The sequence below is a fragment of the Microbulbifer magnicolonia genome, assembly GCF_035117725.1.
Classification (GTDB): Bacteria; Pseudomonadota; Gammaproteobacteria; order Pseudomonadales; family Cellvibrionaceae; genus Microbulbifer; species Microbulbifer magnicolonia.
In genome coordinates this window covers 1-57,671 of record NZ_JAYEFD010000001.1, presented here as the reverse complement: position 1 = coordinate 57,671, position 57,671 = coordinate 1, and the positions used below count along the sequence as shown (strand labels likewise).

Annotated in this window: 45 protein-coding genes, 1 tRNA gene, 2 pseudogenes and 1 riboswitch (1 of these 49 running past the window's edge); of the genes and pseudogenes, 11 read left to right on the top strand and 37 right to left on the bottom strand. The window is 61.4% G+C overall.

Features of this window, described 5'->3' with window-relative positions; translation table 11 throughout:
• Positions 1–42, top strand: partial view of a DNA helicase RecQ gene (recQ, locus tag RRF64_RS00240; protein WP_323843823.1) — the 3' portion only. The gene continues 1,758 nt to the left of window position 1, outside the view; only the last 42 of its 1,800 coding nucleotides appear in the window; its start codon lies beyond the left edge, outside the window; the stop codon is at positions 40–42.
• Positions 43–275: 233 nt separating this feature from the next.
• Positions 276–989, top strand: a complete 714-nt coding sequence (locus RRF64_RS00235; RefSeq protein ID WP_323843822.1) for a DUF4919 domain-containing protein — start codon at positions 276–278, stop codon at positions 987–989.
• A gap of 12 nt (positions 990–1,001) precedes the next feature.
• Here RRF64_RS00235 and RRF64_RS00230 read toward each other — a convergent pair whose 3' ends face one another.
• The 11 genes from RRF64_RS00230 to RRF64_RS00180 all read right to left on the bottom strand — a co-directional run bounded on the left by RRF64_RS00230 (position 1,002) and on the right by RRF64_RS00180 (position 12,058).
• Complete coding sequence (locus RRF64_RS00230) at positions 1,002–1,469, bottom strand: GFA family protein (RefSeq protein ID WP_323843821.1); 468 nt, start codon at positions 1,467–1,469, stop codon at positions 1,002–1,004.
• A 141-nt stretch (positions 1,470–1,610) separates the two neighbouring features.
• Positions 1,611–2,225, bottom strand: coding sequence for a hypothetical protein (locus RRF64_RS00225; protein WP_323843820.1), 615 nt, complete (start codon positions 2,223–2,225; stop codon positions 1,611–1,613).
• A 93-nt stretch (positions 2,226–2,318) separates the two neighbouring features.
• Positions 2,319–4,055 (bottom strand): diguanylate cyclase, encoded by a 1,737-nt coding sequence (locus RRF64_RS00220; RefSeq protein ID WP_323843819.1) that lies wholly within the window; start codon positions 4,053–4,055, stop codon positions 2,319–2,321.
• A 140-nt stretch (positions 4,056–4,195) separates the two neighbouring features.
• Entirely contained in the window at positions 4,196–5,920 is a 1,725-nt protein-coding gene (locus RRF64_RS00215; protein ID WP_323843818.1) for a diguanylate cyclase, read from the bottom strand.
• 140 nt (positions 5,921–6,060) lie between these two features.
• Positions 6,061–6,333: a CDGSH iron-sulfur domain-containing protein gene (locus RRF64_RS00210; protein ID WP_323843817.1), complete on the bottom strand. Its 273-nt coding sequence runs from the start codon at positions 6,331–6,333 to the stop codon at positions 6,061–6,063.
• 76 nt (positions 6,334–6,409) lie between these two features.
• Positions 6,410–7,210: an OmpW/AlkL family protein gene (locus tag RRF64_RS00205; RefSeq protein WP_323843816.1), complete on the bottom strand. Its 801-nt coding sequence runs from the start codon at positions 7,208–7,210 to the stop codon at positions 6,410–6,412.
• Between the two features lie 259 nt (positions 7,211–7,469).
• Positions 7,470–8,168 (bottom strand): OmpW/AlkL family protein, encoded by a 699-nt coding sequence (locus RRF64_RS00200; protein WP_323843815.1) that lies wholly within the window; start codon positions 8,166–8,168, stop codon positions 7,470–7,472.
• Between the two features lie 521 nt (positions 8,169–8,689).
• The gene (locus RRF64_RS00195; protein WP_323843814.1) at positions 8,690–9,493 is read right to left on the bottom strand and encodes an OmpW/AlkL family protein; all 804 of its coding nucleotides are present in this window, start codon (positions 9,491–9,493) and stop codon (positions 8,690–8,692) included.
• Positions 9,494–9,819: 326 nt separating this feature from the next.
• Complete coding sequence (locus RRF64_RS00190; RefSeq protein WP_323843813.1) at positions 9,820–10,125, bottom strand: BolA family protein; 306 nt, start codon at positions 10,123–10,125, stop codon at positions 9,820–9,822.
• 25 nt (positions 10,126–10,150) lie between these two features.
• Positions 10,151–10,933, bottom strand: a complete 783-nt coding sequence (djlA, locus tag RRF64_RS00185; protein ID WP_323843812.1) for a co-chaperone DjlA — start codon at positions 10,931–10,933, stop codon at positions 10,151–10,153.
• A 240-nt stretch (positions 10,934–11,173) separates the two neighbouring features.
• A complete protein-coding gene (locus RRF64_RS00180) occupies positions 11,174–12,058 on the bottom strand; it encodes a LysR family transcriptional regulator (RefSeq protein WP_323843811.1) in 885 nt (294 codons plus the stop codon).
• Between the two features lie 159 nt (positions 12,059–12,217).
• On the opposite strand from RRF64_RS00180, the gene RRF64_RS00175 reads away from it, so the two are divergent.
• Positions 12,218–12,919, top strand: a complete 702-nt coding sequence (locus RRF64_RS00175; protein WP_323843810.1) for a type 1 glutamine amidotransferase — start codon at positions 12,218–12,220, stop codon at positions 12,917–12,919.
• 54 nt (positions 12,920–12,973) lie between these two features.
• Here the strand turns inward: RRF64_RS00175 and RRF64_RS00170 are convergent, their stop codons facing one another.
• Genes RRF64_RS00170 through RRF64_RS00160 form a run of 3 tightly spaced genes read right to left on the bottom strand, consistent with a single transcriptional unit; the run spans position 12,974 to position 16,399 of the window.
• Positions 12,974–14,287, bottom strand: a complete 1,314-nt coding sequence (locus tag RRF64_RS00170; RefSeq protein WP_323843809.1) for a sodium ion-translocating decarboxylase subunit beta — start codon at positions 14,285–14,287, stop codon at positions 12,974–12,976.
• 19 nt (positions 14,288–14,306) lie between these two features.
• Positions 14,307–16,109 carry a sodium-extruding oxaloacetate decarboxylase subunit alpha gene (gene oadA, locus RRF64_RS00165; protein ID WP_323843808.1) on the bottom strand — a complete coding sequence of 601 codons (1,803 nt, stop codon included), beginning with the start codon at positions 16,107–16,109 and terminating at the stop codon, positions 14,307–14,309.
• A gap of 53 nt (positions 16,110–16,162) precedes the next feature.
• Positions 16,163–16,399 carry an OadG family protein gene (locus RRF64_RS00160; RefSeq protein WP_323843807.1) on the bottom strand — a complete coding sequence of 79 codons (237 nt, stop codon included), beginning with the start codon at positions 16,397–16,399 and terminating at the stop codon, positions 16,163–16,165.
• Positions 16,400–16,850: 451 nt separating this feature from the next.
• On the opposite strand from RRF64_RS00160, the gene RRF64_RS00155 reads away from it, so the two are divergent.
• From RRF64_RS00155 to RRF64_RS00140, 4 genes are all read left to right on the top strand, one after another.
• Positions 16,851–17,855 carry a tRNA dihydrouridine synthase gene (locus RRF64_RS00155; protein WP_323843806.1) on the top strand — a complete coding sequence of 335 codons (1,005 nt, stop codon included), beginning with the start codon at positions 16,851–16,853 and terminating at the stop codon, positions 17,853–17,855.
• A 302-nt stretch (positions 17,856–18,157) separates the two neighbouring features.
• Positions 18,158–20,209 carry an NAD-dependent DNA ligase LigA gene (gene ligA / locus RRF64_RS00150; RefSeq protein ID WP_323843805.1) on the top strand — a complete coding sequence of 684 codons (2,052 nt, stop codon included), beginning with the start codon at positions 18,158–18,160 and terminating at the stop codon, positions 20,207–20,209.
• A gap of 54 nt (positions 20,210–20,263) precedes the next feature.
• Entirely contained in the window at positions 20,264–22,027 is a 1,764-nt protein-coding gene (gene polX, locus RRF64_RS00145; protein WP_323843804.1) for a DNA polymerase/3'-5' exonuclease PolX, read from the top strand.
• 3 nt (positions 22,028–22,030) lie between these two features.
• Positions 22,031–22,816, top strand: coding sequence for an Fpg/Nei family DNA glycosylase (locus tag RRF64_RS00140; RefSeq protein ID WP_323843803.1), 786 nt, complete (start codon positions 22,031–22,033; stop codon positions 22,814–22,816).
• 22 nt (positions 22,817–22,838) lie between these two features.
• Here RRF64_RS00140 and ftsH read toward each other — a convergent pair whose 3' ends face one another.
• Entirely contained in the window at positions 22,839–24,764 is a 1,926-nt protein-coding gene (gene ftsH, locus RRF64_RS00135; RefSeq protein WP_323843802.1) for an ATP-dependent zinc metalloprotease FtsH, read from the bottom strand.
• A 336-nt stretch (positions 24,765–25,100) separates the two neighbouring features.
• Between ftsH and RRF64_RS00130 the strand changes: the two genes are divergently transcribed.
• The 3 genes from RRF64_RS00130 (at position 25,101) to RRF64_RS00120 (ending at position 27,163) form a co-directional block, all read left to right on the top strand.
• A tRNA-Arg gene (locus RRF64_RS00130) sits at positions 25,101–25,177 on the top strand.
• A gap of 452 nt (positions 25,178–25,629) precedes the next feature.
• Positions 25,630–26,265 (top strand): hypothetical protein, encoded by a 636-nt coding sequence (locus RRF64_RS00125; protein WP_323843801.1) that lies wholly within the window; start codon positions 25,630–25,632, stop codon positions 26,263–26,265.
• A gap of 37 nt (positions 26,266–26,302) precedes the next feature.
• Complete coding sequence (locus RRF64_RS00120; protein WP_323843800.1) at positions 26,303–27,163, top strand: M90 family metallopeptidase; 861 nt, start codon at positions 26,303–26,305, stop codon at positions 27,161–27,163.
• Positions 27,164–27,209: 46 nt separating this feature from the next.
• On the opposite strand, the pseudogene RRF64_RS00115 reads toward RRF64_RS00120, so the two are convergent.
• The 10 genes and pseudogenes from RRF64_RS00115 to RRF64_RS00070 form a co-directional block, all read right to left on the bottom strand.
• Positions 27,210–27,722: pseudogene (locus RRF64_RS00115) on the bottom strand (nucleotidyltransferase family protein); the annotation flags it as partial.
• Between the two features lie 63 nt (positions 27,723–27,785).
• A complete protein-coding gene (locus tag RRF64_RS00110) occupies positions 27,786–30,059 on the bottom strand; it encodes a glycosyltransferase (protein ID WP_323843799.1) in 2,274 nt (757 codons plus the stop codon).
• Positions 30,060–30,137: 78 nt separating this feature from the next.
• Entirely contained in the window at positions 30,138–31,205 is a 1,068-nt protein-coding gene (locus RRF64_RS00105; protein ID WP_323843798.1) for a lipid II:glycine glycyltransferase FemX, read from the bottom strand.
• Positions 31,206–31,329: 124 nt separating this feature from the next.
• Entirely contained in the window at positions 31,330–32,403 is a 1,074-nt protein-coding gene (locus RRF64_RS00100) for a GNAT family N-acetyltransferase (RefSeq protein ID WP_323843797.1), read from the bottom strand.
• Positions 32,400–33,317 (bottom strand): glycosyltransferase family 2 protein, encoded by a 918-nt coding sequence (locus RRF64_RS00095; protein WP_323843796.1) that lies wholly within the window; start codon positions 33,315–33,317, stop codon positions 32,400–32,402. The genes RRF64_RS00100 and RRF64_RS00095 overlap by 4 nt, the downstream gene beginning before the upstream one ends.
• A complete protein-coding gene (locus RRF64_RS00090; protein ID WP_323843795.1) occupies positions 33,314–34,381 on the bottom strand; it encodes a polysaccharide deacetylase family protein in 1,068 nt (355 codons plus the stop codon). Before RRF64_RS00090 ends, RRF64_RS00095 begins: the two co-directional genes overlap by 4 nt.
• Positions 34,382–34,589: 208 nt before the next feature.
• Positions 34,590–38,588: a translocation/assembly module TamB domain-containing protein gene (locus RRF64_RS00085; RefSeq protein WP_323843794.1), complete on the bottom strand. Its 3,999-nt coding sequence runs from the start codon at positions 38,586–38,588 to the stop codon at positions 34,590–34,592.
• Entirely contained in the window at positions 38,588–40,330 is a 1,743-nt protein-coding gene (locus RRF64_RS00080; protein ID WP_323843793.1) for an autotransporter assembly complex protein TamA, read from the bottom strand. The genes RRF64_RS00085 and RRF64_RS00080 overlap by 1 nt, the downstream gene beginning before the upstream one ends.
• 121 nt (positions 40,331–40,451) lie before the next feature.
• Positions 40,452–40,826, bottom strand: coding sequence for a hypothetical protein (locus RRF64_RS00075; RefSeq protein ID WP_323843792.1), 375 nt, complete (start codon positions 40,824–40,826; stop codon positions 40,452–40,454).
• Positions 40,827–41,243: 417 nt separating this feature from the next.
• Positions 41,244–43,217 (bottom strand): acetoacetate--CoA ligase, encoded by a 1,974-nt coding sequence (locus tag RRF64_RS00070; RefSeq protein WP_323843791.1) that lies wholly within the window; start codon positions 43,215–43,217, stop codon positions 41,244–41,246.
• A gap of 211 nt (positions 43,218–43,428) precedes the next feature.
• Here RRF64_RS00070 and RRF64_RS00065 point away from each other — a divergent pair, with 211 nt between their 5' ends.
• Positions 43,429–44,349 carry a LysR family transcriptional regulator gene (locus RRF64_RS00065; protein ID WP_323843790.1) on the top strand — a complete coding sequence of 307 codons (921 nt, stop codon included), beginning with the start codon at positions 43,429–43,431 and terminating at the stop codon, positions 44,347–44,349.
• Here RRF64_RS00065 and RRF64_RS00060 read toward each other — a convergent pair.
• The 12 genes and pseudogenes from RRF64_RS00060 to RRF64_RS00005 form a co-directional block, all read right to left on the bottom strand.
• Positions 44,336–45,925: pseudogene (locus tag RRF64_RS00060) on the bottom strand (phytoene desaturase family protein); the annotation flags it as partial. The gene RRF64_RS00065 and the pseudogene RRF64_RS00060 sit on opposite strands and share 14 nt — an antisense overlap.
• Before the next feature lie 170 nt (positions 45,926–46,095).
• Positions 46,096–46,566: a Dps family protein gene (locus tag RRF64_RS00055; RefSeq protein ID WP_323843789.1), complete on the bottom strand. Its 471-nt coding sequence runs from the start codon at positions 46,564–46,566 to the stop codon at positions 46,096–46,098.
• 156 nt (positions 46,567–46,722) lie between these two features.
• Positions 46,723–47,742 carry a Vgb family protein gene (locus RRF64_RS00050; protein ID WP_323843788.1) on the bottom strand — a complete coding sequence of 340 codons (1,020 nt, stop codon included), beginning with the start codon at positions 47,740–47,742 and terminating at the stop codon, positions 46,723–46,725.
• Positions 47,743–47,764: 22 nt separating this feature from the next.
• Positions 47,765–48,013: a c-type cytochrome gene (locus RRF64_RS00045; protein ID WP_323843787.1), complete on the bottom strand. Its 249-nt coding sequence runs from the start codon at positions 48,011–48,013 to the stop codon at positions 47,765–47,767.
• Between the two features lie 141 nt (positions 48,014–48,154).
• Positions 48,155–48,910 carry a HesA/MoeB/ThiF family protein gene (locus RRF64_RS00040; protein ID WP_323843786.1) on the bottom strand — a complete coding sequence of 252 codons (756 nt, stop codon included), beginning with the start codon at positions 48,908–48,910 and terminating at the stop codon, positions 48,155–48,157.
• 3 nt (positions 48,911–48,913) lie between these two features.
• Positions 48,914–50,443 (bottom strand): thiamine phosphate synthase, encoded by a 1,530-nt coding sequence (thiE, locus tag RRF64_RS00035; RefSeq protein WP_323843785.1) that lies wholly within the window; start codon positions 50,441–50,443, stop codon positions 48,914–48,916.
• A 9-nt stretch (positions 50,444–50,452) separates the two neighbouring features.
• A complete protein-coding gene (locus RRF64_RS00030; protein WP_323843784.1) occupies positions 50,453–51,259 on the bottom strand; it encodes a thiazole synthase in 807 nt (268 codons plus the stop codon).
• 2 nt (positions 51,260–51,261) lie between these two features.
• Positions 51,262–51,462 (bottom strand): sulfur carrier protein ThiS, encoded by a 201-nt coding sequence (gene thiS / locus RRF64_RS00025; RefSeq protein ID WP_323843783.1) that lies wholly within the window; start codon positions 51,460–51,462, stop codon positions 51,262–51,264.
• Positions 51,462–52,520: a glycine oxidase ThiO gene (thiO, locus tag RRF64_RS00020; protein WP_323843782.1), complete on the bottom strand. Its 1,059-nt coding sequence runs from the start codon at positions 52,518–52,520 to the stop codon at positions 51,462–51,464. Before thiO ends, thiS begins: the two co-directional genes overlap by 1 nt.
• Before the next feature lie 137 nt (positions 52,521–52,657).
• Positions 52,658–54,583, bottom strand: a complete 1,926-nt coding sequence (thiC, locus tag RRF64_RS00015; RefSeq protein ID WP_323843781.1) for a phosphomethylpyrimidine synthase ThiC — start codon at positions 54,581–54,583, stop codon at positions 52,658–52,660.
• Positions 54,584–54,681: 98 nt separating this feature from the next.
• A riboswitch (TPP riboswitch) is annotated at positions 54,682–54,780 on the bottom strand.
• A 107-nt stretch (positions 54,781–54,887) separates the two neighbouring features.
• Positions 54,888–56,255 carry a sulfoacetaldehyde dehydrogenase SafD gene (gene safD, locus RRF64_RS00010; protein WP_323843780.1) on the bottom strand — a complete coding sequence of 456 codons (1,368 nt, stop codon included), beginning with the start codon at positions 56,253–56,255 and terminating at the stop codon, positions 54,888–54,890.
• Positions 56,256–56,265: 10 nt separating this feature from the next.
• Complete coding sequence (locus tag RRF64_RS00005) at positions 56,266–57,018, bottom strand: sulfite exporter TauE/SafE family protein (protein ID WP_323843779.1); 753 nt, start codon at positions 57,016–57,018, stop codon at positions 56,266–56,268.
• Positions 57,019–57,671: the final 653 nt, after the last annotated feature.

Here is a 57,671-nt window from a genome sequence, read left to right as displayed (position 1 = left end):
GGCGATGCTTTCCTCGCCGTACTGCGCGACTTTCAGGGATAACCGTCGGGCGCAATGGATGTCCGGTCGCAACCTAGTGGTCCAAGCGGTAAATTCAGTAACCGATCTCTTCGCCACAGGCCCCGGTGCGGCGTTGAAAAAGCTTGAATTAGCCCTGCTAGTCCTGCGCTTTTTCGCCTTGCCCCGGAGCCTGTGGCTGTGAGGTTTAGTTACCGAATTTATCGCTTGAACCACTAGCCATGAGCAATCTCCCAGGCAACTGCAGGAGCCGCAGCATGAAATACCTTGTACTCGCCAGTTTCGTATTTCTCGCCGCTTGCGCCACTACACCGCCAGCCAAAACCGACGCGGCACTCTCGCCTAAAGCCATAGCACCCACTGCAGCAGCAACGCGCAGCGCGAGGTTAAAAAGCGGAAATTCGAACAGCGGTTGGTATCAACAGGCACTGGCGGAGCTGCAACAGAATGGCAACCGGGCCGGAATTGCCGATTTCCAGCGCGTGCGCGAGGCATACACCACTTCCGCCCGCTACGCGCCCTATACCGACCCGCTCTACGAGGTAGTGAAGTCCGGTATCCAGCAGATGCAAAAGGGCGACTGGACCGCCTGCGCAGGGTCCGCCGCAGAAATCGTGCAAGCCAATTACACCAGCCTCTCGGGCCACTTCCTCGGCATGACCTGCAATGCGAAGGCCGGCAACCGGGAGGCCGGTGAAAGTCACAGGTTCGCCCTGGACGGCTTTATGGCCGCGATCCGCTCCACCGGCAACGGCAAAACCATGGAGACCGCCTATCACACCTACAGCCCGCAGGAGCTGCGCGCCTTTCTGCAGCTGCAGGGCCTGGAAATCGTCGATCAGTCGCTGGTGAGAGGGGAACGCGGTATCTACGATCAGATGGGCGTCAGGGATCCGAAAACCGGCAGAACGTTCAGGCTCTATTTCAATATCACCAAGCAGTGGGCCGAGGGGACGTCCAAGTTTAATTAGCGGAAGCCGCCTTTAGCTCTTGCGCGCGGCGAAGTAAGCGCGCAGCGGATCGCGCACCACATCGTCCGTGGGCCCCGCTTCCAGCTTGATGGTATGCGGCAGGAAGGGATGCCAGGCTTGCGCGCGGGAGACCCACAGCTCGTGGGTGGGCTCGAACACGCTCTGATCGTCGAGGCCGCCCACGGCCAGCAACACCACCCCGGGCAGATCCGGCCAGTGCGCCGATATCGGCGACCCGCACTCACCACAGGAATTCCTGCGCAAGGTGCGCCCGCTTTCCGCCTGTACATCGTAGAAGTGCAACTCGGTATCAATTTTGTATTCCAGCCGATCCGCCGGCACAAATATCGTGGCCGCGAAGGCAGCGCCGCTGGCGTGCTGGCAGTCGCGGCAGTGGCAGATCAGCTGGACTATGGGCTTTTCCGAGCAGTCGTAACGGACTTTGCCGCAGGCGCAGCCGCCGGATATGGGTAGCATCATCAAATAACTCCGAACGAACTTGGCAGTCGCCGCATCGGGCAACAAGGGTGTCTACCATTCGAGGGTAAGTCTTGTGCCTAACGCCTGTAGCTGCGGCAAATAGCGAACGCAGCGAGTAATTTGTCCGACAACCTAAACTTGTTAGGCATTGCCTTGGTTCCAAAGATAGACATCCAAGACGCGTTCCTTAAACCATTGCTCAGTAACAAGGTTTTTAACTTCACTCTTTTTCATATCAGACTGGACTGAATAGGAAAGTACGTTCTCTAAATTGGAGCATGCCTCAGTAATTTGCTTCTCGCACTTGGCGTACCGATCTGAGAAGGCATCATTAAAAGCAACGAAATCTCCGTCAGCAGTTTTCAAGGCGATACGAGCCTGCTTGTCGTAGATTCGAACAGGGCTCTTAATCTTGAGCCACAAAAACTTTGTAGTTAATGAGAGAACACTCCTTCCGCCATACTGATCGGAGATTCGATTACGCGCTTGGTCCACGACATCGGTGACATTGCTCGAGCTTACGTCGCATATATCATTTAGCATGTCAAGAACAGGCTGATATCTATATAGGTTGCCAGCTGTTTCAAATTTTTTTGGCAAATTACGCGCAACACGGAAGTGCCCTCCCGCCTTAACAAGTGCCTTCCTCTGATTCTCTAATTCAGATGATGCGAGTAGCTTACAGTAGACTGCTTCTTTTCCCAGCCACTGGTTTAGAAACTGGAGAGCACAATAGTCAAAAGTTTGCTTTGGCACATAATCTCCTTAAATACTTAACATTGCATTAGACGGCAGAACATCGCTTTGAAACACGACGGTTTGTCGCCTATCTCAGGCAGCCCCGCCCATTCAATAGTTCGAAGTTAAGCCTGCCTCCACATCAATTGGCTTAACGCTGCTGTCCTGGAAACTTACCGCCGCAGAGCAGACAACCGCCCTATTCCGCCCCTCCTGCTTGGCCCGATACAGCGCCGCATCCGCGGCCTCAAACAGCTGCACTGCCGCATCGAAGTTGCCGCCCTCGAAACTCGCCACGCCGATACTGATCGTCAGCGGCATGCCGTGGCAGTCCAGTTCCGCCACCTGCTGTACCAGCCGCTCCGCCAGCACCGCCGCCTGCTCGCCCCTGGTGCGCGGCAGCAGTATCGCGAACTCCTCGCCGCCGTAGCGGCAGGCCAGTACCGGTTTGCGCACCTTCTTCTGGATCAGTTCGCCGACGGCGCGGATGGCGAGGTCGCCCTGGCGGTGGCCGTAGCGGTCGTTGATGGATTTGAAGTGGTCCAGGTCGAGCACCAGCAGGGACAGCGGCGTACCGGAGCGGGCGGCGAAGCTGAATTCCCGCGGCAGTTGCTCGTCGAAATAGCGGCGGTTGTACAGGCGGGAGAGTTCGTCCGTGTAGCCGCGTTTCTGGATCTCGCCGACGCGGGCGCCTAAGGACAGGGACAGCAGCACCATCTCGATCAGCGCCCCCACCTGGAATGCATTCTGGGTGAGGCCGTTGTGGGGCAGCAGGCCGAAGGTCTTCAGCATATAGACGATCACGCTGGACAGCAGCGTGACCCATGCCACCATAAAGTAGCGCGCCGAGACGGAGCCGCGCACCACGCTGATCGTGCCCATCACCAGCAGCAGCACGGAACTCACCATCGTCAGCGCGGCGAAGATGAGAATCATCAGGCGGTAGCTGAAGAAGGGCACGGCGAGCGTCAGTGGTATCAGCGCCAGCATCAGCGCGCGCGCCAGCCAGTCGGTGCGTGGCGCCAGCTGGCGGCCGCTACAGACCTCGCGCGCGAACTGGGTGGAGAAGATCAGGGAGAGTCCCAAAAGTACGATCAGGATCTCGTTGGCCAGCCAGGGATCGCCCGGCCACACAAACTGGAAGGCGATGCCGTTGTGCACACCGAAATAGAGGCCATAGCTGATCGCGTAGCCCATGTAATAGATATAGGCGCTGTCGCGTATCGCCAAGAACAGGAACAGGTTGTAGATCACCAGCACCAGGAAGCCGCCGTAGTAGATGCCGAGTAGCAGCTGCTCCACGTTCAGCCGCGGCAGGAAGGCGGTTTCACTGCTGACGGACAGGCCGATGTTCAGCGAGCCCTGGGTGGCATAGCGCAGGTAGTAGCTGCGCTCGCTGTGCGCGGGGACCGTCACCGGGAAGACGAAGTCCCGCAGCGCCAGCGGCCGGCTGGCAAACGGCAGGCGATCGCCGGTGGCGATTTTCTGCCAGGTGCCGCCGTCGTCCTGCGCCCAGAAATCCAGGTAATCGATCAGCGGGTAGTCCTGGCGGATGACGAGCGGTATTTCCCTGCCGGTGGGATTGCGCAGGGTGAAGGCGACCCAGTAGGCGGAGTGGGTAAAGCCGAAATTGGCCGAGGGTTTGTTCCAGGGTTGCAGTTGGGCCTGGACTTCGGGCGTCTGCAGGCGGGCGAAATCCAGCGCGCCGCCGCGGTCTTCCAGCAGCCGCAGCGACGGCGTCAGTGCAGTGGGCTCCATGCCCGGCGAGACTGTTATTAACGGCCCCGCGCCGGCACAGGCCGCCAGGCAGAGCAAGAGTAACCCCCAGAACAGTTTGGCGATTTGCATCGCGATGCCCCATCAGCGGCTTGTTGTTATTCGTCGACTTTGCCGATGGTATCACACAAAGGATGAGACTCACGCCCAAGGCACCGATGGCCGCGAGCGCTATTGCTGCCGTCTTGGATACATAGTGGGGCTTGGGCTCGTCAGGAGTTTACCGCTTCCCGCACCGGCCTGCGCCGGCTGTCGTCTCCGCTACCGGTATCCTGAGCGCTCACCACCACCCGATTGCGCCCCGCCTGCTTGGCCCGGTACAGGGCCACATCCGCGGCCTCGAACAGTTGCACGGCCGCCTCGAAGTCGTCGCCCTCAAAACTGGCCACGCCGATGCTGACGGTCAGGGGCAGCTCGTAGAGCTTCAGTTCAGCCACCCTGCGCACCAGCCGCTGCGCGATGATCGCCGCCTGCTCCTCGCTCGTGCGCGGCAGCAGTATTGCGAATTCCTCGCCCCCGTATCGGCAGGCCAGCACCGGTTTGCGCACCTGCTTCAGGATCAACTGGCCGATGGCGGCGATGGCGCGGTCGCCCTGGCGGTGGCCGTAGCGGTCGTTGATCGCCTTGAAGTGGTCCAGGTCGAGCATCAGCAGCGATAGCGGTGTGCCGGAGCGATTGGCAAAGTGGAATTCCTTCGGCAGCTGCTCGTCGAAATAGCGGCGATTGTAGAGGTGGGAGAGTTCGTCGATGTAACCGCGCTTGCGGATTTCATTGACCCGCGCCCCCAGCGCCAGGGACAGCAGCAGCATTTCGATCAGCGCGGCTACCTGGAAGGCGTTGTGGGTAAAGCCGTTGTGCGGCAGTAAACCAAAGGTCTTGAACACATAGACAATGACGCTGGCGAGCAGCGTGATCCAGCCCACCATGAAATAGCGCGCCGAGATGGAACCCCGCAGCAGGCTGATGGCGCCCATCACCAGCATCAGCACGCAGGCCACCAGCGCAAATACCGTGAAGGCCACGATCATCAGCCGGTAGCTGGCGAAGGGCGCGATCACCGTCAGCGGCACCATGCTGTACTGCAGCAGGCGCGCGAGCCTGTCGGTGCGCGGCGCCAGCTGTCTGCCGGCACAGATCTCCCGCGCGAACTGGATGCCGAGGATCAGCGTCATGCCGAGCAGGATCACCAGGATTTCATTGGCAAGCCAGGGGTTGCCGGGCCATAAGAACCGGAAGGATACGCCGTTCAACGCACCGAAGTAGAGGCCGTAACTGAGTACATAGCCCATGTAGTAGACATAGGCCCGGTCCCGCACCGCCATAAACAGGAACAGGTTGTAGATTACCAGCACCAGGAAGCCGCCGTAATAGATGCCCATCAACAGCTGCTCCACTTCCAGCTGCGATAAGTAAGCGGTCTCACTGCTGACGGACAGGCCGATATTGAGCGAGCCCTGGGAGGCATAGCGCAGGTAAAAAGTGCGTTCACTCTGTGGGGGCAGGCTCACCGGGAAGACGAAATCCCGCAGTGCCAGTGGGCGGCTGGCGAAGGGCCGGCGGTCGCCGGTGGCGATACTCTGCCAGCTGCCGCTGTCGTCCTGCGCCCAGAAATCCAGATAGTCGATCAGCGGGTAGTCCTGGCGGATCAGCAGCGACTGCGGCTGGCCGGTGGGATTGCGCAGGGTGAAAGCCACCCAGTAGGCGGAGCGGCTATAGCCGAAATTGGCGGAAGGTTCGGACCAGGCTTGCAGCCTTGCCTGATATGCCGATGTCTGTAGCTGCGCGAAGGTCAGCTCGCCCCGGGGATCCTCCAACAGGCGCAGGAAGGGAGTGAGCGATACTGCATCCTGATCTGTCGATACGGTAAGTGACTGAGCGCTGGCACCGCAGGCCAGGCAGAGCAGAATAAAACCCCAAAGTGTAACGGCCAGTTTCATCCCTAAGAACCCGTGTCACCGATTCGTCATTATTCGATTTTTCAGTATTCGCTTGTACCGCCGCTTCCCTGCGCGGTGCATTGACGCATGATGGTATCACAGGCATTGCGCGCCGCTAGCCTGGCTGCAATTACGCCTTATTACAGTTCTCTTTCCTGCCCCACGTCCGCCGGTGTGAACTGTTTGTGATGACCGTCGCAAAAGGGGCGATTTTGCGTGTGCTTGCAGCAGCATAACCAGAAGTCCCCGGATTCCTGCACGGTAAACTTCATCGGCTTCAGGTCCGTGACCTTGTGGCTGCCATCGCAGAATGGTTGCCTGGCGGAGAGACCGCAGACACAGAAATAGTAGGTTTCACCCGCATCGAGGTGCACGCGTTTGGGAAAATTGTTGGCGACGACAGGTGAAGTCATTGCGGTAGCCTGGACAAGCTGAGTCCCCTGAAGGGACGCCGGAGCGCCCCTAAGTGTGTGCTTCAGCAGAGACCCATCAGAATCGATAGCCGATGCCGAGATTGTAGACCCAGGGATCGAAATCCACATCGGTCACGGCCGCACTGATCGTGACACCCGGATCAAATTCGACGGGCACCGCATAGTGCAGGTCCACATCGAGCGACAGATCCAGGTACTGCGCGGCGGCATTGACGAACCAGCGGCTGTTGCGCCCGAACATGATGTCGATGCCGACCTGGCCTGCCCAGCCCCAGTCGTCATCGATGAACATGGTCGCCGGACCGATGGCATTGGCGACTTCAGCCAGGTAGTCATTGGCATCCACACTGAATCTGATGCCGTCAAAATCGGTGTACTGCCCGCCCAGGCCGATATACGGCTGAATCCACGACTCCTTGCAGACCGGGAACCAGTTGAAAATCAGCGTGCCCGTCTGGCGGTCGATACTGCCGGTGCGAATCCTGTCGTTCTCGAATGGGCTCATCAGGCCCGTCAGATCCAGGTCGTGCTCCGACTCGCCGATATAACCGACTTCTACCGAGAAGTGATCCACCGGCATGAAGCCCAGGGTGACATTCCAGGTGGTTTCGTGGTCGATATCGAACCTGAGCCCATCGAGATCGGGGAACAGATCCCGATTGAAGCGCCACTTTCCCGAGTCGTCATTGGGCTCTATATACGAAAGGCCGATACGCGCCATCACAGTTCCGGCCTGGTACACAGGCGGCGGTGGCGCGGGTGGTACGGGTTCGTAGCCGGCGGGTCCGGCCGAGGACGCGATGGGAACTGCGGCGCAAGTTAAGGCCAAGGTCACAGGCGCAAGAATTCGGGTCATTTCCATAACTGCTCACTCCATTGACATCAGGCAACTCCTGCTTTGATATACCTGATCAATTTTCAGTCTAGACACCCATCCAAAACGTCGAAAAAAATCTCCCACGACCGAGCAGAAAAGTAAAAAATTTGCTCGAGGGTGGCATAGTTATTTTTTACAAAGAGGTGCTCTCCGGCTTGCGATTGGCAGTATCCATTTACTCAAACCACTTAAAAAGAAAAGGCGCCGAAGCGCCTTTCTTCCTGTTTGATGGTTGCAATCAGAACTTGTAACCGATGCCTATGTTGTAAACCCAGGGATCGAAGTCGAAGCTGGATCTGACCGCATTGACGAAAGGAGCGCCGATGTTGTAGTGCAGGTCGCCCTCAACCTCGGCGTCCATATACATGATGGCGCCATTGACCAGCCAGCTGCTGTTGCGGCCGAACATGATGTCTATGCCCACCTGAGCGTTCCAGCCCCAGTCGTCTTCATAGAAGATTCTGCCATTAGCCGGTTCGACGCCGCCGGCGAAATCAACGAGGAAATCGTCGATCCCGACACGGACATTCTGGTCGTCATATTCGGAATAGTTGATACCGACACCCACATAGGGCTGTACCCAGGACTCGGGGCATACCGGGAACCAGTTGAAGTTCACAAAGCCGGACCACCGCTCCAGGTCTCCAACGCTGACATTGCGACGGTCGATGACTTGAAGATCGTCATTGAATACGGGAACCCCTTTCAGCTTCACATCGTGATCCGACTCGCCGATATAGCCCACCTCAACCATGAAGTGATCTATCGGCATAAAGCCCGCGGTGAAGTTCCAGGTCCACTCGTCGTCCACGTCGAATCCGAAGCGGAAGTCATCGTCCACGAGAAAATCATCGTCTGGGAAGAACTCCCGGTAGCCGCGGAAGTCGAGATTACCATCGTCATCCGGGTCGACGAAGGATGCCCCAACGCGGAACACCGCGGTTCCGGCTCCATAGATTTTCGGCGGGGCAGCGGGCGCAGGCGCGTACCCGGAGGGTCCTGCCGATGCCGCGACTGAAACTACAGCAGTGGATACTGCTAATGCCAGAGGTGTCAGAATGCGCGTCATTTTCATGCGTAATAACTCCATTGATATTCGGCAAATTCAACAGCAATCTACCCAATCAATTTCCAGTCTAGACACGGAAAAGAACGACTGTAGAAAAAACACCCAGCATTCGGCCTGTGAATTGGAAAATTTGTGTAAAGTTGGCGCACCATCTATTTTCTTGGCGCATATTTAATCGAGTAGAAAAGCCTGTCACGGAACCAAAGATTGCGGTGCAGAAATGGCACAGAGCGCTGCTCATTTGGCGTCTTCTATCGCGCTTATCGATCATGTACTGGTCTCAATTTTCTTCGGAAAAAAATCTCCGTATTTGTACCGGAGCACTTTTCTGAAATTCCGCTCAAAAAAAGGGCGCCGAAGCGCCCTCGATAAATTATCTAAAGTTGAAATCAGAACGCGAACTTGTAACCAACACCCAGGTTGAAAATCCAGGGATTGAAGTTATAGTCGGCGCCATAGGCCTCAAAAAATCTATCATCCGGATCCAATGGTGGCTCGCGGTCGAAGACAGAAAAGGCAACGTCGGTCTCCGAATCCGTGTAGATCGCCGCCGCATTTATTATCCAGGCGCTATCGTGGCCAAAAGCGAAGTCCACGCCGATCTGCCAGGCATAGCCCCAGGAATTACCCATATTGAGGTCGCTGTCGAGCCCGAAATCATCGAGATCCCGGCGGACGAAGCCGCGGAATTTTTCCGAGCTGAAATCCATATAGTTCAGACCGACACCGACATACGGCTGAATCAGGCAGCTCGGATGCAGTGGATACCAGTTGGCGAAGGCGTAGCTCGCGTCCGCATCGAATTCGGCGAGGTTGCGGCGCCGAACATCTGGCAAACCGACGAGGTCGAAAAACGGGTCGGTGCTACCGCCCCGCATATCGGTGCCATCGATGTACATCAGCTCGAAACTAAAGTGGTCGGTCGCTTTCCAGACGCCACTGATATTCCAACCCCATTCATCATCCGGATCCAACGTGGTCCGAAAACCATCGAAGAAGAAACCAGTCTCGTCGAGAAAGGCTATTCGATCCGTATTCGGATGGAAGTAGGAAGCGCCCACACGGACGATGAACTCCTGCTTCTTGGGAGGTGGAGGCGGCGGCGCATAGCCGGAAGGCCCTGCCGACGCCACACTGGAAACCGCCAATGCCAGCGGCGCCAGAACGGGGACAAAAATACGCGTCATCTTCATACGTCTTAACTCCATTGATTTTCAGCAGATTTAACAGCAATCAGCCCAATCAATGGTCAGTCTAGTCGCGTGAAAACACAGCTGTAGAAAAAAACACCAATTTATGGCGCCAAAAAAGAACGTTTCTGCGAATTGGGCGCACTAATTATTTTTTTGGCAGGGAAGTGTTTCAGAAAAGAGCATAAGCGCGACAAAAATTCGCGCGCCTTGCGCGGCGTGGAATATTTTTGAGAGAGATAATCTGTGCGCCGCCGGGCCCGCCGGCGGCGCGAAGCGATAATGGCGAAATAGGAAATCAGCGGTGAAAAAGCGCGCGAAGAAAAGCGTTACTTTTTACCGCCACCGAGGCACTGCGGACTCTGCGGCGCCGCCCCCTCCCACTCTTGCGGGCTGAAAGTGTGCAGCGCCAGCGCGTGAACAGGGCCCGCCATTTCCTCGGCCAGCACTGCATATACCTTCTGGTGGCGCTGCACCTTGCGCAATTCGGCAAACACGTCGCTGACCAGTACCACGCGAAAATGCATCTCCGAGCCCGCCGGCACATTGTGCATATGGCTCTCGCACTGCACGTCGATATATTCGGGGGTGAAAGCGGCGCTCAGCTTCTGTTCGATTTTACTGGCAAGGCTCATAAAACACCTCGATTTAAAAACTTGATTAGGACGCAACACTCGCCTGGCGTTTGCGTGCCTCGGCAATGGTTTCGTAGGCCACGGTAATGCTTTTCATCTGGTCCTCGGCGTAGCGCATGAACTCTTCCGGCAATCCCTTGGAGACTATCTTGTCCGGATGGAATTCCGCCGCCTTGCGCCGGTAAGCGAGCTTCAGATCGCGATCGCTGGTTTCCGGGGTGCACTCCAGCACGGCATAGTGTTGCTGAAGGCTGTGCCCCGACGCCGGCGCGCGGTGATCAAACTCAGCCTGCATAGCGGCAAAAATTGACTCGTGCAGTCCCAGCTCGGTGGGGATACGGCGCAGTATTGACTCTTCTGCCGCGTGGAGTTCACCGTCCGCATAGGCCACCGCAAACAGCAGGCGATAGACCATCTCGCGCATCGCCTGGTTGTGTACCAGCTGTCGGTACTGCTGCGCGTAGTCATAGATGCTGTAATTATCGCTCTTGGCGTTCTGGAAAATCTTGATTGCCGCTGAGCGGTCCTCGGCACCGAGGCGCAGGTTGTTCTGCATAAAGTCTTCGATCAGCTGGACTTCCGCCTTGGAGACCTGGCCGTCGGCCTTGGCCATCTTCGCCAACATGGAAAACAGCGTGACGATAAAAACCGTCTGCGCTCCGTCCCGATTCAGACCCGCCGCTGCGCCGCCGATACGCTGCAGGCCAGAGCCGAACGAGCTGCCGATCCAGGCGCCCAGGGCAGCGCCAATGGGGCCACCAAACATCAAACCAATACCGGCCCCGATACCCGCACCCAGCCAGGACATAACCTCTCCTCCGAGCGCCGATCTGCGCCCTAACCTTGAAACAAAACGCGCCCATGATACCACGCGCACTCTAACCGCACGGCGCCGAGTCGACTATCCAGTCACCCGGAATTACATGCCTTCGAAGCCAATCAAGCTGAATACCCGATTGACAGGAGCGGCCGGTGGCCGCGATCGGACTTTCGGACAGGCTCCCACATCGATCGCGGCCACCGGCCGCTCCTACTCGATAAAGGTCTCTCAAATGTCCTGCAGCAGACTGTCCAGCCAGCCCGCGCTGTCGCCGCGCCAGACGAAGAGCAGGTTTTCGGTGCATTGATAGGGGCAATCCACCACCTTCACGCGCACGGCGCCTATTTCTCCGAGCAGATGTTCCGGCAGGTAGGCGAGCAACTGCCCTTCCATCACCAGGCTGCAGAGTACGCCGTAGTCGTTCACTACGACGCTGACCCTGCGCGGCAGCGCGTCCTCGCGCCAGCCGTCGCTGCCGATACCGCGCTCCTCGCCGCAGAAGGGGGAGATGCGGGGCGCGGCAAACGGGTACTGCAGAATCCTGTCCGTGGTCACCTCCACCGGTCTCTCTTTCCGCCCGCTGACCAGCGGGTGCATTGGCGCAGCGGCGACGCGCATGGTGGTTGAACCTATGGCGCGCACCGACATACCGCCAGGTATCTGTGCCGCCATGGCGTCGGTCACCAGCGCCAGGTCCACCTCGCCGCGCACCAGCATCTTCAGTGCCAGCGCCTCGTAGGCGGAGGTCATTGAGAGGCGCGCGTCCGCCTGCTGCCGTACCAGCGCCTTTTGAATCCGCCGCGCCCACTCCAGCTGCAGCACTGCCGGCGCCGCCACCCGGCACTCGAGTCCGCGGGCCAGCCCCGCAAACTCGGCGCGGGTCTGCTTGGCCATGGCGACGATTTCCGCGGCGCGCTGCTGCAGGCGGAGGCCGGCATCATTGACACTGATCTGCTTGCCGACGCGGTCGAACAGGCGCGTGTCCAGCGCCGTTTCCAGCCGGCGCAGCGACTTGCTCAGGCCGCCGGCCGTGGTATCCAGCCGATCCGCGGCGCGCTGCAGATTTTCCGTCGCGGCAATAACCAGGAACTTCTCCAGATCTTCTATTTCCATTCTGGAATCAATACTCTCCGGTCAAGAATCGATTGGTCACTAATGTATGGCTAGAATGCCGGCCTGACAAGAGTGACATTCCCTACTGGTGTCGAGTGAGCGCTGCGGGGATTCGATTCAAAAAGTGCTCTACCTGGAGAAGAGGGACTTTCAGCAATCATGAGCAACCGTCTGCTGGTCATTCAGCATGAACAGGGCGAAGGCCCCGGCTACATCGCCGACTGGGCCGCAGCACGCAGTGTGGAACTGGAGATTGTCGACCCGAAGGAACAAGTGCTGCCGGACAGCGGTTACCACGGGCTGATCATCCTCGGCGGGCTGACGGATGTGCACCAGCGGCGCCAGCTGGCGTGGCTCGCGCGGGAGATCGACTGGATTGGCTGCGCCACTCGTCGGTCGGTGCCCGTGCTCGGCATCTGCCTCGGCTCGCAGCTACTGGCACACGCGCTCGGCGCGGAGGTGATCGAAATGCCGCAGGAGGAACTCGGCTGGCTGCCGGTCACGCCGATGCGGGACTGGGGCCTGCATACCGGGCTGGTGTTTCACGCGCACAAATACCGCTTCGCAATCCCCGCCGGCGCCCGCTGTCTGGCCGAATCCAAGCTCTGCCCGCACCAGGCATTCTCCGTCGGCACTAATATTCTCGGCCTGCAGTTTCACCTGGAGTGGTCACAGCAGGATATCGCGCGGCTGTTCCCGGAATATTTCGCCCGGCACGGCTCACCGGAGATTTTCCACGAGGCCGGCCGCCGCGCCCTGTTCCAGATCCTCGATACGCACTTCGGCCCACTGGCCAGCGTCAGCACACGGAGCCAATCTTCGAACCCGCTGTCGCGCCTCGCCCAGCGAATTCACATCTAAAAACAGAAAAGGCGAACACGGGGTTCGCCTTCTCGGATAGTTGCTCTACTTCTATCAGCCGGTCATCGTCCGCACCATGGTGATCATCACGCCGGCGGCCACCGCCGAGCCAATCACACCGGCCACGTTCGGGCCCATGGCGTGCATCAGCAGGAAATTGTGCGGATTGGCTTCCAGGCCAAGCTTGTTCGATACCCGCGCTGCCATGGGCACGGCGGACACGCCGGCGGAACCGATCAGCGGGTTGATCTTGTACTTGCTGAACGCATTCAGCAGTTTCGCCATGAGTACGCCGGCGGCGGTGCCGATGGCGAAGGCGATGATACCCAGCGCCAGAATGCCGAGTGTTTTCGGATCCAGGAATTTGTCCGCAGCCAGTTTCGAGCCCACGGACAGACCGAGGAAAATGGTGGTGATATTGATCAGCGCATTCTGGGCGGTATCGGACAGGCGCCCCACTACACCGCTCTCGCGCATCAGGTTGCCGAAGCAGAACATCCCCAGCAGCGGCGCCGCATCCGGCAGGAAGAGTGCGACCAGGATCAGCAGCAGTAGCGGAAAGGTGATCTTCTCGCGCTTGCTCACGTGGCGCAGCTGCACCATCTCGATCTTGCGCTCTTCCGGCGTGGTCAGCGCGCGCATGATCGGCGGCTGGATCAGCGGCACCAGTGCCATATAGGAATAGGCCGCAACCGCGATGGCACCGAGCAGGTCCGGCGCCAGCAGGCTGGAAACATAGATGGCCGTGGGGCCGTCGGCGCCGCCGATGATACCGATGGCGGCGGCATCGGCGATGGAGAAGTCCATGATGCCCGCGACCGACAGGCCGACCGCCCCCAGGACGGTGGCGAAGATGCCAAACTGCGCCGCCGCGCCCAGAAAGAGGGTGCGCGGGTTGGCGAGCAGCGGGCCGAAATCCGTCATGGCGCCCACGCCCATAAAGATCACCAGCGGCGCGACACCGGAGGCGATGGCCACGGAGTAGAAGTTGTACAGCATGCCGTTGCTGAAACCGGCATCCTGCGCGTACTGGGTGACCTGGCTCTGCACCGCCGCGGTTGCGTTGGCCAGGGCCTCCTTCAGCGCATAGAGATCATCCGCGCCTTCCAGCCCGAGGATCTGCGCCATCTGCGCCAGCACCCCGGCATCGCCGGATGCCAGTGCCGTCTCCGCCGCGGAAAGGGCCAGATCCGCACCGGGAATATTGGCGAGGATGCCGCCGAAGCCGATGGGTACCAGCAGCAGCGGCTCGAAATTCTTGCGAATGGCCAGGAACAGCAGCAGCAGGCCCACAACAATCATTACGAACTGGCCGCTCGCCATCTGGTATGCGCCGGACGACTGCCAGAGATTTAATAGATTATCCACGTGCGACTCCTACCCGGCGTTACGCGATGGACAGCAGGGCGTCGCCCACTGCCACGGAATCGCCCTCTTTGATCGCCACGCTGGTCACACTGCCGGCGCGCGGTGCGCTGATGGCCGTTTCCATTTTCATGGCTTCCAGCACGATAATGGTCTGGCCTTCGCTCACCCGATCGCCCGGCTTCACCATGACCTTGAAGATATTGCCCGCCAGTGGCGCCTTCACCGGCTCGCCGCCACTGGCGGCCGGGGCCGCCGCGCCTGCGGAGACCGCTGCGGCGCCGGAAACCGGGGCTATGCCGGTCAGATCGCCGCCGTCGGCGACGGTCACCGTGTAGCTCTGCCCTTCGACGGTCACCGTGTAGACTTCCTCACCCTTGTCGTTCACAACTGCGCTGCCTTCGTTGCCGGTAGGCACCGGTTCAAAGGCATCGGGGTTGCCGCGGTTCTTCAGGAACTTGAGGCCGATCTGCGGGAAGAGCGCATAGGTGAGTACGTCATCGATCTCGCCCTCACCGCCGGTCAGGGCAATACTCTCGTCGCCAGCTTTTTGCTTCAGTTCGGCCGTCAGCTTCTCCAGTTCCGGTTCCAGCAGATCCGCCGGGCGACAGGTCACCGGCTCGGCGCCTTCGAGTACCCGCTCCTGCAGCTCGCTGTCGACCGGCGCCGGGGTCGCGCCGTACTCGCCCTTCAGCACCGCGGCCGTCTCTTTGGAAATGGACTTGTAGCGCTCGCCGGTAAGCACATTCAGCACCGCCTGGGTACCGACGATCTGGGAGGTCGGGGTCACCAGTGGGATAAATCCCAGGTCCTCGCGCACGCGCGGAATTTCTTCCAGCACCTCATCCAGCTTGTCGCCGGCGTTCTGCTCGCGCAGCTGGTTTTCCATATTGGTCAGCATGCCGCCGGGCACCTGGGCCACCAGGATGCGCGAGTCGACGCCCCTGAGCGAACCCTCGAATTTGGCGTACTTCTTGCGCACCTCGCGGAAATAGGCCGCTATCTCTTCCAGCAGGTTGATATCGAGGCCGGTATCGCGATCGGTGCCCTCGAGAATCGCCACCAGCGCCTCGGTGGGGCTGTGGCCGTAGGTCATGGACATGGACGAAATCGCCGTGTCCACATTGTCGATGCCCGCCTCGATGCACTTCAGCGCGGTGGCGGTGGAGAGCCCGGTGGTGGCGTGGCACTGCATATGGATGGGGATATCCACCGCCGCCTTCAGCTTTTTCACCAGCTCGTAGCCCTCATAGGGGCGCAGCAGGCCGGCCATATCCTTGATGCAGATGGAATCCGCGCCCATGTCCTCGATCTGGCGGCCGAGGTCTATCCACAGGTCCATGGTGTGCACCGGGCTGACGGTGTAAGAGATAGTGCCCTGGGCGTGCCTGCCCTGCTTCTTTACCGCCTTGAGGGCGGTCTGCAGATTGCGCATATCGTTCATCGCGTCGAACACGCGGAAAACGTCCACGCCGTTTTCCGCCGCGCGCTCGACAAACTTTTCCACCACGTCGTCGGCATAGTGGCGGTAGCCGAGAATATTCTGGCCGCGGAACAGCATCTGCTGCGGCGTGTTCGGCATGGCCTTTTTCAGCTCGCGGATGCGCTCCCAGGGATCTTCGCCGAGATAGCGGATACAGGCATCGAAGGTGGCGCCGCCCCAGGATTCCAGTGACCAGAAACCGACTTTGTCGAGCTTGTCCGCAATCGGCAGCATGTCGTCCAGTCGCATGCGGGTCGCCAATAGTGACTGGTGGGCGTCGCGCAGGACTACATCGGTAATCCCCAGTGGGGTCTTGTTAACTGAAGAGTTTGCCTCAGTCATGGGTCATCTCTCTCGGCAAATTTTTAGTGGAGTTTTTTAACAGTTAACAGAGGCTACCGGCGTCTGCTGCGATGCTGGTCGATGGCCGCCTTGATAATGGCGCGCAGGCGTGCGTCATCACCGGTCGCACTGCTGGGTGCGGGAGCCACCGGCTCCGCTTCGGGAAAATTGCGGGTGATAATGCGGGACATAATGCCGGTGCCGATCACCAGCAAAAGCAGGAATGAAAAAACGATCCCCATGCCGAACAGCGTGATGTCCAGTCCCTGTTGAAGTAGCGTGTCTTGCACTGATTAATTCCCCTAAAGTATTCAGGCAATCAAAGCCGACCATGCTGACCGGTTTTATTGGCACCCGCAACACAATGGCGTCGCTATTAATCTATTTATTAGCGTGTCGCGGTTGTTAATCGGCCCGAGGGCGGTTGCGGCAGTTCCCTTTTTCAATGGCGCTTCCACTCAAATTCCGTAACAGAATCCTATGGCAGGTATGCGCGCGCAACGGACGCCATTATCAATACAACATGCTTTTAAAATCAAACACTTATTAGTTTCAGCCGCAACGATAAGGCGACAAATGCCCGGGGGAAAACTGCTGCCAGCTGTGCGTCCAAAGGACAAATTAACAGTGAAAAACCGGCCCGCGATCGCACCTCGCGCCCTGATCATTTTCTGCACCAATCGCGCGGCGAGCTGTTAGAATACGCGCCTCAATTTTGGCCTCAGAGCTCCGCCCCGATTTATGACCACAAAGACAGATTCGCCCATACCCCGGATCTATCAGGCGCCGATGGAGGGCGTGATCGACCACCATGTGCGCGCCCTGCTGTCCGCGATCGGCGGCGTGGATATCTGCGTGACCGAATTCGTGCGTGTCACCCACACGCGGCTGCCGCGCCGCGTCTTCACCCGCCTGTGCCCGGAACTGGATTCCGGGGCCAGCACGGCCAGCGGCACCCCGGTGCGGCTGCAGCTGCTCGGCGGCAACCCCGAAACCATGGCCTGGAATGCCGCCAGGGCGGTCGAGGTGGGCGCCCGGGCCATCGACCTGAACTTCGGCTGTCCGGCCAAGTCGGTGAACAACAGCGACGGCGGCGCCTGCCTGCTGCAGAGCCCGCACCGGGTGGAGGCCATTGTCGGCGCCGTGCGCCGGGCCCTTCCGGACAGTATCCCGGTCACGGCCAAGATCCGCCTCGGCTATTCGGACAGGTCCAGCTATATGGACAATGCCCGCGCGGCAGAGGCCGGCGGCGCCAGCGAACTGGCGGTACACGCCCGCTCCAAGGTCGACGGCTACCGCCCGCCGGCCTACTGGGAATATATCGGCGAGATACGGGAGCAGCTGTCGATACCGGTGATCGCCAATGGCGATATCTGGACAGTGAGCGACTTCCAGCGCTGCCGCGAAGTAACCGGCTGCGGCGCCTTTATGCTCGGCCGCAGCCTGCTGGCGCGCCCGGACCTGGGCCTGCAGATCAAGGCGTATTGCGAAGAGCGCCAGTATCAACCGATGGACTGGCAGCAGGTAGTGACACTACTGTGGGGCTATTACCGGGCCACCCGCGAGATCTACCCGGCAAAATACCTGGGCAATCGGATCAAGCAGTGGCTGGCCTATCTGAAGCTCGCCTTTCCCGAGGCACAGCTGTTCTTCGAGCGGATCAAGCGGCTGCGGGAGGCGGATATGCTCGAAGCCGAGTTCGCGCGGGAAATGGCGACGGATACGCCTGAGACCGAGGCGGCCTGATCCTCGGGGCGAATTCAAGTCTGAACTCTGCACCGAAGTCCGCGGCGGCCCTGCTGCCGGGGGCCGTCCGGGAAGAAATCTCATCGGTAAATATTTCCCAGACGGACCCCGGCAGCAGGGCCTGCGCAGCGGCAGGTCTAATGAATAACCGACCGAAGGCGAGTACGAACAGCACTATGATGATCGCGTAGACGATTTTCTTCACCAGATCACTTCCTTGCCTTGAGAGAAACAGTGCATTTGAGTATTTATAGTCATTAAGTATCGGAGTTAACAATCGTCCAGTAATTTTGCGCAGGCGCATGGACTTCAAGAAAAAGCCGGACACCAATTTCACCAAACTCGACAGACTCGAAAAGAAAGATGCCGCCGAGGAGGCCCGCGCGCTGCGCGAGGGCATCAATTACCACGACCACCTCTACTACGTAAAAGACGCACCGGAAATTTCCGACGCGGTTTACGACAAGCTGTTCCAGCGCCTGCAGGACCTGGAGGAGGCCTTCCCCGCAATAAAAACCGACGACTCCCCCACCCAGCGCGTCGGCGCCGAACCCGTCAGCCGGCTCAGGAAAGTCGAGCACCAGGCGCCCTTGCAGAGCCTGCAGGCCACGCTGGAAGCCGACGCGGTGCGCTCGTTTCTGCAGGGCGCCCGCGACAGGGCAGACAAGCAGTCCATCCGCTTTTTCCTCGAGCCCAAGTTCGATGGCCTTTCCGTGGAAGTGGTCTACGACAAGGGCCGCTTCGAGTACGGCAGCACGCGCGGCAACGGCGAGGTCGGCGAGGATATCTCCCACAATCTCAAAACCATCCGCGCCCTGCCCCTGTCGCTGCGAGACTGCGGCAAGGCACCCGAGTCTGTGGCCCTGCGTGGCGAAATCTATATGACCAGGAAGGGATTTACCCAGCTGAACAAACAGCGGGTTGAGCGCGGCGCGGAGCCCTTCGCCAATCCGCGCAACGCGGCCGCCGGGCTGATGCGCCAGTACGAATCCCGACGCGCCGCGGGCAAGCCGCTCAGTGTCTTCTTCTACGAAATTCTGGCCATGGACGGCGATATGCCACGCACTCACGCGGAGACGCTGGCACAGCTGGACGACTGGGGCCTGAAGACCAGCCCGCTGAACGAATCCGCGACTTCGTTCAAACAGATCGAGCGCTACCACAGCAAACTGGCCGAGGCGCGCGACGACCTCGACTACGAGATCGACGGCATCGTCATCAAGATCGACAACCACGAACTGCGCGACGCCCTGGGCAGCCGCGACCGCAATCCGCGCTGGGCGCTGGCCTGGAAGTTCGAGCCTCGCGAGGAAATCACCCTGGTGGAGGATATCGTCGTGCAGGTCGGCCGCACCGGCATTCTGACCCCGGTGGCACTGCTGCAACCGGTGGATGTCGGCGGCGTCACCGTCAGCCGCGCCACGCTGCACAACGAGCGCGAGGCGCAGCGCAAGGATATCCGCGTCGGCGACAGAGTGCGCATTATTCGCGCCGGCGACGTGATCCCCGAGGTCGAAGAGAGAGTCAAATGGCCCGGGAGAAAGCGCAGCGAGCCGTTTGCAATGCCGAAGCGCTGCCCGGTCTGCGATGCCGAGGTGGTGCAGGAGGGCGCCTATCACCTGTGTAGCGCCGGCCTCTCCTGTCCGGCGCAGCTGAGGGGGCGCATCACGCACTATGCCGCCCGCGATGCGATGGATATCGATCACCTGGGGGCGAAGGCCGCCGAGCAGCTGGTCGAGCGTGAGCTGGTCAGGAACCTCGCCGATCTCTACGCGCTGTCAGTCGAAGACCTGGAGTCGCTGGACGGCTTTGCCGAGCGCTCCGCCAAACAACTTCACGCCGCTATCCAGGGTGCGAAGGATCCGCGCCTGGACCGCTTCCTCTACGCTCTCGGCATTCCCCTGGTGGGCCGGCGTGTCGCCGGCCAGTTGGCGGACAAGTTCCGCAGCCTGGATAAAATCATGGCTGCGGACGAGAAAGAGATCGAGAAAGTATCCGGCATAGGAACGGAGATAGCCGCGGCGACGGCGAACTTCTTTGCCGACAAGAGCAACCGCAAGGTGCTCGAGCGCATGCGGAAAAACGGCGTGAAAGTACAGTCCATGCCAGAGCCGAAAAAGCAGCCGCTGCGCGGAAAAACATTCGTGTTCAGCGGTGCGCTGGAAGATTTCACCCGTGACGAAGCCGGGGAGCGAGTCGAGGCGCTGGGCGCGCGCGTCACCTCTTCCGTCAGTGGTGAAACGGATTACCTGGTGCTCGGCGAAAATCCCGGCGGCAAACTGGACGAGGCAAACGCGCGGGGCGTGCAGTGCATCGACGAGGACGAATTCAAAAGCATGATCGACGAATCCTAGTATTGCCCTCCCCTATACTGAATACGCTTTCTTCATCAATTCCCGACTCATACCATGCCTGTCCACAATAGCGAAATCGCCGATAAGTTCGACCGACTCGCCGACCTGCTGGAAATCGAGGACGCCAACCCCTTCCGTGTGCGCGCCTACCGCAATGCCGCGCGCACCGTGCGCGGCTACCCGCGCAGCATGTCCGATCTACTGGACGACGGCGAAGACCTGACCGAACTGCCGGATATTGGCGATGACCTGGCGAAGAAGATTCAGACCATGGTGGAGACGGGCAGACTGCCGCTACTGGAGGAGGTAGAGGCGCGCACACCGCCTGCACTCAGTGAACTGATGAAAATCGAGGGCCTGGGCCCCAAGCGCGTCCGCGCACTCTACCTGGAACTCAATATCAAGACACTCGACGACCTCAAGGAGGCCGCGGACAGCGGCAAGATTCACGAGATCGCCGGCTTCGGCGACAAGAGCGAGGAAAAAATCAAGCAGCGCGTGGCAAAGTTTTCCGGCGAGAAGCCGCGCACAAAGCTGATCGAAGCGGAGGAGATCGCCAAGCCGCTGCTCGAATACCTGAAGAAGGCCGAGGGTATCAAGGACGTCATGATTGCCGGCAGCTACCGCCGGCGCAAGGAAACCGTCGGCGACCTGGACATACTGATTACAGCCAAAGGAGCCTTCAGCGCGAATAAAAAAGGAGCGTTCAGCGCGAATAAAAAGGGCTCGCCGATCATGGACCACTTCACCGGTTACGACGAGGTGGACGAAGTGGTGTCCAAGGGCAAGACCCGCTCCACCGTCTATCTGCGCTCAGGCATGCAGGTGGACCTGCGCGTTGTACCCCAGGTCAGCTACGGCGCCGCCCAGCACTATTTCACCGGCTCCAAGGCACACAATATCGCGGTGCGCAAAATGGGGGTCAAGAAGGGTTACAAGATCAACGAGTACGGGGTCTTCAAGGGCGACGAACGTATCGCCGGCGAGACCGAAAAGTCCGTCTACGAAAAGGTGGGCCTGCCGTTTATAGAACCGGAACTGCGGGAAAACCGCGGTGAGCTGGAAGCCGCCAGGAAAGGCAAACTGCCCAAGCTGATCACGCTGGACGACATTCGCGGCAACCTGCACGCTCACACCAAGGCCAGCGACGGCCACAATACACTGGCGGAAATGGCGGAGGCCGCGGCAGCGTTAGGTTATGAATATCTGGCCATTACCGAGCATTCCACCAGCCTCAGAGTCGCCAGCGGCCTGGATAAGAAGGCCCTGCTGGAACACATCAAGAAGATCGACAAACTGAACGAAACGCTCGACAACATAGTGCTGCTGAAATCCAGCGAAGTGGACATTCTCGAAGACGGCTCGCTGGATTATCCCGACGAGCTATTGAAAGAGCTGGACTTCACCGTCTGTGCGGTGCACCAGAAGTTCGACCTGCCCAGCAAGAAGCAGACGGAGCGGATTCTGCGCGCGATGGACAACCGCTACTTCAACATCCTCGCCCACCCCAGCGGGCGCCTGATCAACGAGCGGGATCCCTACGAGACGGACCTGGAGAAAATCCTCGAGGAGGCCAAAGCGCGCGATTGCTTTGTCGAACTGAACGCGCAGCCGCAGAGACTGGACCTGACCGACGAAGGCTGCATGATGGCGAAGGAAATCGGCGTAAAAATATCCATCGCCACCGACGCCCACAGCACCTCGGACCTGGAGCACATGCGCTGCGGCGTGGACCAGGCGCGCCGCGGCTGGCTGGAGGCGACAGATGTGATCAACTGCCTGCCGCTGAAGAAACTACTCAAGCTATTTTCCCGGTAGCCAATGCCCGAGCTGCCCGAAGTCGAACTTTTCCGTCGCTACTTCAATGCCACAGCCTTACATCAGAGCATTGACCGGACCCAGGTGCTGGCGCCCTCGCTGCTGGTCGACGCCTCACCCCAGGGACTGGGCCGGGCACTCAAGCGCAACCGTTTTCAGTCGACCAGCCGTCACGGCAAATATCTGTTCGCTCAACTGGATACAGGCAAGTGTTTGGTATTGCACTTCGGCATGAGCGGCAGACTGGATTACGGCAAGCGCGATCGTGGTCCGCCCGAGTACACCCGGTTTTCGGTGCGATTTGAAAGCGGTTACCAGCTAGACTATGTGGCGCCGCGCAAGCTCGGGCGCATCGCGCTCACCGATTCACCAGAAGCCTGGGTGGCACAGCGCCAGTTGGGCCCGGATGCCCTGGCAATCGGCGAGGAGGAATTTGTGCACCTGGCCGGCGGGCGGCGCGCCGGCGTCAAGTCCTGGCTGATGGATCAGCAGAGTATCGCCGGCATCGGCAACGAGTATTCCGATGAAATACTCTTTCACGCTGGGATGCACCCGCAACGCAAACTGACTGAATTGAGGAAATCGGACTTCGGGCGGCTGTTCAAGAAAATGCGCGCGGTCCTGCAAACGGCGATCGACAGCGATGTCGATGCGGAACAGCTACCGCGCGCTTTCCTGTTGCCACACCGCCATCGAGACGGCCGCTGCCCGGGATGCGACGTCAGGCTCGAAACCGTTAAGGTCGCCGGCCGCACCGCCTGGTTCTGCCCGAAGTGTCAGCAAAGGTGAACGCACCAAAAGTGTTCAGCAATTACGCGTCGCTATGAATTATCTGTTGGATCTCGGCGGCCTCCAGCGTTTCCTTCTCCAGCAACGCCTTAGCCAGTGCATCCAGCTTGCCGCGGTGTTTCTCCATTAGTTCGCGCACCCCCGTTTCGATACCGCGTATCAGGTCAACGATTTCCTCGTCGATAATTTCCGCCGTGTGCTCGCTGAAATCCTTCTGTTGCGCCATCTCGCGGCCAAGAAAAATATGCTCCTCACCGCGACGGAACGCCACCGGACCCAGCTTTTCACTCATGCCCCAGTGGGACACCATATGTCGCGCCAGTCGGGTCGCCTGTTTCAGGTCCTCTTCGGCGCCGGAACTGAGCTCATTGAAAACCACCTGCTCGGATACCCGCCCCCCCAGCATTACGCCGATGCGGTCGCGCAGATAACTGGCCTGCAGGCTGTGGTGCTCCTCCTCCGGGATCTGTTCGGTGGAACCCAGGCTGCGCCCGCGGGGAATGATGGTGGCCTTGTCCAGCGGGTCGGCGTGGGGCAGCAGGCTGGCGATCAGCGCGTGGCCCGCTTCGTGATAGGCAATGATCTTCTTGTCCTCATCACTGATTGCCATTTCGCGCTCGCTGCCCAGTACCACCTTGTCCCGCGCCAGCATCATGCAGGCCATATCCACGGCCGCCTTGTCTTCGCGCCCCGCGAGCAGCGCGGCCTCGTTGATCAGGTTTTCCAGATCGGCGCCGGCAAAGCCGACGGTGAGCGCCGCCAGGCGCTCGAAGTCGACGTCGTCGGCCAGGGGCACCTCGCGCGAGTGGATCTGCAGTATCGCCTTGCGGGCGTGCTTGTCCGGCAGATCCAGGGTGATCTTGCGGTCGAAGCGGCCGGGGCGCAGCAGCGCCGCATCGAGCACATCGGGGCGGTTGGTGGCCGCAACCACCACCACCGCCTCGTGGGGGTCGAAGCCGTCCATCTCGCCCAGTATCTGGTTCAGGGTCTGTTCGCGCTCGTCGTGGCCGCCGCCGAGGCCGGTGCCGCGCGCGCGCCCGACCGAGTCGATCTCGTCGATAAAGATGATCGACGGCGCCTCCTTCTTGGCGCTGGCAAACATATCCCGCACTCGCGAGGCACCGACACCGACGAACATCTCGATAAATTCCGAGCCGCTGATACTGAAAAAGGGCACGTCGCTCTCGCCGGCGAGCGCCTTGGCCAGCAGCGTCTTGCCGGTGCCCGGCGGCCCCATTAACAGTATGCCCTTGGGGATCTTTGCGCCCAGCTTGCGGTAGTGCTCGGGATTCTTCAGGTAACCGGCGATCTCCTGCAGGTCGCGCTTGGCATTGGCCAGGCCGGCCACGTCGTCAAAGGTCACATTCGACTCACCGCGCTCGAAGCGCTTGGCCCGCGATCGGCCAAAGCCGAAGGCGCCGCCACCGCCGCCGCCCATGCCACCCATGCGCTCCTGCATCCGGCGCCCCGCCCAGATAAACAGGCCGATGATCAGCAGCCACGGCAGGAAGCCGATCAGGACCCGCGTCCACAGATCCGCCTGCGCCGGCTCTGCCCGGATCTCCACCTGCTGCTCCTCCAGCAGCGGCATCAGATCCGGGTCCTCGACCGGCGGCAGTATGGTGACAAAGCGGTCGGCGCGGGGATCGCCGGACGGAATCTTGCCCTCGCCGCCCCGCTCGTAGGTACCGGTGAGACGGTCCCCGTGCAGGGTCACGCTGGCCACCTGGCCGCTGCGCACCTTTTCCTTGAATTCGGTGTAGGAAAGCGCCTGTCGCTGCTGCTCCTGCAGAGCATTGGACCAGTACTGGGCAATCAGAAAGATGAAAAAGATCCACAGCAGGTACTGGCCCCAGGGCGCAGACGGCTGGGGTGGCGGTCGCCGCGGAGGCCGCTGCTCCGGCTCCTCGTCAAACGGTCCCCTGTCTTCGCCCTGTTCATCTGCCATATGCGTAAGCTATGCCTGTGACGGGAAGCTTTGCTACAAAGCCCCCGGAGCTCGATTTCCAGACCGGCGAATGCCAAGGCCCAACAGGGTCCAGTATAGTTTCCCCAAAACCGCGCCCCGCCAGGCGCGCGCAGCGGCCTAAAACAACTATCTTCCAAAAAGGACTTGCAAAGCGCCGCCCAGCGCGGCAGAATTCGCGCCCTATCGAGCTGAACCGGAACCCACCGGGTGGCCACGAGGCTCGGTAACTTGCGGATTTTTAAGACTTTTTTCTTTGAAAGACTTAAAAAAGAGTTGACTCCGCCAAGCCAACTCACTATAGTTCGCACCCACAACGCGCTCGTAGCTCAGCTGGATAGAGTACCTGGCTACGAACCAGGCGGTCGGAGGTTCGAATCCTCCCGAGCGCGCCAAATAAAAAAGGCCCGATCCGAAAGGATCGGGCCTTTTTTATTTGGCACGCCCGGTCGGTGGACGAACCTCCCCAGGTTCGATCAACTCGCGCAAGCGAGTTGAGACCGAGCGCAGCGAGCCCGAAGGGTCCAAAACGCCAAAGCGTTTTGGAGTCCATCCTCCCTCTCCCCGCCAAGCAAACCGCTTATCCGAAAGGATCGGGCCTTTTTTGTTTGGTACGCCCGGTCGGATGAGAACCTCCTCAGGTTCGACAAGCTCGCGCAAGCGAGCTTGGACCGAGCGGCACCGCCGCGAGCCCGCAGGGGCAAAAAACGCCATAGCGTTTTTTGAGTCCATCCTCCCCCTCCCCGCCACCACTCCCCCCAGACGCCCCAAACCGCAGGAACCATTCCACTCGCCAAACCTCCAAAAAGCACATAGCATCCCCAGTGAAGGACCACCAAGAGCCGACATGCTCAGCAACGCTCTTCCAACCCGGGCAGACATCGATCCGCCTTCCAACAAACGCCTTCTCGTCGCCCTGGCAATCGCCTTGGCCCTGCACGCCGCACTAATGACCATCCCGCTCAACAAACAATTAACGACACCCGCAAAAAATCATCCAATCAGCATCACCATCATCCGTAAACAAATTGCTAAACCTCAGACAAAACAAGAAATAATCAACGAAGTCGCGCCGCCACAAATCGAGTACCCGCCCGCCGCGCACGAAAGTCCCAAAGCCGATCAGCCAATACCGCCCACCTCGGAATCCGGCGCGACCAAACCTGCCCCGCCGCAACGCCAAGCCACCGATCCCTCAATGGAAATCGGCGCCAAAGACAAATCCACGGTCTTCGACCCCAGACTCAGAAATCGCCTCACACAACAACGCAACCGCGTACAAAAATTCGCACCGCGCTCCGCCGAGTTCATGACCTCGACAGGGACCTTTATCCAGAATGGCGACTCCTGTGCTGAAGTGCGAGAGCTGGTACCGCTCGACATCGACAGCAATGTCACCCAGCCGTTTAGAATCAAATGCACTAAACGCCGCCGTTCTGCCGAAGACACCGACCGGCTCGCGCGCAAGTACGGAATTCCTTAGAATCGGGGAAATTTCCGCCATTCAACTGTCGAGCGCCATGACCACCTTCCTAGCCATAATCCTCCTGGCTCTCCTGCTCTGGCTGGTGCCCCACTACTACCAGGTGTGGCGCCGCCACTACCTGCGCTCCAAGCCGTTGACCGGTAAACAGCAGCAACTTCTGCGGGAACTCCTGCCCCTCTACCGTCACTTAGGCACCGAACAACAGCGGCAACTGCAGGCCAACATTGCCCTCTTTCTCCACGACAAGGAGTTCGTCGGCTGCGACGGCCTGCAGGTCAGCGAGCGGATGCGCGTTGCCGTCGCCGCCCACGCCTGCCTGCTCCTGCTGGGCCGGGAAAACCGCTGCTATCCCAATCTCTACACGGTGCTGCTCTACCCCGACACCTATGTCGCCATCGAGACCCATCATGACGGCTATATAGAGACCACCGGTCACAGCGCGCGCGAGGGCGAGGCGCACTACCGCGGACCGGTGGTGTTGTCCTGGGCCGATCTCGAGGAAGACCTGGCCCATCCGGGCAACGGGCGCAATGTGGCGCTGCACGAGTTTGCGCACAAGCTCGACGAGGAGGACGGCTATTACGATGGACGACCGCTGTTTGACCAGGCCGGCGAGGGGAAGAACTGGGCTTCGGTGCTGAGCGCAGAATACGAGCGGCTGCGCCAGCGTGCCGAAAGTGGCGAATTGGCAGAGGACATGCCATCGGCGCTGGATCTCTACGGCGCCGAATCACCGGCCGAGTTCTTCGCGGTGGCTACCGAGAGTTTTTTCGTTATCCCCAGCGCCGTGCGGGACGCGCACCCGCAACTCTATCGGGAATTATGTAATTTTTACCGACTGGACCCAGCTGCAACACTGAGCGGAGATCCTCCGACCGGTCGATATCCAGAATAACGCCCGGGTCGTCCACCGAAAATTCCCGGACCGCATCGGGGTGCGCGCGCAGTATTTTTTCCGCGCCGCGACTGCCGCGCAGTTTGAGCAGTTCCGGGAAGAATTGCTTGCCAAATACCACCGGATGGCCGCGCTGCTCTCCGAATACGGGCACGCATATATTCTTCGGCCGGGACGCGAACATCAGCCGTTTGAAAGTTTGCGGTTCGATAAACGGCATATCTGCCAGACAGATAGCGACGGCATCCGGCCGGCAGCCGCGCTGCAACAAGGCTTTCATGCCCGCGGCAATACTCACCCCCAGACCCACCGGCCAGGCCGGCGCCGGCAGCAGACTTTCCGGATACCGGCGGTCGATGTCGGCCAGTATTGACGCAACTGCCGGATCCTCCGCGCGGACCACTACCTGCAGATCGACCCTGGAAATACCGGCGATGGCGGTCTGCAGGTTGCGCAAACTGGCCAGCAGCATTGGCTCTCCGTTGAGGCTGGCCAGGCGTTTGTCGCTGCCGAAGCGGCGCGAGAATCCGGCGGCCAGCAATAAGACGGCGTATTGCATTGTTATCCTCCTTGATGACGGTCTCGAATCTCCTGAAGCAGGTTAAAGCTGCGCTGCCACCGCTCACGCACCCGGGAACCAGCCGCTCAGGCGGAAGGCCAGCAGCGGAGCTGACAGCTTCTGCGTGAGCTGGTCGCGCACCTCAAAGGCGTCCAGGTCGTGGCGGCGCAGCTGCGTCGGGTCTGTTGCACCGGTGTTCACTCCCGCCGCAGTGGTGACGGCCCGACGGTAGCCCGCGTCTGCGACCGCACGCGCGCTGGCGTCGTCGCAGTCGCCATTCGGATAGCAGAAGGAATCCACCGACCTGTCGAGCCAGCCCTCCAGTACCGCGCGGGACTCCGCCAGCTCCCGGCGCCGCTCTTCCGCATCGCACTGGGGCAGCATCACGTGATTGATCGTATGGGAACCCACCTCGTGTCCCGCATCCCGCACCCGCCGGAGCTGATTCTGGTTCATCAACAGTGCCCAGGGCGGTACCGCGGCATCCGGCAGGGCGCCGCGCAGCTCTTCGACCAGCGCGCCGCGCTCGCGCGCCGGCAGCGCCTTGACCGATTCCAGCAGACGGTCGAGGGCGCGCGGCCCCGCTGGCAGCTGCAGTGCCCGGCGCTCCAGCAGGCGATCGAAAATGTCGCGCGCGGTGGCACTCCGGGCCGCAGCCAGAGCGGCGAAGCCCAGGGCGTCGTGCCAGATGGCGTCGCCGCGCTCGACGTGCCCGGTCGGCACGAAGAATGAGGCCTGGAGCCCGGCCCTCTGCAGTACTGGCAGTGCGTACTCGAAGTTGTCCCGCTGGCCGTCATCGAACGTAATGGCGAGCAGGGGTTTCTGCGGCCGCTCGCCGGCGGCAAAGCGCGCGTGGCATTGCGCCAGGCTGCCGCAGCTGTAGTGGCGGGAAAAATAGTGCAGGAACCAGTGCAGCTCTTCCGGCGTCACCGCCAGCCGCGGGAAGGGGTACTGGCGGCGCAGCGCACTGGGCAGCACCCGGTGAAAGGTGACCACGGTGAGGTTCTGCGCGTGGCGCGCCGCCGCGCGGCTCTGCCCGCTCAGCGCCAGCACCCGCGCGATAGAATCCCGCGCGAGTCGCTTCAACCTGCCCGCGGTACTGCGCTTCTCTCGCGGCGCCAGCTGCTCGCGGGCGGCGCGCACCGACAGCTGCGCGGCAATCGGGCGCGCGGCCTGGTGTATGTCGAATTCTGCCGCCACGCGCTCGCGGCCCGCGCTGCCGAGCCGCTCGCGCAGCGATTCATCCAAAGCCAGGCGCTCGAGGCCGTCGGCGAGTTCCGGCCAGTTGCCGGGGCTGTAGAGCAGGCCCGTCACCCGCTCTTCCAGCAACTCCGGGATCCCCGCCACCCGCGGTGCTATGCAGGGAATGCCGAGCGCGAGCGCCTCCATCAATACCACCGGCAGGCCTTCCATAAAACTGCCCATGGCAAAGATATCCGCACCGGCGAGTTCGCGCGGCACCTCAGTCTCGGACACACGCCCGGGCATGGTGACGTATTCACCGAGCTCCAATGCCTCGATCTGTTCGCGCAGGCGCTGCTCATCCGGACCCGCGCCCACCAGTCGCAGCTCCGCGTCCACACCGCGCTCGCGCAGTAAATGCAACGCCTCGATCAGGCCGGCCAGTCCCTTTTCCGCAGAGAGCCGCGCCACGCACAGGATGCGCAGTCGACGATTCGCAGTGCGGACCGGCCGCACCGCGCGGATGCCATCGAAATCGATGCCGCAGCGACTGATAAACATTTTCGGCCAGTGCCCGGGTTCCACCATCCGCATGGCCTGCGCCCGTGTGAAATGCGCGACGCAGGCGACGAAATCCGCGTGCCGGAGTTTGTCGGCCAGCAACTGTCCCGCCGGATAATCAAACTCGCTGATACCGTGCAGGGTGAGGCTCCAGGGCAGATCGAGATAGCGCGATGCCAGATAGCCGACCGTCGCCGCGGGATTGGCGAAATGGTTGTGAATATGGCCGGTGCCGTCGGCGCGCAGACGCTCCGCCAGGTAGATGGTTTCGCCGAAGTACAGGATCGAACGCGCAAGCGCCCCGGTGCCCGGCACCCGGTGACGCAGTGCCTCGGCGAAGGTCCGCGCATAAGCGAGCGGATGCAGACTGAGGCCGCGCAGGTGCGCGCCCAACAATCCGGCGCGCGGCGGCAGCACATACCAGGTGCGCGAAAACTCGGCGCGCTCCTCTTCCGCACTCCGTTCGCCGGGTCCCGGCGGTCGAATCGAGTAAGTGCGGATATCCATGCCGCAGTCGCGCAATTCGGCCACCTCGCGCCGGATGAAGGTGTGCGACGTGGCCGGATATTGACTGGTCAGAAACGCGATACGCATGGCTGAAAACAAAGTATTGATTTCCGGGGCGCTGACAGTGAGCTGAAACTATTAACGTGGCGGCGAAACAGCTTGCCCTCAATAGGGCATAGGACCCTGCTGGTGACGGGCGATACGATTCACCAGTTCGCGCAGCCGCCCGTTTTCCCAGGCGAGCGCCGTGCAGTGCTGGCGCACGCCGCGCAGGAGCCCGTAGTATTTTTCGAACGGTTCGGGGTAGACGCTGGCCTGCCCGCCCCACTGCTGCTTGAACCTGTCGACACCGTCTCCATCGCCGGTGCCGGAAAGGTCATAGAACTTGCAGCCGACGCTGCGCGCCCAGCGGATCGCCTCCCAGTGCGTCAGGTAATTGGCCATCAAATTCGTGCGATGGGGGGAGAGCCCGCCCCAGCCGTAATAGGCGCGATCGCCCACGACCGTCGCCATGACACCCGCCAGCGGCTCCTGGTCGGCATAGGCGAGAATCAGGCGCAGCCTGCCGCGCGGGGCGAACCGGCGCCAGGTGGAGCGGAAATAGTCGAGCGGGAACAGCGGGAAGCCCTGCCTGCTCGCCGTGTGCTGCAGCAGCCAGTAGAAGGTTTCGATATCGCCTTCGCCGCCGACTCTGGTGCTGACGCCCTTGCGCTGCGCCAGCCGCAAATTGTAGCGGCACTTGGATTTCATATCGCCGAGGATGACGCTGTCATCCCGGTCGCAGGCCACGAGTGCCGTATCCCGCGCAGCCCAGCGATAGCCGCCGCGGGCAAACCCCAGCCGATGGAAGTGCGGCGACCAGACGTCATCCGCCGCGTAATTGATGACCCTCAAGCGCACCACATGGTATTTCCGCGCCAGCCGGTCGATGGCCGCGACGACCATTTCCGCTGCGCCGCTATAGCCGTGCGACACCAGCGGGCCCTGGGTAATCAGCGCCAGGTTGCCCACCAGCGGCACGTGGCGAATCAGGATCTGTGCGCCCCCGACCAGCCCGCTATTCCCGCAGCTGACGCCGACCCTGACACTTTTGAAACCATTGGCAACCCGCATCGCGGCGAACCCGGATGTCTGTTCGTGGTGCCCCTGCGGATGTCGGCCGACATAATCGTCCCAGGCGTACGCCTCGGGGGTTTGCACAGTCAGTGGAGATGCGACGGCGGATGATTGCATGCACTCGTTTCCCGCAAGTTTGTGGATCATTCAAAGACCCGGTATTAATAGTCCGTGTGCAGCTGCCTCTCCACACGGCGCCAATTTCGCTTGCCATTCAGCATTTGGTTTTCAAGCCGGTACGTCAGGCAAATCTCTGCCGCCGCGACCAGCGCTTCGCCATGCGCAGCAGCGGGCGGACCGGCTCGATGACCCGGCTTCCCCGCAACAGGGACTCGGTGCCAGCGGTCAGCCGGCGCACCGAGTCGCCCAGCGACGGCCGCCAGGCAAAGCCCTCTGCGAGCGGGACGGCGCAGTCGGCAAAACTGTCCTTGTAGGGGTCGTCGCCCTTGCCCAGATCCAGTTGTTGCAGCCCCTGGAGAGCGGCCTGCTCGGCGACCTTCAGCAGCAGAACTCCGCCGGGCGAATATTGACTGAAGTTCCTGTCGTAGCCGGGGAACCACCAGTGCCAGACACTTTCCGAGCGCATGCCCATATGGGCCGCCACCAGCTGATCCCCGGCGTAGAGCGCCGACAGGACGCCGGCAAAGTGCATGTCATTCGTCGCCCAGATCCGTTGCACCAATGCCCGCGTCCAGTCCTGGGCAAAGAAATCCACTACGCCGCTGCGCCGGCACTGCTCGGCCTTCCACTGAAAAATCCGCTCGAGCAGATCGCGCTCCAGGCTGTGCGCGACGAACTTCAGCGGCCCGACTTCGCGCGCGAGCTTTCGCGCCTTGCGCTCTAACTGCACGATACGACCGGCCCCGGCAGCGCGGCGCCGCTCGCGGTATGCGGAAAAGCCGGCGGACAGATCCAGGGCCGGCGAAACCGCCCAGCGCGCGTGATAATCGCCAAAGGCCGCCTGTTCGGTAACCAGGTGGTCGAACTCCCAGTAGGCGAGGCCGCAGGCTCTGAGCAGTTCGACGACGTCCCACCCGGTCTCCGGTGCCGCCACGACACCGTGATAGTCCGACAGGCCGCCTCCAACGGGCCGGCCGGCGCCGAATGGTCCGCGCTGGAAGGGAAAGAAACCGACGATTGCGCCCGCCTCTTCCAACACCGCAATCTGCACATCGTTTCTGACGGCGGCCGCGGCCAGGGTGAACTCGGGACAGAAATACGGGCTTTGCAACGCGGGGTTTGCCCGCTGCAGCGCCAGCCACGCCGCACGGTGTTGCGCGTCGAGTTCTGCAGCTTCGATCAGCGAGAACTTCACTGCGGTGCACCTCGCGCCGGGGCGCGCAGGATTGGCGCCTGGATTCTTACGCGAAAAGTGTTGTCGGGCCGCCGCTGCAGGGCGCGGGCCGCGGCTTTGGCCATCAGCACGCCGATCTCCGCCAGCTCTGCCAGCGCCGCCGCCGGCCAGCCGAAGTGTTTGCACAGGTAATAGAAACGGCTTTCGAAATAGTGCTGCGCGATGCAGCCGGCGTAGAGCTTCTCGCCGGTGGTTTTGGCGCTGGCCGCGTTTTCGTGCGTGGCCACCGCATCGCCGAGGGCCCAGACCTGCCAGCCCGCACTGCGCGCCCGCAGCCACAGGTCGGTCTCCTCGAAATAGAGGAAAAAGCGCGGGTCGAAGCCGCCGACCTGCTCCAGCATCTCCCGCTTCAGCAGCGCGACGGCGCCGCAGACCCAGCTGGTCTGAAATGGCGGATCTCCCGGCTGTATCGTCCGCAGATCTCCGTGCGCCGGCACGCCCAGCGCCTCCTTCACCAGCGCCATGGGCGTCAGCAGCCCGCCAGCCGCCTGCAGCTCCCCCTCCGGCTCGCGAATGGCCGGCGCGACGACACCGGCGCGCGGCCGCGCATCGAGGAATTCGACCATGCGCCGCAGGTCCGCTGACGGCAGTGTCGCATCCGGATTCAACAGCAGCACATAAGTCCCGCTGGCCCTGTCGATGCCGGCGTTGCAGCCGCGGCCGAAGCCGAGATTGCCGCCGTCGGCGATCAGACGGCACCAGGGATGCCTGGCCCTGACCCAATCGGCGGTACCGTCGCTGCTGGCGTTGTCGACGACGAAGCACTCGGACACGAGCCCCGTCGCGTAGGAGGCGGCGATCGAATCCAGGGCGGCCGGCAGGACCGGAATGGAATTGTGGGTGACGATGACGACGCTGACGTTGGATGAGCTCATGCGCGACCAAAGACCTCCATTGACGCCTCCGGATAGGCGCCGCTGGTATAGAAGGGAAACAGGGACATCGCCGGCGGGGCGGAGAGGCGCGGCAGCGCATAGGGATCCGCGCCGGCGCGGACGAGTAGCGCGGGATCCGTCAGCGCTGCGGAGCGCAGATTCGCTGCGGCGACGGCGCGCTGTGCCGCCGGATTCGCGCGGCCGTAGGGGAATGAGAAATGCTCCGGCGCAATGCCGAGCGCCCGCTGCACGTCTGCGACCGATTGCGACACCTCCTCCGCGGCCACCTGCGGTGTGCACTGCGTCAGGTCGATATGGTCGCGCGTGTGCACCCCGATCTCGATGCCGGGATGGAGCCGGCGCAGCAGCCGCACCTCCTCCCAGGACAGCGTGAGTGGCGGTGGCGTTTGCGCCGGTTGCAGCTGCTCGGCAACCCCGCGCAATATGTGCTCGCGGCGCTCCCGCGGCGCCGGTAGCAGCCGGTCCGCCAGATCGGCGTAGGCGCGCCGCGCCGCCAGCGGATCGGCCAGGTTCGCGGGCTCCATATTCTCGTCGGGCAGCGCCAACCGATCGCGCGTGCGCGCATTGAACATCGCGTAGAGCGCATCGATCCATTGCGCCTCGCCGCGGGCAATGTAGCCCGTGGCCAGATAGAGGGTCGCGGGCAGGCGGTAGCGCCTCAGGATCGGTGCGGCTTTGGTGAAAACACTGCGGTAGCCATCGTCAAAAGTGATTACCACGGTGCCGGGCGGGGGCGACTTCCCCGCCGCCAGCAGTGCGAGCAATTCACCCAGGGCAATTACCCGGCGATAGCGGGCCAGGAAGCGCATCTGGCGCTCGAACACCGCGACGTTCACCGCGAAGCGCGGGTCGACCCAGTCGGCGTCGTCATCGCCGGTGATGCCGTGATACATCAGAATCACCGCGCCGTGAACGCCCCGCAGCCGGACATACGCCGCCCCCAGCCCGGACAGCGCCATGCCGCGCTGCAGCACGCCGAGCAAACGCCGGCGCAGGCGCATGGGTGGAAAAGTCAGTGGACGAGAGAGAGTGGCGTGGTGCATCTAAACAGCTTCCCTGCCGAAAGTCCGGGACGAGACCGATCCGTGATCTCGAGTGCCGGCTCAATTATTTAATTCAGGTCTTTTAGTGTCTTACAGGACACTGGATCGCAGCGGCAAAGGTCCGGATTTCACGTGCGGAAGACGTGCGGATTGCACCGCGACCAACTCCCACACCGATGAATGTGAGAATTGAATTCGAAGCCCTGTATTAATAGTCCTTCTTCCACTGCAGCTCCACACTGCCGGCGCCGGTCTCACCCTCTTCTGCGGATTTAATTTCCAGGTTCAGGTTGCGACCCAGCTCGATCTGCATTTCCGCCTGCCAGGGATTCAGCGGATCCGTGCTGCGCTGCAGTTCGATATAGATGCGATTGGTGATGTATTTGCCCAGGCTGAGGGCGTACTGGTCCCCGTCGTCGGTTTCCTCGGTTTCGATATCCAGGACATCGACGCCCAAGAGTTCACGCGTCCTGGCCACCGGGTCGAAGGCCGAGCCGCCGCTCTGCAGCGTCCTGATCACGCTGACCATGCGCACCGCCTGCAGCGGCGAGATATCGGACAGGGATTTGCCAAACAGCAGCTGGGCAAATATCTCATCCTGGGCCGCTTCGGGCGTGGAGCTGAAAGTCACGTCCAGGTCGTCGGTGGTGCCGGAAATCTCCGCGGTGATCTCGCCCTCGCTGTGCTCGTGCACCCCTTTCACATAGATGGCGACCTCGCTGTTCTCAAACTGCACCTCCCCCCGCTGCAGTTCGAACTTCTTGCCGAGCAGATCGAAACTGCCGCGCACTATCCGCAACTGGCCGGAGGCGTCGGGTTTGGCCGCGGTGCCGCCGATATCCACCTGGCCGCGCAGCCGGGAATCCAGTCCCAGACCGCGCACATAGGACTGTTTGTCCAGCACCACGGCGATATTCAGCGCCATCTTCCGCAACAGCGGCGGCGCCCGCTCTATTTCGGTGCCGTCCACTTCTACCTCGACCACCTCAATCTGCGGCACGCTGCTGCCGATCAGCTGTTCGATCTGCACGGACAGGGGCCGCAGGGTGAGCTGCCCCGCCAGCTCCGCGTCTTCGGTGGTGCCGGTGAGCGCGATGGCGCCGGAAATGGCCCCGCGCACCGCCGGCGTGCTGAGCAGGTGCGCCCGGTCGGCGCGCAATTCGAAGTTCAATGAGGGCGGCGCCGGTGGCGCAAATGTGACGGCGCCACCGAGGCTGATGCTGCCGCGCTCGCCGTCATCGGCGTGGGCTCTTTCAATACGCCACTCCGTCGGCGTAAGGCGCGCCAGGAACTCGATATTGCGCAAGCGGGTATTACTCGGCCGGTGTTCGTAGTCGCCACCCTGCAGCGCGATGCGGCCATTGAGCAGCGGCCGCGCGAGCGTGCCGTCCGCATCGACGGAAAAATTCAGCTGCCCGCGCATTGCGTGAATTTCCGGATCGATAAATTCCGCCACCACGGACAGGTCGGCACTGCCGCTGCTGCGCAGTTGCAGCGGCGGCGGCGGCACCGGTGCGCCCGCGGGCCGCTCGGCGAATACCTGCTCCAGTATCGGCGTCACGGCGAGACGGGCACTGGCGTCGATCGCCTGACGCGCGCCGTGATGGGCGGCGAGAGAAATCTCCAGGTCATTGCCCTGCGTCTGCCAATCCAGCACCAGGCTGAGCGGTTTGATCTCGACTCTCTGGCGCGCCAGCCCCGGCGCTTCGCTGGAAATCCTCAGCTCGCCTTGCAATTGCGGCCGCTGCGGACTGCCTGCCGCCGTGGCCGTGAGTGTGACCTCCCCCCGCTCGGCGATATCCGCCGGCAGGCCGACATCGATATCTGCCAGCATGGCGCGGCCGCGTATTTCCAGATCGAGCTGCTGCGGGTTCAGGCTGCCGTGGGCCGACAACTGGTTGCGCTCGGCCCACACCAGCTCGACCCCGGTCAGATCAACCCGCCCGCTGCCATAGCCGACATCGCCCTGCAGTTGCCAGGGCTCACCGCGGAAATTGCCCAGGGCGATTACATTCGCCTTGGCCTGCGGATTGGCAAAGGGGCCGGAAAATTCACCGTCGATGCTGATTTCGCCTTCCAGGGAGGGCGGCAAGTCCACTCCGGCCACTTCCGCCAGCGACAGCGGAATATTGCGCGCGGAGACCTTGCCCTGGGCCCGCGCCGCCTTCGGCTCAATGACACCGTCGACCTCCAGCCAGGCGACGCCCTTGCGCCCCAGGCGGCCGGCCTCCCTGGCCAACTCGGTGACACGGCTGTGGTTCTGCAGTGGTCGCGGTTCGCCATCGGCGCCCTTCTGCGCCGGGATCAGCGACTGGGGTCCTCGCAATTGCTGTGAATCGTACTCGCCAAAACCATTGCCGGCGGCCAGTTCCAGGCGCAGCCGGTCGAGCACGATTTTCTCCAGGTTGCCGGCGGCGCCGCCGCGCAGCGTGTAGCGGTACTCGCGAAATTTGCCATCGGACTCGATCTGCGCGTCCATCTGCGGATTTGCCCAGGGGCCCTTGACGCCGACCGCCGCTTCCAGGTCCATGACCAGCCCCTCGGCGGCGGCAATCCCCAGTTGCTCGGCCGGGCGGAAATTGCGCGCGTCGACATCCAGTTGCAGCTGCAGCGATTCTTTTGCGATCGCGACGGTGCCGCCACCGTCGATATTCAGGCGTTCGCTCTGGAAGCTGAGCGCGGATATCTTCAATTCCTGCAGGTCGCCCTCGACATCCGCACTGAGGCTGCCCTGCAGCTGGTGAAAACCGGGATTGGCCGCCAGGGTGGCGCGCAGCGCGGGGTTTTTCCACGGGCCCTGCGCCGCGATTTCCAGTTTTTCCACCGAGCCCTGCAGCTCTTCGGGAATCTGCACCGCGTCCGTACCCGGCAGCGCCGCGAGCAGGCCGCGGATATCGTCGACGCTCAGCTGGGCTATTTCCCCGCGCAGGTCCAGCGACGCATTGCCGATATCGATGCTGCCCGCGGCGTCCAGACTCGCCTGTGCGTAGTCGAGCGTGGCGGCTTCGATCTGAATAACCTGGTCGCTGGTCTTGACCCGGCCCTGCAGCCGCAGCGGCTGTTCGCGGTAGTGACTGTTCAGGTCGATGATCCCGGATACGGACGGCAGCGACAGCGGCCCGCGAACACTCAGATCCGCGGTGAGCGAGCCGCCGACGAGGAAGTCCTGCCAGGGTTGAGAAATGGCCACCGGCAGGCCGTTGAATTTGATCTCCGCCTCCACCTTGTCCGCGTTGACGGTGCCGGAAACACTGTGGCTGCTGCCGTCCACCTGCAGCACTATATTTTCGCTGGCGATTTCCCACGGCGACAAAGTCACAGACGCGCGCCCGGACAGCGCGAACTGGTGCTGCACCAGCGGCAGGGAAAACGCCTCTATATCGATCAGCAAGCGGTTTTGCTGCGGCTGCTGCAGAAAAATCCTGCCGCGCGCGTCCAGCGCCTGCCCCTCGGGCAGCTGCAGGAAGCGCCCGGCAAAGCCCTGCGGTTCTTCCCCCGCGGACAGCTCCAGCAGGAAGCGGCCCGCTTCCACTTCCGTGCCGTTCACGGTCAGGTGCAGGTCCGCGCCGTCCAGTTCGCGTATATCCAGCGCCAGCTGCGCCGCCTCACCCTGCCACCGATGGCGCGCACTGCCCGTCAGTGCCACGACGGGCAGATCCGGCAGGCGCCTGTCGACCACCTGCAGGCGATCGACGCGCAGCGCACCAAGGCGCAGCTCCGGCAGCGCCAGGGGCTCGCGCGGCGCCTCGGCGGCATCCGCAGCGGCCTCTCCCTGCGCTTCCAGCAGTTCGTTCAGCACGTCGATATTGACGATCAGCTCCGCCGCGCTTATCGACTCGATATCGATGCGGTTGCGCAGCAGCGCGCCGAGATCGATATCCACGGCCAGGTCGGTGCCCTGCGCGAGGGTACCGGCTCCGTAATCGACCTTGAGGCGGGAGAAATACCAGGCGCCCAGATGCTCGCTGCCGATCTCTTCAGCCTGGATGGCCAGATCCGGCAGCATTTTGCCCGCCGCATAGATGGCGCCGCGCGTCAGGGTCACCCGCCCGGACTCGGTGCCGAGCAGATAGAGCAGCGCCAGCAGCGCGGCGAGAAAGACACTGAACAGCAGTGAGCCGCGCCCGCTCAGCGAGTGCCACAGACTCCGCAGCACAACGCCGATGGCGCGAAGGTATCCGGCGGCCAGCGCGGCGAGGGCTTTCATCAGAAGGCCTGCCCCAGGCTGACATAGACCTGATAATCGCTGTCGATACCCTCGCGGCGGTCCAGCGGAAAGGCAATATCGAAGCGCAGGGGCGCAAAGGTGGTGAAATAGCGCACGCCGATACCAGCGCCCCAGAAAAGATCGGAGAAATTGGGCTCGGGATCGACATAGGCGTTGCCGCCGTCGAAAAACAGCACGCCGCCCCAGGTGTCACTGAAGCGGAACCGCCCCTCGAGCGAAATTTCACTGAGCCCGCGGCCGCCGATCGAATCGGAAAGCTTGGGCGGCTCGCCGGGCACCTTCGGCGGGATCAATACCCGCGGGCCCAGCTCCTGGTAACCGTAACCCCGCACCGAACCGCCACCGCCGGCGTAGAAGCGCTCGTCCGCGGGTATCTCCAGATTCGGAATTCCGGTGATGGCCCCCGCCTTGATACGCAGCGCCAGGGTCGGCTCGTAACGCATCTCGCCGGCGGTCTTGTAGCCGGTCAGCACCAGGATATTTTTCAGGAACGAGGTGTTGGTATCGCGCAGGTCCACATAGGGTTTTACCTCGAAAGCCACGGTGGCGCCGCGCCGCGCGTCGAGGAGGTTGTCCGTCGTATCCCATTTCATGCCCAGCGGAAAGGCGAGCAGGCGGAAATTTTCATCCTGATTGATGCCCGGCACGCCGTCCACCTCTTCGTCGACCTGACTGAATTTCAGTTCCGTGCCGACACTGGCAGTGCGGTTCCTGCTCAGCTGGCGCGCGACAGCGGCGCCAAAAGTCAGGGACTTTGCCCGGTAGGAATCGCGGTCCTCATTGGACAGCTCGACCCGCGCGGAAAAATTCTGCTTGTCGCGCAGGAAGCGCGGTATCAGCAGCTGGCCCTTCAGGGATTGCTGCACCGGTGTCGCCTTGGTTTCGACCTCGATTTTCTCCCCGCGGCGAAACACATTGCGGTGTTCCCAACCGGCAGAGACGCCGGCGCCCTCGTCGGAGGTATACCCCACCCCCAGCTTCACCGTGCGGTGGCGACGCTCCTGCAGCAGGAAAGTGATATCGACCAGCCCCTGGTAGGGATCGGAAACCTCGGTATTGGCGCTGGCGACCAGATTGGTGCGCAGCAGGCGCAAGCGCGCGGCATCAATCTTGTTGCGGCTGAAGCAGTCACCGCTGTGTATCTGCAGCTTGCCCTGCAGAAAGTCCGGCTCGACGGAAGTCAGCCCCACCATGCGCACCTCGCCCACGCGGACTTCCGGGCTGTGCTCCACGCGGTATTCCAGCCGCGCCGCCGCTTCTCCATGCACCACCGTGGCCCGGTAGCTGACATCGATATTCAGAAGGCAGGCGTTTTCGCTCAGGTAGTTCTCGATCGCTTTGACGCCTTCGAGTACCTTGCTCGCGATCAATGGATCACCCACCCGCAACGGCAGGTCGCTGAAACCCTGGCGCAGATGCTCCGGCATATCGATGGTGATGCTCTTTATCAGGTACTGGGGGCCCGGATTGACCCGGTAGAGTATCTCGCCATCGGTCACCGACTGGCGCACCACTGCGTCGTAATAACCGCGGGAGCGCAGCAGTTTTTCCAGGTTGCCGCGCTCGTATCTGGCGACGTCGCGCGGATCCTCGTAGCTCTTCAGCGCACTGCTGCTCTTGCGCAGTTTTTCCATTTCCTCGCGGAGCCAGTCCTGCAATTCGCGGTCGTCCTGCACCCGCAGCTTGAACTTCGGCAGCTGATCAAAAAATGGGATAGCCATTGCCGGCTGCGGCGGCAGCAGCAACAGTCCGGCAATGAGGAACCCGATGAAAACTCGCAAAGGACTTATCCGTTGTCTGAGACTCCGATCCCTGCAGACTGAAAAAGTTGCCACCCAATGATTATTGGCGCGGCGCAGATTCGCCCAGCAGTGGATTGCAGTTGCGGATAATCACCCTGCCCTCGAGCAGATTGCCCTTGGAGTACTCGGAGAAGATGCACTCGTTGGTCTTCGGGTCGTAGTTCTCGACCCAGAGGTTGTCTTCCTTCCAGGTAGCAGCGATATGCCGGTGCCCGTCTGGCACCGAGATGCGCATGACGCCGCCAAATCTTTTCACAAAGACCTGCTCGTAGTGGAAGTAATAGGCGAACCAGCCAACCAGGAAAATAATCGCCGCGATAATGGCGCCGAGTTTCAGGCTCCCCAGACGGCTGCCGGCAAACAGGGATAGAACGACCAGGGCGATCACCGCCGCCCAATAGAGATAGGTAACCATGACTGCTCTTCCGTGAAGATTATTAGCGCTTGTGAAAGTGAAGGGTAGCTCAGATTGGCGGCTAACTGAATGGCGTTCGGATGATCAGAAGCCAGTGGTCGGTGGAATTGTAGGGGGGAACCTTGTGCTAACCCAAGTCAAGGCTGATCAGGTGAAGAGGCCAATGCGAAGACCCAGCTGCCAGCGTAATGCTGGCAATTTAACTGAACTTGCTGCGAAGGTGTCGCTACCGGGGCCAGCCTTGTGAGACCTTCACCGGCATGGATGCCGGTGCAGAGCCCCCATGGATGGGTTTACGGCGAGTCTCACAAGGCTGGCCCCGGTAGCGGCACCGCCAACAAAAGCGTTATGAACCTCGATGCACTGGCAGCAGGGCTCGCCTAAAGCTGCGTCCGAACGCTAGGTTCGCCCCAACAGTCAGTCTTCCGCCAGCTCCGGCAGTTTTTCGTACAGCTTCAGCGCCTCGGGGTTGGCCAGTGCCTCCTGGTTCTTGACCGGTTTGCCGTGCACCACATTGCGCACGGCCAGCTCGACGATTTTGCCGCTGATGGTGCGCGGAATATCCGCCACCTGAATCACCTTGGCCGGCACGTGGCGGGGCGTGGTGTTGGCGCGGATGGTGGAGCGGATCTTCTGGATCAAAGCGTCGTCCAGTTCTATGCCCTCCCGCAGGACCACAAACAGCACCACGCGCACATCGTCGTCCCAGTCCTGGCCGATACAGATACTGTCCAGCACCTCTTCCACCTTATCTACCTGGCGGTAGATCTCCGCCGTGCCGATGCGCACGCCGCCGGGGTTGAGCACGGCATCGGAGCGGCCGTAGATGATCACACCATCGTGCGCGGTGATCTCCGCATAGTCGCCGTGCGCCCAGACGCCGGGCCAGCTCTCGAAATAGGCGCCGCGGTATTTGGAGCCGTCCTCATCGTTCCAGAAGCCGATCGGCATGCAGGGGAAGGACTTGGCACATACCAACTCGCCCTTCTCGCCGATTACCGCCTGGCCGTCGTCGTTCCACACCTCCACCGCCAGTCCCAGTCCGCGGCACTGCAGTTCGCCCGCGTAGACCGGCAGCGTCGGGTTGCCCAGCGCGAAACAGGAAATGATGTCGGTGCCACCGGAGATAGAGGACAGGCAGACGTCTGCCTTGATGTCCCGGTAGACATAGCGGAAGCCCTCGTGGGCCAGCGGTGAGCCGGTGGACAGCACCGCGCGCAGTTTCTCCAGCTTGTGGCTCTCGCGCGGCTTGCGGCCGGACTTTTCCAGTGCGGCGATATACTTGGCGCTGGTGCCGAAGACGCTGATGTTCTCCTCGTCGGCCATGTCCCAGAGACTCTCCGCCGCCGGGTAAAAGGGCGAGCCGTCGAACAGCACCAGGGTGGCACCACAGGCGAGGCCGCTCACCAGCCAGTTCCACATCATCCATCCGCAGGTGGTGAAGTAGAACATGGTGTCGTCCCGCTTCAGGTCGCAGTGCAGGCGGTGTTCTTTCAGGTGCTGTAAAAGGGTGCCGCCGACACCGTGCACTATGCATTTCGGCACGCCGGTGGTGCCGGAGGAGTACATGATATAGAGCGGGTGATTGAAATCCGTCTGCACGAAAGTGAGCGCCCGCTCGGGCGCCGCGGCAGCAAAATGGTCCAGCGTCACCGCGCGGTCGATATCCGCTGCCGCAGCGGCGGTCTCGTCGGCGCTGCGCGCCACCGGCACCACCACCAGCTTCTCAATGGAATCGATGCGCGCGACGATTTCGCGCAGGCGCGGCAGCGAGTCGATGGTCTTGCCGTTATAGAAATACCCCTCACAGGCGAAGAGCACCTTCGGCGCCACCTGGCCGAAGCGATCGAAAACGCCGTTGATGCCGAAATCCGGTGAACAGGAAGTCCAGATGGCGCCGAGGCTGGAAGTCGCCAGCATGGCCACGACGGTGTCGATGATATTGGGCATAAAGCCGGCCACCCGATCGCCCTGCGCCACGCCCTGCGCCGCCAGCGCGGCCGCCAGGCGCTCCACGCGGTGGTAGAGATCGGCGTAGCTGAGTTCGCGGCGACCGCCGTTTTCCAGGCGCTCGACCAGCGCAATGCGGTCGTCGCGGTAGCGCAGCAGGTTCTCGGCGAAGTTCAGCTTCGCCTCCGGGAACCACTCGGCACCGGGCATGACGTCCCTGCCCAGCACCTTGTCGCCGCGCTCGCTGGCGATCACTTCACCGAAGTCCCACAGGGTGCGCCAGAAGTCCTCGCGCCGGTCCACGGACCACTGGTGCAGTTCGCCGTAGTCCGCCAGATCCAGGCCGAACCGTTCGTTGACCAGGCGGCGAAACTGATCCATCTGGGTGGCGGCAATGGCTTCCGGACTGGGCTGCCACAGGGGCTGGGCGTTGTTGCTCATCTGACTGACCTTATCTACTCGTTTTTCTCAAGGTGAATAGTTTCAATAGTTGACCATTATTCGGCCGCTCGCGATTCGGGCAATCATGCCTTGGTCTGACAGTTAAGACTATTTTAAACTTTCTTATATTTATTAAATTTTATTTAATCGACCTGTTTCCTCCACCTGGGGCACTGTACCGTCCATAACTCTATTGAATGAGTGATTTTCATTGTCTGCCACTATCAAGCAACTGAGAGCCTTTACCACCGTGGCCCGCACGCGCAGCCTGGCCGAGGCCAGCGCCCAGCTGCATATCTCCCAGCCCGCACTGTCCGTGGCCATCCGCAATCTGGAGAGCGCCGCCGGCGGACCGCTGTTCAGCCGCGACGGCCGCCAGCTGGTTCTGACGCCGGAGGGCCGCGAGTTCCTCGCCCGCGCCGAGCAGCTGCTGAACAGCTGGGACCAGTCCCTCGAGGCGATCCAGCAGCGCTTCCGGCTGCAGCACGGCCAGTTGTCCCTGGCGGTGATCCCGGCCTTCGCCCTGAACCGCCTGCCGGCGCTGCTGGCGGAATTCCACCGCCACCACCCGCAGATCAATATCGCGCTGGAGGACATCGTGATGGAGCGCGTAGTCCGCGCGGTGCAGGAGGGACGTGCGGAGCTGGGGATCAGTTTCCGCCCGGATGACCTGGAGGGCCTGGAGTTCATGCCTTTCGACCGCGATCGATTTGTCGCCGTGGTTCCCCCGGATCACCGTCTGGCGAGCAGGAAATCACTGCGCTGGAGCGATCTGGCCACGGCGCCCTTTATCGCCATGAACCGCGGTTCCGCGGTGCGTCGCTGGACCGATCAGGCTTTCGCCGGATGCGGCAGGAAGGTGCGGCTGCAATGCGAGGCGAATCAGCTCAGCACCATCGGCCAGCTGGTAAAGGTGGGGATCGGTGTCAGTGCGGTGCCGAGCCTGTGTGAGCCGCAAATGCGCGACTACGGACTCAGCTGCCTGCCGCTGACCGCGCCCGTCGTCGGGCAGGAGGTTGGCGTATTGGTGAAAGGCCGAGGCGGGCTTTCCGCGCCCGCCAGGGCATTCCTTTCGCTGTTGGAACCAGGGGCCTGGTCCCGGGCTGACTCCCCCGCGCTCAGCGGTCCTTGAGTATCTCCCGCGCCGCGTTGTGGCCGGGCACGCCGGTAACGCCGCCGCCTGGGTGGGTGCCGGAGCCGCAGATGTAGAGTCCGGCAATGGGCGTGCGGTAATCGGCGTTACCCATGAACGGCCGGTTGCACCAGAGCTGGTCCAGTCCGAGCGCCCCGTGGAATATATCGCCGCCCATCAGGCCGAACTTGCGCTCGAGGTCCAGTGGCGAGTGAATCTGCCGGGCGATCACCGAATCCTTGAAATTCGGCGCATAGCGCGCGACGGTTTCGATAATGGTGTCCGCCGCCGCTTCACGGTGCTGGTCCCAACTGGTTCCATCGCGGAACTGCGGGGCAAACTGCTGGCAGAACAGGCTCGCCACATGCTGCCCGGGCGGCGCCAGCGAATCGTCCACCGTGGAAGGGATCAGAATCTCGACGATGGGCTCCCGCGACCAGCCGAATTGTTTGGCGTCCAGATAGGCCTGTTCCAGGTATTGCATGGTCGGGCCGATCACGATGCCCGACTGGTGATGCTGCTGCAGATTGGTGCCCGGGCGGCAGGTGAAATCCGGCAGCTCCGAAAGCGCCACATTCAAGCGGAAAGTGCCGGAGCCCACCTTAAAGCCGCGCACACGGCGCCGGAACTCGTCGCTCAGATGCTGCGCATCGACCAGCTTCGAGTAGAGCAGCTTGGGGCCGACATTAGCGATCACCTTGTCGCCGACGAGGCGCTCGCCGTTGGCCAGGCGCACCCCGATGGCCCGACCCTGCTCCACCAGCACTTCCTCCACCTCGGCATCGGTGCGCACTTCCACGCCCAGGCGCTGGGCCTCCTTCAACATGGCCTGGGTAATGGCCCCCATGCCGCCGATGGCGTGTCCCCAGGCGCCTTTCTCGCCGTTTACCTCACCAAACACATGGTGCAGCAAGACATAGGCGGATCCCGGCGTACTCGGTGCACCGTAGTTGCCGACGACGGAATCGAAGGCAAAGGCCGCTTTCACATGATCGTTTTCAAACCAGGCGTCCAGCACGTCGGCAGCGCTCTTGGTGAACAGGTCCAGCGCATCGCGCCGCTGGGTCATGGTCAGTTTTTTCGCGCGTAGACCGAAGCTGCCTGCGCGCACCAGATCGGCCAGCCCGCCGCCGACATTGGGTGGCGTGCGCAGCAGTTCCGCGCGCAATATATCCGCCACGTTCTCGAGCATCGCGTAGAAGTCGGGCAGCGCCGCGGCGTCCGCCTTGGAAAAGCGCGCAATCTCCGCCTGGGTCCCGGCGAAATCGCGGTGAAAGGACAGGCTCTCGCGGTCCGAGAGCGGGAAAAAGTTCGACTGGGGCCGCAATTTCACCCGCAAGCCGTGATCGTGCAGATTCAGGTCTTCGATGATTTTCGGATTCAGCAGACTGACGGTGTAACTCGCGACGGAGTTGCGGAATCCGGGGTGGAACTCTTCGGTAACCGCGGCGCCACCGACGATGGAACGCCGTTCCAGGATGGTGACTTTCCTGCCCGCCCGGGCCAGGTAACAGGCACAGACCAGGCCATTGTGGCCGCCGCCGATAATGATGTTGTGGGACATGGGATTCTTATTATGTGAGACTTCTTGGCTGCCTTGGCGGCAGGTGAAGGCAGTAGAATATAAGCGCCGCGGCGTTGAAACAAGTGCCGCGCAAGGGAGATGTCAGCCGCTTGAGCGGCGCTCCCGGCGCCGCTCGGTCAGTTCCGTTTCCAGGGGGCGGTCCGCCCCGCTATCTGGACCCACTATCTGGATGTAGCCCGCAGCATCCAGGCAGTTTTCTCATGAACCCGCATGCGGTCGGAGACCAGGGCCACGGTGGACTCGTCCTCGCCCTGCTGGGCCGCCTTCAGAACATCGCGGCAGGTCTTTACCACCTGCTCGTGACCGCGGGTGAGGATTTTCACCATTTCTTCGGCCGGCGGAATCTCGGCGACTTCCTTGATAGAACTGAGCTGAACGAATGCCTGGTAAGTGCCGGGTGCGTACACCCCCAGCGTACGAATGCGCTCGGCGATATCATCCACCGCCTCCGCGAGCTCGGTATACTGCTCTTCAAACATCAGATGCAACTCGCGAAACAGCGGACCGGTCACATTCCAGTGAAAATTATGCGTCTGCAGGTAGAGCGTGTAGCTGTCCGCCAGCAGGTGTTTGAGTCCAGCGGCTACCTTTTCCCGATCCTTCTCGCCAATGCCGATATCAATCTTGCTCATAATTAACCTCATCCCTTTGCATTAATAAAAATTACTGAAATCAGATGATTCCCTGAAGACTAGAATAAGCGCATAAAAATTCATTAAAAATTTATTTACAAAATAGAGGACATAAAAAAATTCAATCGAGAGCTGCCACTGGCACCATGCAACGGCTCATTTTCTGGGAGTTCCCTGCGCCAGGTAGCCGGTATCGACCCCAAACCAGAAGCTGCCGTCCTCGCTGTTGAAATACATATGCCGCACATTGCCGCCGCTCGGCACCGTGCTCTCGCTGATAAATTTCTCCCGCGCGAGGTCAAATGCCAGAATACGATTCGGGATGACGCCGGTATTGGCGATCCAGAGGCGTCCTTTGTCGTCCTGTGCCGTACCGTAAGGGCGCGGTGTTTCTCCGGGAAGCTGCCACTCGGTGAACTTGCCGGTGTCCGGAACATAGCGCCCCAGGTAGCCGCCCGGGTAATCCACATACCAGATATTGCCGGCACCATCGATCTCCAGCCGGCGTGGACGGGCATCGGCCCGCGGCAGTTCAATTTCCGTCACGGCCATTGTCTGCGGATCCACCCTGGCCAGTTTGTTGGTGCCGAACAGCGCGATCCAGGGCCGGTCCTGCGCATCCACTTTTATGCCATAGGGCCGGGCATCGGCAGTCTGCGGCTCGGCGATGCGCACCGCTCCGCTATCGACATTCAACAGGCCGATCCGATTACTGTTTTGCGCGGTGAACCAGATATTACCTGCACTGTTGAAGACCAGGGTATGGGGATCGTCCACGCCTTCCGGCATCGCGTAGCGACGAATATCGCCGTTTTTCGGGTTCATGCGACCGATATGGGCGTTCCGATTGCCGGCATACCAGATGTGATCTTGATCATCGACGATCAGGTTGTGCGGGTGCGTTCCGGGCGGGACCGAAAACTGCTTAAAGATGCCACTGAGCGGGGCAAAGCGACCGATATAGTTACCGGCCTGGCCGCAGAACCAGACATCGTCGCTTCCGTCCACATGGGGATCGCGGGGGCGCCCTTCCCAGGGTACTTTCCATTCGTTCAGCGCCAGCAGGTCTGGAAGAGCGTCATTCTGCGCCACTGCGCCGGAGGAAAAAATCAGAAACGGGGGAAATAGCAGAAGGGGGGCAATCGCGAGATGGTACAGCTTGGAAATAGTACGCATTGGCTGGCTCCACTGTTGTCCTTTACTCCGGTTCTGACTGAACGCCAGCCATGTAGCGAATCAGGGCCTCATATTGGCCCTCGCTGCAGTCAAAGCATAGACCGCGAGGCGGCATAGCCCGATAGCCGTTCACCGCGTTGGCCACCAGGGTATCCAGTCCCTTGGCCATGCGCGGCGCCCAGGCGGCCGTGTCGCCAGTGCGGGGAGCGCCATTGATGCCGCTTTCGTGGCAGCTGTAGCAGCTGCGCCGATAAACGTCTCTGATCGCCACAGCACTCAGGGGCTCATTGCCTGCGCCCGATGGCGTGGCAGTGGCTGATTTCTGCGCCGGCCCTTCGGGCGAACACCCGGGCAACGCCAGTGCTGCCAGCAGTGCCCACGGCAGCAAAGTCACTTTTATTGACGGCATTTTTTATTTTGTACAACTGCAAACCGGACAGTCATTATCACTCTGCAATTGCAGTGATCGCAACTCCAGGGTTTCCGCCTCGAACAGATGCAATTTGCCGACACTCGGCACTGGCAGTCCTAGTAAGTACTTGATGGCCTCCAGCGCCTGCATGCTGCCGATCACGCCGAGGGCGGGGCCAATCACCCCGGCGGTGGCACAGCTCTGCGCTTCCCGCTGCTGTCGCGGCGGGAACAGGCAGGCGTAGCAGGGCGATGGGGCGGCGGAGAAGTCGAAACTGATGAGTTGTCCGGAAAAGCCGCGCACCGACGCCATGATGGCCGCCCTCCCCGTCTCCCGGCAGACGCGGTTTATGACGTGGCGGATTTCCAGGTTATCCGTGCAGTCGAGCACCAGGTCGACATCCGTTATCCGGTCCCGCAACCAGGATTCATCGGCCATACGTGGGTGTGCGTGCACGCGGATCTCCGGGTTCGCCGCGGCGAGCTGCTGCGCGGCTACCTGCGCCTTGGCTTTGTCGCGGTGATTGGTCTTATACAGGATCTGCCGCTGCAGATTGGATATCTCTATGCGGTCGCCGTCGACCAGATCCAATGTGCCGATGCCGGCCGCGGCCAGGTAAAGTGCCGCAGGGCTACCGAGGCCGCCTAGACCGATGATCATCACGCGGGCCGCCGCCAGCCTCTGCTGCCCCTGCTCGCCGACCTGCGGCAACAGTATCTGGCGACTGTAGCGCTGCAGTTCCTTTCCGCTCAGCATAATTCAGCCTTTAAACAGTCTCTGATACTCACCGACCGCCCGCACGTAATCGTCGGCCCGGGTAATCGCGCTGACCACGGCAATACCGCCCACTCCGGTCTCCGCCACGGCTGGCGCGCGCTCCAGGCTGATACCGCCGATGGCCACCAGCGGATAGCCCGGCAGCAGCGCGACCATACGCGCGAGCTTTTTCGTTCCCTGCAATTGGTCACTCATATCCTTGGTGTCAGTGGCGAAGATAGCACCAATGGCCAGGTAACTGGCGCGGTAACGGTAGGCGCGCAGCAGTTCGTAAAAGCCATGTGTACTGATTCCCAGTTTCAGACCCGCGCGTTTGATCGCCGCCAGGTCGGCAGTTTGCAGGTCTTCCTGCCCCAGATGCACGCCGTAAGCGCCGCAGTCGATGGCCAGCTGCCAGTAATCGTTGATAAACAGTCGCAGCCCATATTTCCGGCCGATAGTCACTGCCTGCGCTATCTGCGCGCGGAGTTCCGTGCGGGGGTGCTTGATCCGCAGTTGCAGCGTGCGCACGCCCAGTTCGGCCAGTTTTTCCAGCCACTCGACCGAATCTACCACAGGATAGAGCCCGAGCGAGCGAGAGTCCGGCTCGGGGAAGCCCTGCGTATACACGCTGGCATCTACACCGCCGAAACAGCCGTAGATTTCACCGCGTTTTTCACCGGGCACCAGAACCTCGGGGTAATCATGCAGTTCGGTCGGCCAGCCGCAGTGCCCGACCGGCCCGGAGCCGCTGCCAATCCGGTCGGACTGGCCGAGACGCAGCCCGCGCTGCACGTAGGCTTTCGCCACCACGCAGGCATCCCGCAGCGGGTAGCCCAACGCCAGGCAGGCGGCGATGGCCGAAGACAGGCTGCAGCCGGTGCCGTGATCGTTACCAGTCGCCACTTTCTTGCCGATAAACCAGTCGGCACTTTGACCATCCCACAGCAGATCGGCGATTTCGCCGGCAACCAGCTCACCGTGGCCACCGGTTACCAGTACCGCGCCACTGCCGCTCTCCCGCAGTTGCTGTGCCGCACTGATGATCTCCCCCGCATCGCTTACCGATGCGCGCGCCAGCCACTCGAGCTCGTGCAGATTCGGGGTGATCAGCGTACACAGCGGGAACAGCTCCCGGATAACCGCTTCCCCGATATTGCTCTCAGTTAGCGCGGCGCCGCTGCTGGCCACGGCGACGGGGTCGTAGACAATGGGTATTTGCTTAACCTGCAAAAGTACACGCAGGAACCTGACCACTGCCGTAACCTGTTCCGTATTGGCCAGCAGCCCTATTTTGATCGCCGAGGGAAACAGATCGCGCTGCAATGCTTCCAGTTGGGAGGTCAGTACATCCACAGGTACCGCATTAATAGCGGCCACTTCCACGGTATTCTGCGCGGTATTCGCGGTAATTGCGGTGCAGCCATGGCAGCCGAGATCGGCAAACGTCAGCAGGTCTGCCTGAATGCCGGCGCCGCCGCCGGCATCACTGCCGGCGATGGACCAGACTATCGGTCTTGTACCTTCCAGCATATAAATCGCTTATTCCTGCAGGGTCTCGTGGCCCTGCTGCCAGAAGGGCATATCCAGCGTGGGGGTACTGGGACTGGCGGTCTGGCGCTTGAGCATCAGTCCCGCATTGAAGGCACTGCGCCCGGACTCGACGCCCAGCTTGAATGCCTGTGCCATCAACACTGGATCCCGAGCCCTGGCGATGGCGGTATTCAGCAGCACTGCATCGAAGCCCATTTCCATCGCTTCCGCCGCCTGCGACGGAGCACCGATACCGGCATCGATGATCAGGGGAGTCGTCGGCAGGCGCTCGCGCAGCGCCTGCAGGTTGTATCTGTTCAACAGCCCCTGGCCGGTGCCTATGGGCGCCCCCCAGGGCATCAGCACTTCACAGCCCACGTCGAGCAGCTTGCGGCACACGACCAGGTCGTCGGTGCAGTAGGGCAACACCTTGAAGCCGCGCTTGACCAGCTCCCGCGCCGCTTCGACCAAACCGTAAGGATCCGGCTGCAGGTTGTAGTCATCACCGATGACTTCCAGCTTGAGCCAGTCGATCTGGAAGATTTCCCGCGACATTTCCGCCAGCGCGATCACTTCCCGCGGCGTCTTGCAGCCGGCCGTATTCGGCAGCAGCTGGCAGCCCGACTCACGAATATAGTCCCACAGCATCCTGCCCTGCTGCTGTTCCGGGCTCTGTCGACGCAGGGAGAGTGTGATGATTTCGGCCGCGGACGCCTGCACCGACGCGCGCATGATTGCCGGGGATGGATACAGCGCAGTGCCGACTAGCAAACGACTGCTGAAGTTCTTGCCGTATAAGCTCAGCTGATCGCTCATATTCAACCGCCCACTACCGGCGCCACCACGTCCAGGGTGTCGCCGTCACCGATCTCTGTGTGCAAATAATCTGTCCGCGCGACGAAATCGCCATTCAGAGCCACGGCAAACGTGTCGCCGCTGTAACCGAGTTTCCGCAGGAGACTGCCGAGATCGGTGGGGCACTCGATCGTCTGGAACCGGCCGTTGACCAAGATCTGCATTATGCCACCTGTAAAACTTGTTCTGTTACCAGCTTCTCTACCCGCTCCGCCAGCGCCGGCGCCAGCAGATAGCCGTGCCGGTAGAGGCCGTTGACGCGCACCAAGCCCCGTTCGCTGTGGATAAGGGGCATGTTGTCCATGGTCGCCGGGCGGCAATTGACCCGGGACTCCACGATGCGCGCCTCGGCAAATGCCGGGTGCAGTGAGTAGAGCGCCGAGCAGAGCTCCATGGCCGAGCGCACCGAGATGGGCGACATATCCTCGCTTTCGATTTCAGTCGCGCCGATCACGATGCGGCCGTCGCCGCGCGGTACCGCGTAGAGCTGGTAGCGCGGGTGCAGCAGCCGCACCGGGCGCTGCAGCGACACCTCGCGGGTCTCGACCACCAGCATTTCACCGCGCACACCGCGCAGACCGCCGACCTGAGCCCTGGCGCCCAGGCCGCGGCAGTCGATCACACAGTCGAACCGCATACTGCGCTCCTGGCTTTCCACCCGGTAGCTGCCGCACTCCACCGGCGTCCGCTCTTCCAAACTGACGCCCTGTTGGCGCAATACGCTGAGCAACACCGGCAGCAGGCGGCGGTTGTCGATATCCCCCTCGGCGCGCAGATAGAGGCCCTGCTCGAAATTTTCCAGGGCCGGCTCCAGTTGCTGCAGCTGTGCGGCGTTGAGTGATTGCACATGGAGCCCAATATCGCCATCCAGCTTGCCGGCCAGCTCGCGCTGGAATTGCAGCAGCTCGCTCTTGTCCTGTCCGTGCGCCACCAACAAACTGCCGGCGTTACGGAATGCCACCGAGCGCCCGCTTAGCGCCTCGAGCTCTTCCGCCCAGTCGGACCAGAGGGCCAGGCTCCGTGTACCCAGCTCGTAGATTTCCCGCTGGCTGTGCACCAGTTCCGACAGCGGCGAGATCATGCCGGCGGCGGTCCAGCAGGCACCGCTGGGCGTCGACAGATCCCGCGCTTCGAACAGAGTGATAGCCAGTCCCTGCAGGGACAGCCGCCAGGCCAAAAGGCGGCCCATCAGGCCGCCGCCGGCTATTGCGATTCGAGGCATCTGGTTATTTGCCATTGAGCGTCTCTATAGCATTCCGCATTCATGAGGCGCGCCCCTGCGCCTCACCCGCTTCGCGGGCAGCCTTCGGCTGTGCAAATCTGCTCCCGGCAGATTTGTCCGCATTCCGCATTCAAGTGTCAGCCCTTGTGGTACAGCTCGCTCCCCATATCCCTGAACTTGATCGCCATTTCCTCCATGCCCTTCTCCGCTTCCTGCTTGGCGGCCTCTAGCTGTTTGGAATAGTCGCGCACATCCTGGGTAATCTTCATCGAGCAGAACTTCGGGCCGCACATCGAGCAGAAGTGCGCCAACTTGCCGGATTCCTTGGGCAGCGTCTCGTCGTGGTAGGCGCGCGCGCGCTCCGGATCCAGCCCCAGGTTGAACTGATCCTCCCAGCGGAACTCGAAACGCGCCTTGGACAGGGCGTCGTCCCTCATTTGCGCCCTTGGATGCCCCTTGGCCAGGTCCGCTGCATGGGCGGCGATCTTGTAGGCCATCAGGCCCTCTTTCACATCTTCCTTGTTGGGCAGCCCCAGGTGCTCTTTCGGGGTTACGTAACACAACATCGCACAACCATAGGTGCCGATCAGGGCGGCGCCGATACCGGAAGTGATATGGTCGTAACCCGGGGCGATATCTGTAGTAAGAGGGCCGAGCGTATAGAAGGGCGCGCCGTGACAGTGCTTCAGTTGCTCGTCCATATTCTCTTTGATCCTGTGGATCGCCACATGCCCCGGGCCCTCGATCATGGTCTGGACGTCGTGCTCCCAGGCGATCCAGGTCAACTCGCCCAGGGTGTGCAGCTCGCCGAACTGGGCCTCATCGTTGGCATCGGCGATGGAACCCGGACGCAGACCGTCGCCGAGGCTGAAGCTCACATCGTAGGCCTTCATAATCTCGCAGATTTCCTCGAAGTGGGTGTAGAGGAAATTCTCCCTGTGGTGGGCGAGGCACCACTTGGCCATGATGGAACCGCCGCGGGACACGATCCCCGTCACCCGCTTTGCAGTCAGCGGCACATAGCGCAGCAGCACGCCAGCATGGATGGTGAAGTAGTCGACACCCTGCTCGGCCTGTTCGATCAACGTATCGCGGAACACTTCCCAGGTGAGTTCCTCGGCGATGCCGTCGACTTTCTCCAGTGCCTGGTAAATAGGTACAGTGCCGATCGGCACTGGCGAATTGCGCAATATCCACTCGCGGGTCTCGTGAATGTTCGCACCGGTAGACAGGTCCATCACCGTGTCCGCGCCCCACCTGGTCGCCCATACCAGCTTTTCCACCTCTTCTTCGATCGAAGAGGTCAATGCCGAGTTGCCGATGTTGGCGTTTACCTTACACAGGAAATTGCGACCGATAATCATCGGTTCCAATTCCGGGTGATTGATATTGGCCGGAATAATTGCACGCCCCTCGGCGACCTCCCGGCGCACAAATTCCGGGGTGATCTGCTCCGGGATGTAGATGCCTTCGCGGGCCTTCCGGCACTGGGATTCCGTCAATACATCGGTGACTTTTGCGCGCCCCATGTTTTCGCGCACGGCAATAAATTCCATTTCCGGGGTGATGATGCCGCGGCGCGCGTAGTGCATCTGCGATACATTCCGGCCTGACTTGGCGCGGCGCGGCGATGGCAGGTTTTCAAAGCGGATATGATCCAGGCCCTGGTCGGCCATGCGCTGCTGGCTGTAGGCAGCCTGGCGGGAGGTAAGTTGCTCGGTGTCTCCGCGCGCTTCTATCCATGCGCAGCGCAGCCTCGGCAGACCCTCGCGCACATGGACTTTGTAGTCCGGATCGGAATAGGGACCGGCAGTGTCGTAGACCCGCAGTGGTGAATTGGGCTCAAGCTGCGGACTCTTCTCGTCACCGCCGACGACGCTGTCGCCGAGACAGATTTCTCGCACACCCACGCGAATATCCGGCGTCTCGCCCTGCAGGTAGACCTTGCGGGAGCTGGGAAAAGGCTGCGCAGTAAGGTTATTCAGGAAGTCCCTGGCGGAATCGCGGCTGGCCGCACGGGAGGATTTTGCGGTGTGTTTGGCTTGGTCGGTGATATCGGACATGCCTACCCCTGTGGCTTGCGGATAAATGGCGCCGCAGAGCCAAGGGCAGGCAGATAGAGAAAAGCCGCGCAACTTACTATTGTTTTACATAGCGTATAGCGACTTCAGATCTTGTTCCCTACGCGGGGGTTACCCCGATCAGGTTCAACGGATCTCGCGACAGCGATCTCAGCCCACAGGCACTCCGACAAGTAGTGCCGGAGTATAGTTGAAGGTCACCGTTGTGAACAGGAAGCCGTAGTGGCGTTTACGGCGCCAAACGTGAAACTTGTCGCAACTTTTAAATGAGTAGCTGGATGAGCAGTTAGATGACCAGGGTCTTCTGATAGCTCATCTCGCGAACCGCGTAGCGCACCCCCTCACGCCCGACACCGCTCTCCTTCACTCCTCCAAAGGGGAAGTGTTCGGCGCGAAATCCGGGCCCGTCGTTCACCGCGAGCAGTCCCACGTCGAGCTGATTGAACAGCTGTTTGGCCAATGCCAGATTTTGGGTAAAGACCCCTGCCTGCAAGCCAAATGGAGAGTTATTCACCAGGGCCACCAGCTCCCCAACGGTGTCGAAGGCACGCAACGGCATTACCGGACCAAAGGTTTCCTCTGCCACCAGCTCCGCATCGTCCGGGACATTATCGAGAATGGTAGGCCAGATGATATTGCCATCGCGCCGATTGCCGAACAGAACCCGCGCACCGGCGGTGACGGCCGCGCGAATACGCTGCTCCACTTCATCCGCTGCAGCCTTGTGGATCAGCGGCCCGACGAAGGTATCATCCTCTGTCGGATCACCGATTTTCAGCTTTGCCGTCGCCGCCACCAGCTTCTCAGTAAACACCTCGTAGACATCCCGGTGTATAAACAGGCGCTTGGCCGCGGTACAGCGCTGACCCGCGGTAGCGAAGCGCTGGTTGATCGCCGCGCTGACCGCCGCATCCAGATCGCCATCTTGCATTACGATCAGCGGATCATTGCCGCCGAGTTCAAACAGCAGCCTTTTGTACCCTGCCCGCATGGCGATGGCGTCGGCCGCGGCAGTGCCGCCGGTAAAGTTGATGGCATCTACCTGCGGATGCGCCACCGCATAACCCGTCGCGTCCACGTCCGGAATCAGCATCTGCAGCACTGAGCGGTCCATACCCGCCGCATAGCAGAGTTCAACCAGCAATTCCGCGGAGCGCTTATTCTGCGGGCCCGGCTTAAACAGAATGGTATTGCCGGCCGCAAAGGCGGGACCTATCTTGTGCACGGCGATATTGATCGGAAAATTGAACGGGGTAATGCAAAGTACGGTCCCCAGCGGCCTCCACAGCACGACGCCGATCTTCTCACGCTGCGGAGGAAATGCGTCGGAATCCAGTGCCTCGCCGCTGATCGCACGCGCCTCCATAGCGCTCGCCATCGCGGTATTGTAGGCCCGGTCGATCTCTACGCGACTGTCACTGATGGTCTTGCCCGCTTCCTCGGTGATCAGCCCAGCCAGCTCTTCCTTGCGCTCCAGCAGCAATTGCGCCAGGCGCAACAGTATATTTGAACGCTCAAAGGCGGGCGTCGCCTGCTGAGTTTTCCGGCCCTCGACCAAGAGCGCAATTGCGCTCTCGACCTGGTCGCGGCTGGCAAAATCGTATTCCTCGATCAGCGCGCCGTTATAGGGATTAAGAATTTGGTAATCAGCCATTTCGCTCACCTTATTGCGCCGTGATCAGCTGGTAAACGATCCGAATACCGGCCACCAGCAACGCCACTTTCATCAAATTGAAAAACAACTCACTGTTCAGCTTATTCAGCAGTGCTACCCCGATCCGGGTGCCGATTACTGCCGCCACGGTCAGTAGCAGTATCAAGCCCAGGTGATCCGAGAACGCAAAACCAAGAAAGATAAATGCCGGAATTTTGAGCGCATGACACCAGGCCTGCATCACCGACTTATTGGCCACTATTTCCTGCGGGCTCAGGTCCCTGCGTACGAAGAAGGCTGCCAGCAAAGGATCGACCGCGCCGGCCAAAATGCCGAGCGTGCCGGTAGCTATTCCTACCCAAAAATAATTGCGCGGTGCGAGGCGAATCTCCGGAAGTTTTTTGGGTTTGAAAACGGTATAAAAGATCAGCACCGCCAGTAGTGCCATCGGCAGCTGCTGCCAGCTCAGGCTAGCCAGCCCAACGGTCATAGCTCCCGCACCCAATGTGCAGCCGATAAAGAAAGGCCCGCAGAGGTCCCAGCGGATATGCTCGCGCACATAGAAGACTCGCGCGAGGTTATTCATCAGCTGCACGGCACCGTGGATGGGCACCAGCATGCGCAGAGGAATCGCCGTATTCAGCGCTGCAAACATCAGTATGCCACCGGCTCCACCGGTCACTGCGGAGATAAACGCACTGACGACACAGGCTATCAACAGCAGTGTCATAGTCAGATTGGAAATTTCCCCCAGCTCCGCCAAGGTAGGCCTCGTAGTTGTTGGATTTTTAGACGATGGAGTTTAACGGGAGCGGGCCCTGGGACCTAGTATTCGCCGGCCGCAAGGGTGTTAATTTGGGCCATATTGAGACAGAGCCGTGGGTTACATTCGCAGTTTCTATAGGTCGTCTTGATAGTTACCGCGCGAATTGGCCGGAAAGAACCAGAGGGGGCGTAGCCCAGCACGCTGGAGTTTAGTGAGACTTGGTGTCGGGAGAAGTTACTGTCTGGAGAGGATGCTGTGGCGCTGGTGGCTTTTTGAGAGGGCTCGCGGCGCACGGCAGGTAATGCCTGCGGGGCGTTCAGCGGTTTCGTTGGAATCCAGTGGTTACCGGGAGTACGGTCTGCGGGCGATTTTGCAGAGGCTATTGGCGTTTGCGTTGCCATCCCTGGCGCGGCTTCTGTGTGTTCGCTCACGCCCCGGCCCGGCCTTCCCTGGCCGGTCGCTAAACCGCGCGCGAAGCAGTGCTTCGCACACGCGCGGTTTAGCCCTACTCTCACCATGTTCGGCAGTTGCTCATCGGCAGGCTGGAATGAAAAAAGCCCTGACCGCGAAGCGATCAGGGCTTTTGGAATAGAAGCCTGACGATGACCTACTCTCACATGGGGAGACCCCACACTACCATCGGCGATGTT

Bases quoted from the DNA above. Each gene is read 5' to 3' on its own strand.
- RRF64_RS00125 (WP_323843801.1), top strand. From the start codon at position 25,630: ATGCTCAGCAACGCTCTTCCAACCCGGGCAGACATCGATCCGCCTTCC.
- RRF64_RS00140 (WP_323843803.1), top strand. From the start codon at position 22,031: ATGCCCGAGCTGCCCGAAGTCGAACTTTTCCGTCGCTACTTCAATGCC.
- RRF64_RS00230 (WP_323843821.1), bottom strand. From the start codon at position 1,469: ATGATGCTACCCATATCCGGCGGCTGCGCCTGCGGCAAAGTCCGTTAC.
- RRF64_RS00085 (WP_323843794.1), bottom strand. From the start codon at position 38,588: ATGAAAGCCCTCGCCGCGCTGGCCGCCGGATACCTTCGCGCCATCGGC.
- RRF64_RS00190 (WP_323843813.1), bottom strand. From the start codon at position 10,125: ATGAGCCTTGCCAGTAAAATCGAACAGAAGCTGAGCGCCGCTTTCACC.
- RRF64_RS00180 (WP_323843811.1), bottom strand. From the start codon at position 12,058: ATGGAAATAGAAGATCTGGAGAAGTTCCTGGTTATTGCCGCGACGGAA.
- RRF64_RS00155 (WP_323843806.1), top strand. From the start codon at position 16,851: ATGACCACAAAGACAGATTCGCCCATACCCCGGATCTATCAGGCGCCG.
- RRF64_RS00070 (WP_323843791.1), bottom strand. From the start codon at position 43,217: ATGAGCAACAACGCCCAGCCCCTGTGGCAGCCCAGTCCGGAAGCCATT.
- RRF64_RS00220 (WP_323843819.1), bottom strand. From the start codon at position 4,055: ATGCAAATCGCCAAACTGTTCTGGGGGTTACTCTTGCTCTGCCTGGCG.
- thiO (WP_323843782.1), bottom strand. From the start codon at position 52,520: ATGCCTCGAATCGCAATAGCCGGCGGCGGCCTGATGGGCCGCCTTTTG.
- RRF64_RS00105 (WP_323843798.1), bottom strand. From the start codon at position 31,205: ATGCAATCATCCGCCGTCGCATCTCCACTGACTGTGCAAACCCCCGAG.
- RRF64_RS00205 (WP_323843816.1), bottom strand. From the start codon at position 7,210: ATGACCCGAATTCTTGCGCCTGTGACCTTGGCCTTAACTTGCGCCGCA.
- RRF64_RS00215 (WP_323843818.1), bottom strand. From the start codon at position 5,920: ATGAAACTGGCCGTTACACTTTGGGGTTTTATTCTGCTCTGCCTGGCC.
- polX (WP_323843804.1), top strand. From the start codon at position 20,264: ATGCCTGTCCACAATAGCGAAATCGCCGATAAGTTCGACCGACTCGCC.
- RRF64_RS00095 (WP_323843796.1), bottom strand. From the start codon at position 33,317: ATGAGCTCATCCAACGTCAGCGTCGTCATCGTCACCCACAATTCCATT.
- RRF64_RS00050 (WP_323843788.1), bottom strand. From the start codon at position 47,742: ATGCGTACTATTTCCAAGCTGTACCATCTCGCGATTGCCCCCCTTCTG.
- safD (WP_323843780.1), bottom strand. From the start codon at position 56,255: ATGGCTGATTACCAAATTCTTAATCCCTATAACGGCGCGCTGATCGAG.
- RRF64_RS00075 (WP_323843792.1), bottom strand. From the start codon at position 40,826: ATGGTTACCTATCTCTATTGGGCGGCGGTGATCGCCCTGGTCGTTCTA.
- ligA (WP_323843805.1), top strand. From the start codon at position 18,158: ATGGACTTCAAGAAAAAGCCGGACACCAATTTCACCAAACTCGACAGA.
- oadA (WP_323843808.1), bottom strand. From the start codon at position 16,109: ATGACTGAGGCAAACTCTTCAGTTAACAAGACCCCACTGGGGATTACC.
- RRF64_RS00175 (WP_323843810.1), top strand. From the start codon at position 12,218: ATGAGCAACCGTCTGCTGGTCATTCAGCATGAACAGGGCGAAGGCCCC.
- RRF64_RS00030 (WP_323843784.1), bottom strand. From the start codon at position 51,259: ATGAGCGATCAGCTGAGCTTATACGGCAAGAACTTCAGCAGTCGTTTG.
- RRF64_RS00210 (WP_323843817.1), bottom strand. From the start codon at position 6,333: ATGACTTCACCTGTCGTCGCCAACAATTTTCCCAAACGCGTGCACCTC.
- RRF64_RS00195 (WP_323843814.1), bottom strand. From the start codon at position 9,493: ATGAAGATGACGCGTATTTTTGTCCCCGTTCTGGCGCCGCTGGCATTG.
- RRF64_RS00090 (WP_323843795.1), bottom strand. From the start codon at position 34,381: ATGCACCACGCCACTCTCTCTCGTCCACTGACTTTTCCACCCATGCGC.
- RRF64_RS00080 (WP_323843793.1), bottom strand. From the start codon at position 40,330: ATGGCTATCCCATTTTTTGATCAGCTGCCGAAGTTCAAGCTGCGGGTG.
- thiC (WP_323843781.1), bottom strand. From the start codon at position 54,583: ATGTCCGATATCACCGACCAAGCCAAACACACCGCAAAATCCTCCCGT.
- RRF64_RS00235 (WP_323843822.1), top strand. From the start codon at position 276: ATGAAATACCTTGTACTCGCCAGTTTCGTATTTCTCGCCGCTTGCGCC.
- djlA (WP_323843812.1), bottom strand. From the start codon at position 10,933: ATGTCCTGGCTGGGTGCGGGTATCGGGGCCGGTATTGGTTTGATGTTT.
- ftsH (WP_323843802.1), bottom strand. From the start codon at position 24,764: ATGGCAGATGAACAGGGCGAAGACAGGGGACCGTTTGACGAGGAGCCG.
- RRF64_RS00055 (WP_323843789.1), bottom strand. From the start codon at position 46,566: ATGAGCAAGATTGATATCGGCATTGGCGAGAAGGATCGGGAAAAGGTA.
- thiS (WP_323843783.1), bottom strand. From the start codon at position 51,462: ATGCAGATCTTGGTCAACGGCCGGTTCCAGACGATCGAGTGCCCCACC.
- RRF64_RS00120 (WP_323843800.1), top strand. From the start codon at position 26,303: ATGACCACCTTCCTAGCCATAATCCTCCTGGCTCTCCTGCTCTGGCTG.
- thiE (WP_323843785.1), bottom strand. From the start codon at position 50,443: ATGCTGGAAGGTACAAGACCGATAGTCTGGTCCATCGCCGGCAGTGAT.
- RRF64_RS00110 (WP_323843799.1), bottom strand. From the start codon at position 30,059: ATGCGTATCGCGTTTCTGACCAGTCAATATCCGGCCACGTCGCACACC.
- RRF64_RS00040 (WP_323843786.1), bottom strand. From the start codon at position 48,910: ATGCTGAGCGGAAAGGAACTGCAGCGCTACAGTCGCCAGATACTGTTG.